This window comes from Burkholderia cepacia ATCC 25416 (genome assembly GCF_001411495.1).
In the GTDB taxonomy this organism is placed as follows: Bacteria; Pseudomonadota; Gammaproteobacteria; order Burkholderiales; family Burkholderiaceae; genus Burkholderia; species Burkholderia cepacia.
Genome location: NZ_CP012982.1, coordinates 56,953 through 114,623, shown reverse-complemented (window position 1 = coordinate 114,623; position 57,671 = coordinate 56,953). Strand labels below are relative to the sequence as shown.

The 57,671-nt window shown below is 67.2% G+C and carries 49 protein-coding genes (2 of these 49 only partly in view); 26 read left to right on the top strand and 23 right to left on the bottom strand.

Annotated features, from left to right (window positions below; all coding sequences use genetic code 11):
* Positions 1-412, top strand: partial view of a cellulase family glycosylhydrolase gene (locus APZ15_RS17990; protein ID WP_027791404.1) — the 3' end only. The gene continues 941 nt to the left of window position 1, outside the view; the window shows 412 of its 1,353 coding nt (coding positions 942-1,353); its start codon lies beyond the left edge, outside the window; the stop codon is at positions 410-412.
* A gap of 102 nt (positions 413-514) precedes the next feature.
* Positions 515-2,707, top strand: coding sequence for a GNVR domain-containing protein (locus APZ15_RS17985; protein ID WP_226128874.1), 2,193 nt, complete (start codon positions 515-517; stop codon positions 2,705-2,707).
* Positions 2,708-2,969: 262 nt separating this feature from the next.
* On the opposite strand, the gene APZ15_RS17980 is transcribed toward APZ15_RS17985, so the two are convergent.
* The 4 genes from APZ15_RS17980 to APZ15_RS17965 form a co-directional block, all read right to left on the bottom strand.
* A complete protein-coding gene (locus tag APZ15_RS17980) occupies positions 2,970-4,049 on the bottom strand; it encodes a glycosyltransferase family 4 protein (RefSeq protein WP_027791406.1) in 1,080 nt (359 codons plus the stop codon).
* 174 nt (positions 4,050-4,223) lie between these two features.
* Positions 4,224-5,372 carry a glycosyltransferase gene (locus APZ15_RS17975; RefSeq protein ID WP_027791407.1) on the bottom strand — a complete coding sequence of 383 codons (1,149 nt, stop codon included), beginning with the start codon at positions 5,370-5,372 and terminating at the stop codon, positions 4,224-4,226.
* 453 nt (positions 5,373-5,825) lie between these two features.
* The gene (locus APZ15_RS17970; protein WP_027791408.1) at positions 5,826-7,397 is read right to left on the bottom strand and encodes a mannose-1-phosphate guanylyltransferase/mannose-6-phosphate isomerase; all 1,572 of its coding nucleotides are present in this window, start codon (positions 7,395-7,397) and stop codon (positions 5,826-5,828) included.
* Positions 7,394-7,978 (bottom strand): GNAT family N-acetyltransferase, encoded by a 585-nt coding sequence (locus tag APZ15_RS17965; RefSeq protein ID WP_027791409.1) that lies wholly within the window; start codon positions 7,976-7,978, stop codon positions 7,394-7,396. Before APZ15_RS17965 ends, APZ15_RS17970 begins: the two co-directional genes overlap by 4 nt.
* 1,438 nt (positions 7,979-9,416) lie before the next feature.
* Between APZ15_RS17965 and APZ15_RS17955 the strand changes: the two genes are divergently transcribed.
* Entirely contained in the window at positions 9,417-10,808 is a 1,392-nt protein-coding gene (locus APZ15_RS17955; protein WP_034196042.1) for a sigma-54 dependent transcriptional regulator, read from the top strand.
* A 45-nt stretch (positions 10,809-10,853) separates the two neighbouring features.
* Here APZ15_RS17955 and APZ15_RS17950 read toward each other — a convergent pair whose 3' ends face one another.
* The 6 genes from APZ15_RS17950 to APZ15_RS17925 all read right to left on the bottom strand — a co-directional run bounded on the left by APZ15_RS17950 (position 10,854) and on the right by APZ15_RS17925 (position 17,773).
* Entirely contained in the window at positions 10,854-13,334 is a 2,481-nt protein-coding gene (locus APZ15_RS17950; protein ID WP_027791412.1) for a glycoside hydrolase family 2 protein, read from the bottom strand.
* Entirely contained in the window at positions 13,331-14,389 is a 1,059-nt protein-coding gene (locus tag APZ15_RS17945) for a DUF1839 family protein (RefSeq protein ID WP_027791413.1), read from the bottom strand. Before APZ15_RS17945 ends, APZ15_RS17950 begins: the two co-directional genes overlap by 4 nt.
* On the bottom strand, positions 14,386-15,360 hold the full coding sequence (locus APZ15_RS17940; protein ID WP_027791414.1) for an amino acid--[acyl-carrier-protein] ligase: 975 nt from the start codon (positions 15,358-15,360) through the stop codon (positions 14,386-14,388). Before APZ15_RS17940 ends, APZ15_RS17945 begins: the two co-directional genes overlap by 4 nt.
* The gene (locus APZ15_RS17935; protein WP_027791415.1) at positions 15,357-16,553 is read right to left on the bottom strand and encodes an acyl-CoA dehydrogenase family protein; all 1,197 of its coding nucleotides are present in this window, start codon (positions 16,551-16,553) and stop codon (positions 15,357-15,359) included. Before APZ15_RS17935 ends, APZ15_RS17940 begins: the two co-directional genes overlap by 4 nt.
* Complete coding sequence (locus APZ15_RS17930) at positions 16,550-16,801, bottom strand: acyl carrier protein (protein WP_006490451.1); 252 nt, start codon at positions 16,799-16,801, stop codon at positions 16,550-16,552. The genes APZ15_RS17935 and APZ15_RS17930 overlap by 4 nt, the downstream gene beginning before the upstream one ends.
* A gap of 189 nt (positions 16,802-16,990) precedes the next feature.
* Positions 16,991-17,773, bottom strand: a complete 783-nt coding sequence (locus APZ15_RS17925; RefSeq protein WP_027791416.1) for a Crp/Fnr family transcriptional regulator — start codon at positions 17,771-17,773, stop codon at positions 16,991-16,993.
* Between the two features lie 923 nt (positions 17,774-18,696).
* Here APZ15_RS17925 and APZ15_RS17920 point away from each other — a divergent pair.
* The 4 genes from APZ15_RS17920 (at position 18,697) to polX (ending at position 23,594) form a co-directional block, all read left to right on the top strand.
* Positions 18,697-19,479, top strand: a complete 783-nt coding sequence (locus APZ15_RS17920) for a Crp/Fnr family transcriptional regulator (RefSeq protein WP_027791417.1) — start codon at positions 18,697-18,699, stop codon at positions 19,477-19,479.
* Between the two features lie 2 nt (positions 19,480-19,481).
* A complete protein-coding gene (locus tag APZ15_RS17915; protein ID WP_027791418.1) occupies positions 19,482-20,897 on the top strand; it encodes an undecaprenyl-phosphate glucose phosphotransferase in 1,416 nt (471 codons plus the stop codon).
* Positions 20,898-21,277: 380 nt separating this feature from the next.
* Complete coding sequence (locus tag APZ15_RS17910) at positions 21,278-21,670, top strand: TraR/DksA family transcriptional regulator (RefSeq protein WP_034196043.1); 393 nt, start codon at positions 21,278-21,280, stop codon at positions 21,668-21,670.
* 157 nt (positions 21,671-21,827) lie between these two features.
* Positions 21,828-23,594: a DNA polymerase/3'-5' exonuclease PolX gene (polX, locus tag APZ15_RS17905; RefSeq protein ID WP_027791420.1), complete on the top strand. Its 1,767-nt coding sequence runs from the start codon at positions 21,828-21,830 to the stop codon at positions 23,592-23,594.
* Positions 23,595-23,642: 48 nt separating this feature from the next.
* Here polX and ald read toward each other — a convergent pair whose 3' ends face one another.
* Positions 23,643-24,758: an alanine dehydrogenase gene (gene ald / locus APZ15_RS17900; RefSeq protein WP_027791421.1), complete on the bottom strand. Its 1,116-nt coding sequence runs from the start codon at positions 24,756-24,758 to the stop codon at positions 23,643-23,645.
* Positions 24,759-25,059: 301 nt separating this feature from the next.
* On the opposite strand from ald, the gene APZ15_RS17895 reads away from it, so the two are divergent.
* Positions 25,060-25,476, top strand: a complete 417-nt coding sequence (locus APZ15_RS17895; RefSeq protein ID WP_027791422.1) for a DUF3995 domain-containing protein — start codon at positions 25,060-25,062, stop codon at positions 25,474-25,476.
* Positions 25,477-25,485: 9 nt separating this feature from the next.
* Here the strand turns inward: APZ15_RS17895 and APZ15_RS17890 are convergent, their stop codons facing one another.
* Positions 25,486-26,070, bottom strand: coding sequence for an RNA 2'-phosphotransferase (locus tag APZ15_RS17890; RefSeq protein ID WP_049097443.1), 585 nt, complete (start codon positions 26,068-26,070; stop codon positions 25,486-25,488).
* A 604-nt stretch (positions 26,071-26,674) separates the two neighbouring features.
* Here APZ15_RS17890 and APZ15_RS17885 point away from each other — a divergent pair.
* From APZ15_RS17885 to APZ15_RS17870, 4 genes are all read left to right on the top strand, one after another.
* Positions 26,675-27,412, top strand: a complete 738-nt coding sequence (locus APZ15_RS17885) for a gluconate 2-dehydrogenase subunit 3 family protein (RefSeq protein WP_027791424.1) — start codon at positions 26,675-26,677, stop codon at positions 27,410-27,412.
* A complete protein-coding gene (locus APZ15_RS17880) occupies positions 27,412-29,190 on the top strand; it encodes a GMC family oxidoreductase (RefSeq protein ID WP_021163240.1) in 1,779 nt (592 codons plus the stop codon). Before APZ15_RS17885 ends, APZ15_RS17880 begins: the two co-directional genes overlap by 1 nt.
* Positions 29,187-30,599 (top strand): cytochrome c, encoded by a 1,413-nt coding sequence (locus APZ15_RS17875; RefSeq protein ID WP_027791425.1) that lies wholly within the window; start codon positions 29,187-29,189, stop codon positions 30,597-30,599. The genes APZ15_RS17880 and APZ15_RS17875 overlap by 4 nt, the downstream gene beginning before the upstream one ends.
* 208 nt (positions 30,600-30,807) lie before the next feature.
* On the top strand, positions 30,808-32,523 hold the full coding sequence (locus tag APZ15_RS17870; RefSeq protein WP_021164046.1) for a cation:proton antiporter domain-containing protein: 1,716 nt from the start codon (positions 30,808-30,810) through the stop codon (positions 32,521-32,523).
* Between the two features lie 58 nt (positions 32,524-32,581).
* On the opposite strand, the gene APZ15_RS17865 is transcribed toward APZ15_RS17870, so the two are convergent.
* The 4 genes from APZ15_RS17865 to APZ15_RS17850 form a co-directional block, all read right to left on the bottom strand.
* On the bottom strand, positions 32,582-33,346 hold the full coding sequence (locus tag APZ15_RS17865) for an SDR family oxidoreductase (protein ID WP_027791426.1): 765 nt from the start codon (positions 33,344-33,346) through the stop codon (positions 32,582-32,584).
* Between the two features lie 19 nt (positions 33,347-33,365).
* A complete protein-coding gene (locus APZ15_RS17860) occupies positions 33,366-34,361 on the bottom strand; it encodes an arabinose ABC transporter substrate-binding protein (RefSeq protein WP_027791427.1) in 996 nt (331 codons plus the stop codon).
* A gap of 210 nt (positions 34,362-34,571) precedes the next feature.
* Complete coding sequence (locus APZ15_RS17855; RefSeq protein WP_027791428.1) at positions 34,572-36,467, bottom strand: peptidoglycan D,D-transpeptidase FtsI family protein; 1,896 nt, start codon at positions 36,465-36,467, stop codon at positions 34,572-34,574.
* A gap of 418 nt (positions 36,468-36,885) precedes the next feature.
* A complete protein-coding gene (locus APZ15_RS17850) occupies positions 36,886-37,230 on the bottom strand; it encodes a DUF3564 family protein (protein ID WP_027791429.1) in 345 nt (114 codons plus the stop codon).
* A 645-nt stretch (positions 37,231-37,875) separates the two neighbouring features.
* Here APZ15_RS17850 and APZ15_RS17845 point away from each other — a divergent pair.
* Positions 37,876-39,087, top strand: coding sequence for an SDR family oxidoreductase (locus APZ15_RS17845; protein ID WP_021164053.1), 1,212 nt, complete (start codon positions 37,876-37,878; stop codon positions 39,085-39,087).
* Positions 39,088-39,142: 55 nt separating this feature from the next.
* Here APZ15_RS17845 and hpaR read toward each other — a convergent pair whose 3' ends face one another.
* A complete protein-coding gene (gene hpaR, locus APZ15_RS17840) occupies positions 39,143-39,583 on the bottom strand; it encodes a homoprotocatechuate degradation operon regulator HpaR (RefSeq protein ID WP_021164054.1) in 441 nt (146 codons plus the stop codon).
* A 152-nt stretch (positions 39,584-39,735) separates the two neighbouring features.
* Between hpaR and APZ15_RS17835 the strand changes: the two genes are divergently transcribed.
* The 9 genes from APZ15_RS17835 (at position 39,736) to APZ15_RS17795 (ending at position 46,788) form a co-directional block, all read left to right on the top strand.
* Positions 39,736-40,425 (top strand): fumarylacetoacetate hydrolase family protein, encoded by a 690-nt coding sequence (locus APZ15_RS17835; protein WP_027791430.1) that lies wholly within the window; start codon positions 39,736-39,738, stop codon positions 40,423-40,425.
* Positions 40,422-41,186 (top strand): fumarylacetoacetate hydrolase family protein, encoded by a 765-nt coding sequence (locus APZ15_RS17830; protein WP_027791431.1) that lies wholly within the window; start codon positions 40,422-40,424, stop codon positions 41,184-41,186. The genes APZ15_RS17835 and APZ15_RS17830 overlap by 4 nt, the downstream gene beginning before the upstream one ends.
* A gap of 22 nt (positions 41,187-41,208) precedes the next feature.
* Positions 41,209-42,672, top strand: coding sequence for a 5-carboxymethyl-2-hydroxymuconate semialdehyde dehydrogenase (gene hpaE, locus APZ15_RS17825; protein ID WP_027791432.1), 1,464 nt, complete (start codon positions 41,209-41,211; stop codon positions 42,670-42,672).
* Between the two features lie 49 nt (positions 42,673-42,721).
* Positions 42,722-43,570, top strand: coding sequence for a 3,4-dihydroxyphenylacetate 2,3-dioxygenase (gene hpaD / locus APZ15_RS17820; protein WP_027791433.1), 849 nt, complete (start codon positions 42,722-42,724; stop codon positions 43,568-43,570).
* A 33-nt stretch (positions 43,571-43,603) separates the two neighbouring features.
* The gene (locus APZ15_RS17815) at positions 43,604-43,996 is read left to right on the top strand and encodes a 5-carboxymethyl-2-hydroxymuconate Delta-isomerase (protein ID WP_027791434.1); all 393 of its coding nucleotides are present in this window, start codon (positions 43,604-43,606) and stop codon (positions 43,994-43,996) included.
* A 20-nt stretch (positions 43,997-44,016) separates the two neighbouring features.
* Entirely contained in the window at positions 44,017-44,820 is an 804-nt protein-coding gene (gene hpaH, locus APZ15_RS17810; protein WP_021164056.1) for a 2-oxo-hept-4-ene-1,7-dioate hydratase, read from the top strand.
* A gap of 12 nt (positions 44,821-44,832) precedes the next feature.
* Positions 44,833-45,639: a 4-hydroxy-2-oxoheptanedioate aldolase gene (gene hpaI / locus APZ15_RS17805; RefSeq protein ID WP_027791435.1), complete on the top strand. Its 807-nt coding sequence runs from the start codon at positions 44,833-44,835 to the stop codon at positions 45,637-45,639.
* Between the two features lie 109 nt (positions 45,640-45,748).
* Entirely contained in the window at positions 45,749-46,216 is a 468-nt protein-coding gene (locus tag APZ15_RS17800) for a helix-turn-helix domain-containing protein (RefSeq protein ID WP_027791436.1), read from the top strand.
* Positions 46,213-46,788, top strand: a complete 576-nt coding sequence (locus APZ15_RS17795) for a PIN domain-containing protein (RefSeq protein ID WP_027791437.1) — start codon at positions 46,213-46,215, stop codon at positions 46,786-46,788. Before APZ15_RS17800 ends, APZ15_RS17795 begins: the two co-directional genes overlap by 4 nt.
* Positions 46,789-46,843: 55 nt before the next feature.
* Here the strand turns inward: APZ15_RS17795 and APZ15_RS17790 are convergent, their stop codons facing one another.
* Positions 46,844-47,623: an AraC family transcriptional regulator gene (locus APZ15_RS17790; RefSeq protein WP_027791438.1), complete on the bottom strand. Its 780-nt coding sequence runs from the start codon at positions 47,621-47,623 to the stop codon at positions 46,844-46,846.
* A gap of 95 nt (positions 47,624-47,718) precedes the next feature.
* On the opposite strand from APZ15_RS17790, the gene APZ15_RS17785 reads away from it, so the two are divergent.
* Together APZ15_RS17785 and APZ15_RS17780 are read left to right on the top strand one after the other, a co-directional pair.
* Positions 47,719-47,970, top strand: coding sequence for a hypothetical protein (locus APZ15_RS17785; protein ID WP_027791439.1), 252 nt, complete (start codon positions 47,719-47,721; stop codon positions 47,968-47,970).
* A 46-nt stretch (positions 47,971-48,016) separates the two neighbouring features.
* Positions 48,017-48,982 carry a quinone oxidoreductase family protein gene (locus APZ15_RS17780; protein ID WP_027791440.1) on the top strand — a complete coding sequence of 322 codons (966 nt, stop codon included), beginning with the start codon at positions 48,017-48,019 and terminating at the stop codon, positions 48,980-48,982.
* A gap of 170 nt (positions 48,983-49,152) precedes the next feature.
* Here APZ15_RS17780 and APZ15_RS17775 read toward each other — a convergent pair whose 3' ends face one another.
* The 5 genes from APZ15_RS17775 to pdxR all read right to left on the bottom strand — a co-directional run bounded on the left by APZ15_RS17775 (position 49,153) and on the right by pdxR (position 56,156).
* On the bottom strand, positions 49,153-50,244 hold the full coding sequence (locus tag APZ15_RS17775; RefSeq protein ID WP_034196044.1) for a porin: 1,092 nt from the start codon (positions 50,242-50,244) through the stop codon (positions 49,153-49,155).
* A gap of 159 nt (positions 50,245-50,403) precedes the next feature.
* Positions 50,404-51,471, bottom strand: a complete 1,068-nt coding sequence (locus APZ15_RS17770) for an ABC transporter ATP-binding protein (RefSeq protein ID WP_027791442.1) — start codon at positions 51,469-51,471, stop codon at positions 50,404-50,406.
* Positions 51,464-53,236: an ABC transporter permease gene (locus APZ15_RS17765; RefSeq protein WP_021164063.1), complete on the bottom strand. Its 1,773-nt coding sequence runs from the start codon at positions 53,234-53,236 to the stop codon at positions 51,464-51,466. Before APZ15_RS17765 ends, APZ15_RS17770 begins: the two co-directional genes overlap by 8 nt.
* Positions 53,237-53,350: 114 nt before the next feature.
* Complete coding sequence (locus tag APZ15_RS17760) at positions 53,351-54,451, bottom strand: ABC transporter substrate-binding protein (RefSeq protein ID WP_027791443.1); 1,101 nt, start codon at positions 54,449-54,451, stop codon at positions 53,351-53,353.
* Between the two features lie 217 nt (positions 54,452-54,668).
* Positions 54,669-56,156: a MocR-like pyridoxine biosynthesis transcription factor PdxR gene (pdxR, locus tag APZ15_RS17755; RefSeq protein WP_027791444.1), complete on the bottom strand. Its 1,488-nt coding sequence runs from the start codon at positions 56,154-56,156 to the stop codon at positions 54,669-54,671.
* A 102-nt stretch (positions 56,157-56,258) separates the two neighbouring features.
* Here pdxR and APZ15_RS17750 point away from each other — a divergent pair, with 102 nt between their 5' ends.
* Both APZ15_RS17750 and APZ15_RS17745 read left to right on the top strand, forming a co-directional pair.
* Entirely contained in the window at positions 56,259-57,497 is a 1,239-nt protein-coding gene (locus tag APZ15_RS17750) for a multidrug effflux MFS transporter (RefSeq protein ID WP_027791445.1), read from the top strand.
* Positions 57,498-57,642: 145 nt separating this feature from the next.
* On the top strand, positions 57,643-57,671 hold the start of the coding sequence (locus APZ15_RS17745; protein ID WP_027791446.1) for a response regulator. Its footprint extends 652 nt past the window's final position; only the first 29 of its 681 coding nucleotides appear in the window; it begins with the start codon at positions 57,643-57,645; its stop codon lies off the right edge, out of view.

Sequence of the window (57,671 nt, the reverse complement as noted above, 5' to 3'; positions counted from 1 at the left end):
CTGGATCGCGCAGATCGGGCTCACCGCCTACTACGACATGCGCAACGATGGCCGCGACCCGAAGAACATGGAGCACAACTTCGGCTTGCTGGACGCCGACAACACACCGCTGCCGGCGTACGTCGCGGTTCGCCATCTGTTCTCGTTTACCGCGAACGCCCGCGCCGCACGACTGTTTCTCGATCCGGTCCGCCGCTTCGCCGTCCTGCAGTTGCGTGCCGAAGGCGTCGTGAAATACGTGGTCTGGTGCTATGGAAACGACAAAGCGGTCGACGTCGACCTGTCGCAGTTGCCCGTTGCCGGTACGTTCGCATCCGACCTTTATGGAGCGTCGCTCGACATCACTGGGCGTCGGCTGACACTACGCGAAGAGCAGGGCCCGGTGTTCATCGTCTCGGCGACTGGCCGATAGCCGGCAAGCAGGATCGAAAACGGTCGCCTCATTCAGAAAACAAACATGATATCCAACGCACGAAACATCCAGGCCCCGCAGCGGGCACCGGACGAATCCGGGATGACGCAGCTTTGGCAAGCCGTCATGCGGCACCGCCGCCTGTTCTTCGCAACGATCGGCGTCACGTTCGTCGCGGGCGTGCTATACGCGCTACTGGCCACGCCGCAGTATCGCGCCGAAGCACTGCTGCGCGTCCAGACCAAACCCGGTTCGTCGATCAGTTCGCTCTCGGACGTCTCCGGAACGATCGCAGCATCGCCGTCTGCCTCAGACGAAAGCGAGATGCTGATTTCGCGCGCAGTCATCGACAGCGCGATCGATGCGACCGGTGCCGATCTGGATATCCGCAACGCAAGCCGGTTTCCGGTGATCGGCTCATTCGTTGCGTCGCGCTTCGATGCGGACGACGCGCTCGCGCCGGCACCGCTCGGGCTGACCGGTTACGCGTGGGGCGGCGAGCGGCTCGACATCGGTGAATTCTCGATTCCGGCGAATGCGCTTGGCGATCGATTCAGGATCGTCGCGGACGACGCGAACACCTGGACGCTCCAGGACGACGACAGCCGTACGCTCGCGCACGGCAAGGTCGGTGAAACGGTGCCGTTCCGGCTGCCCGGCGAAAGTACGGCCGGCCGGTTGCGCGTCGATGTGCTGCGCGCGCGCCCGGGTATCGCATTCACGGTGCGCAAGCAGCCGGAGCCGCTCGTATACGAAAACGTATCGAAGCATCTGAAGACGGTCGTGCCGAACCGCGACTCGACCCTGGAGTCGCCTTCGATGATTCGGCTCAGCTACCAGGCGGATAGCGCGCGGGAAGCGACGAACATGGTCAACGCGATCGTGCAGCAGTATCTGCAGCGTGATCTCGCGTTTCGAACCGATCGTGCACGACGCAATCTCGACTCGCTGCGCCAGCGGCTGCCGGTCCTGAAGCAGGACTTGCAGAAGGCCGAGGACGATCTGAACCGGTACCGGACGCAAAATGGTGCGATCGACGTCGATCAGCAAGGCGCCGCGCTGATCACCCGCCTCAACACGCTAGCAGAACACCAGACCGCGTTACAGATCTCGCTGGACGACGTCAGACAGCGCTTTCTGCCAAAGAGCTTCCAGTACCAGACCGTGCAATCGCAGCTTGACCAGGTGAAGCGCGAGATCCGTGACACGAGCGCAACGGCGGCCAGATTGCCCACGACGCAGCGCGAATTCGTGCGGTTGTCACGCCAGGTGACGATTGCGACGCAGCTCTACACGAGTGTGCTGACCAACGCGCAGCAGCTCGAGCTCACCATTTCCAGCGCGTCGCCGGGCGTGACGGCCGTCGACTGGGCGGTTGCGCCGTTCCGGCCGGTCTGGCCCAAGCGGGGCATAGTCGTGCTTGGCGCACTGTTGGCTGGGGTGTTCTTTGCACTGACGAGCGTGCATCTGCTGTCGCTGTACCGGCGTGAACTGCATTCACCGGCCGCGCTGGCCAAGTTGACCGATAGCCCCTGTCTCGCGATCGTGGCGTCGTCGCCGGCGTTGGCAGCGCTGCCCGGCGGGTCGCGCCCGACCGCGTTGCCGTTGGCCGCGGCACATCCCGACGATGCGGGTATCGAATCCGTGCGTGCATTGCGAGCGAGCCTGAAGGCCGCGCTCGCGGCGCATGGCGATGACAGCGAGCGTGGCAAGGTCCTGCTGCTCACGGGGGTGACGGCGGGCGTCGGCTGCAGTTTCGTGTCGTCGAATCTGGCGTATCTGTTGGCGGGAACGAACGCCAGCGTGCTGCTGATCAACGCCGACTTGCGTGTTTCGTCGATGGCCGGGGGGCCGGGCCTCGCGCAGGTGCTCGACGGCTCGGTGTCGCCCGATACTGTGACGCTGCCCGTCGCGGGCAGCCACCTGTCGATCATGCCGGCGGGTGCTCCGGTCAAGACGTCACCCGGCGAGTTGCTGGAAGGATCCGGCTTCATGACACTCATCCTGGCGATGCGCGAGCAATACGACTTCGTCGTCATCGACGGGCCGCCGCTGCTGCCGAACAACGATGCGCTCGGCATCGTCGGCGTGAAGTGCGACGCGCACGTCCTTGTGTCGCGCAGCGGCATGACACGCGCAGCCGACGTCGAGACCGCGTTGTCGAGGTTGCGAAGCATCGGTGGCGACATCACGGGGTACGTGTTCAATACATACAAGGGATCGCCTCGGCCGGTCGTCGAACGCGTGCGGACGCGTGGTTTTCCGGTTCGCCCGACCGAGCGCCAGCGTGTGTAATGTCGGGAAGCCCGGTGTCGCGGATTATTGTTGCGGCACCGGTGTAGCGGGGGAAGGCTCGCGTTGCAACGCCGTACGGCTGATGCGGTTTACCACGATCGATAACTGCATCGCAGGGGCGGTGGTAGACGTGGACGAGCGCTTGCGGGCTTGTGGCGGCCACCCATTCGCCATGAACGTCGAAGCGGCACGGATTTGATCGGGCTCGACTCGCGCCGGCGACAGGCCGTTCGCGTGCGCTCGACGATGCGCGTCGACTGCCTTAAAGCCCGTCGAATATTCGGGTCATGATTTCGGCGCTCTTGCTCCAGCTGTATTGCTTGGCGTGAACGGATCCCCGGTGTTTCAGATCCTCCCGGAGTTCGGCGGAGTCGAGCAGATTGCGCAGTTTTTCCGCGATGTCGTTCGACGAGTAGGGGTCGCAATAGAGTGCAGCATCGGCGCAGACTTCCGGCAATGCCGCCGATCGTCCCACCAGGGTCGGGCAACCGTATCGCATCGCCTCGAGAGGCGGTATGCCGAACCCCTCGTAGATCGACGGATAAAGGAAGCAGGCCGCATGCTGATACAGCGCCTTCAGCTTTTCGTCGCTAATATACCCGGCGTACTTGATGTTCGGTTCAGGCGCGGAAATATCGTCCTGCGTGCCGAACACGGCGGCATTGCGCATGCCGACGATGACGAGATCCACCGATGGGTCGTCGATTTGACGAAACGCCTCGATCAGCCGGCGGAAGTTCTTGGTGGGGTTCATGCTGCTGACCGCCAACACGAACCGGCCCGGCGTGAGCGCATGCTCCTTCAATACGCTCGGGTCGGGTTTCAGTGCGTCGAGATGGTCTGCCCCCAGTGGCACGACGCTGATTTTGTCGGTTGAAACGCCACAGTGGTGGGCCAGGCGATCGCGCGAGAAGCTGGAGTTGGTCAACACGCAAACGGAAGTGCGCGCCAAAATCCAGAACATGATCCGATACCACGCCCGGAATGGGCGGGAGAAGTGCGCGGGGGTGTCGAACACCGCGGCATCGTGCATATAGATGATCTGGTTGCCACGGAAAATGGAACCGGAATTGCTCAGGTTGACGATGCGGTCGCGGCGTGCAAAAAGCGGAAGGACCAGTTGTTCCCAGATCACGCCCTTGGCGAAACCGACCTTGACCGTCTTCGTGCCGCTCACCACAGCGTCGGTATGTGGGGGAACCAGGAGCGTGACGGAGTCTTGCGGCCGCGTCCGGGCAAGTGCAGCGATCAACTCGCGCGCGACGCGTTGTACTCCTGTCGTTTTCTGAGTGGCGAAACGGCCATTGTAGACGAGTTTCCTGGGTTCTTTGGGGTTGCTCATGTCAAATCCGGTGAAATCGAGGCGCAGCCGGGGCGCGTGCGCATCATGCTGAACAGCGGCGCCGGTATCGCGTTCATGGGGCGCATCGGTTCGATTGCTGAAGGCCGAGCGGGCAATATGGCGAGTGCATTGCTGTCGGGGCCGACGCGCACGTTTCCCGATGTCTGCAAACCGTCAGGCCTTGACGTGCTCCGGCGCGGCATGCTCGAAATACCGGGCGTCGGCGCGACGCGGGTGCACATTCAATCCGTAGAGGGAATGCCACTGCCTGAAGATGGACTGCATCGAGAACCGATGGAGCGCGAACTTTCGGGCCGATTCCCCCATTTGTTCCCGGAGCTGCCGGTCGTCGCGGAGCAGCGCGACATACCGCACCATCTCGTCGACACTTGACGCGACGTATCCGGTTACGCCGTGAATGACCACGTCGCGGTTGCCGACGACGTCCGTCACCACGGCGGGCAGGCCGGCCACCTGGGCCTCGATCAGCGCCACCGGCATGCCTTCCCATCGGGAGGTCTGGACGTAGATGTCCAGCCCGGACGTCAGCTCGAGTGCGCGCGAACGCGTCACCCAGCCGCTGCAGACGATTGCCCGACTGTCACGGGGATCCGGAATTTCGGCTGCGTCACCGCCAATCCAGAGAAACTCGACGTCGGGGGCGTGCAGTTCGGATGCCAGTTGCACGAAGGCTTGATGATTTTTCTGGAACGACGCGCGACCGCTCATTCCGATCGCAATCTTGCGATCGTCACGCGCACGGCGCGAAGGAATCTCGGCGACGTTGACGCCGTTCTCCACCAGCACCGCCGATTTCGCCCGAATTCTTCCCTTGATCTCTCTGAGTTCGCTGTCCGAGCAGGCGACAATGGTTCCGCCGAGGAGGGCTGCCGCTCGCTCGAAACTCAGGTAGGCGAACTGTTTCGCGCGGGAAACATCGCAGCGCAAAAACGAGAGACCATGCGGGGAATAGAGCACCTTTGCGGCAGGCGCGGCAATTCTTGCCGCGGCCCGCCCCAGTACACCAGCCTTCGACGAATGAAGATGGATCACCGTCGGACGGCATTCGCGCAAGTATTGGACCAGCACGCGCAAACCGATCAGATCGTTCCTGACACTGACTTCGCGAGCCATGCCGACGTGGACGAGTTTGACGTCGGGCCGGAAGAGCGCCTGGAAATCGTCCGGCGTTTCGGGACGAATGGAATGCAAAACGGTCACATCGACGCCCGTTGCCGCTGCGTGATTGGCGAGATGGACGAGCATCGAAAGCACGCCCCCGCCAAACGCTTCGACAATATGAACGATTCTTTGGGTGGTCATCTTCTGGCCTGCCTGTTCGACCGGATACTGCGCGGTCGACCGCAAAATCGAATATCTGACGGGCCGCCACGTCGACGGCATTCAATTCGGTTGATGGAATACATCGAAAAGATATGTATGACTAAGTGACTGGATGTAATCGAACCGGTCTATCCTTATCCGTTCTACCTTGCTCAGGCGCGCGATATGTCGACTTTGCCGCGGGCTCGATCCGGTCGATCAAGCGCCGACATGGCGAGAGCGCGAAACGCGTCTCCACCGTTGAACGCGATCGGACGATACACGTCATGCAACGACGGTCGCGCATTCGAGGACGCGTGACGCCACGTGTCTGAAGCATTGTGCTACGCACGCACGACGTGCTGGGTGCGATGGCTTACATTGGGCGAGTGAAGCGTGGGTGGCCGCGCATCGGTTTTCTACGCACGTGGTGGCGTGGTCGACACATGCTTGTCAAGCGACGTCCGGTGCGGCCGTTGGCACGTGCGTTTTCTGTGACGCAATCGGAACCGATTGCGCCGCCCGTGCCTCGACCGCCCGCCCATACTGATCGTCGAACCGAACGATATCGTCCTCGCCGAGATAGTCGCCCGATTGCACTTCGATGATTTCGAGCGGAATCCGGCCGGGATTCTCGAGGCGATGCACTTCGCCGACCGCGATGTACGTCGACTCGTTCTCGCACAGCAGGAACGTCTCGCTGCCACGCGTCACCTTCGCGGTGCCGCGCACGACGATCCAGTGCTCGGCGCGGTGATAGTGCATCTGAAGCGACAGCCGCTTGCCGGGCTCGACGACGATCCGCTTCACCTGGAAGCGCTGGCCGAGATCGATCGAATCGTAGTGCCCCCACGGCCGCTGCACCTTGCGGTGCTCGCGTGCCTGCGGGCGCCGGTCGGTCTTCAGGCGCTCGACGATGTTCTTCACGCGCTGCACGTCGTGCTTGTTCGCGACCAGCACGGCATCGGGCGTCTCGATCACGACGACGTCCTTCATCCCGACGCACGCGATCAGGCGGCCCTCCGAACGCACGAGGCTGTCCTGCGTGTCCTCGAACACGATCGGGCCGCGCGCGACGTTGCCGTGATCGTCCTTCGGCATGATTTCCCAGATCGCATCCCAGGTGCCGACATCCGACCAGCCGGCCGCGAGCGGCACCACGATGCCTTCGATGCCGAGTTCGCCGCGTTCCGCGAGCCGTTCCATCACCGCGTAGTCGATCGAGTCCGACGGGCACGTGTCGAAGGCCGCCGCATCGATCCGGAAGAACGGATCCTCGGGGATGCCCGCGCGCCACGCGGTTTCGCAGGCCGCATGGATGTCCGGTGCGAGTGCGCCGATCGCCTTCAGCCAGACCGATGCGCGCGTCACGTAAATCCCGCTGTTCCACCAGTAATCGCCGGATTGCAGGTAGCGCTCGGCCAGTGTCGCATCGGGTTTTTCGACGAAGCGTCCGATCGCGTAGCCGCCCTGGCCACCGTGGCGGCCCGTGCGCGGCTCGCCGACCTGGATGTAGCCGTAGCCCGTCTCCGCGCGTCGGGGCAGCACGCCGAGCGTGACGATCGCCCCTTCCTGCGCGTAGCGCGCCGCGCGCGCGATCGCGTCCTGGAACGCGCCGACGTCGGTGATCACGTGATCGGCCGGCATCACCGCGAGCACGGGATCGTCCGCGAGCTGGCTCGCGTCGAGTGCCGCGAGCGTCAGCGCGGGCGCGGTGTTGCGCGCGGCCGGTTCGAGCAGGATGCGGGCGGGCGCCGCGCGACCGACCACCTGTGCGGCACTCATGACGCGATGCTGTTCGCCGCAGACCAGCAGCAACGTGTCGCCGAGCGACGCGTTCGCGATGCCGTTCAGGCGGCGCGCTGTCGCCGACAGCGGCGATTCGTTCGAAATCAGCTCGATCAACTGCTTCGGATACTGCTCGCGCGACAGCGGCCACAGCCGGGTGCCGGAGCCGCCGGCGAGAATCACCGGCAGGATGCGCGGCAGGTCGGGATCGGGAACCGGGCGAAGGGTGCGGGTCATCGATTGGCTCCGGTGTCGGCGGGCAGCCGGTTGTGTGTACGGCTGTCGGCACGTGCGTCGTCGTCGCGCGACCGGTGTGCCGAAACGACCCGGTGCAGCAGGCCGCGCAGTGCGCCTGCTGCGCGGTCGCTGGGCCGCACCAGGCCGACGAACGGCGCACCCTGTTCGAGATACGGGCCGTAGGCCTTGCGAAATCCGAAACGCTTGTAGAACGCCTGGCGCGGTGCCGGGACGTGCGTGCGCACCGCGGCGTCGGGCCATGCCGCCTGCGCGGCGGTGAGGGCGCGCCCGATCAGCTGCTCGAGCGTAGCGTCGTCGCGCCGGCGCTCGCTCGTCAGCACCTTGTCGATCACGGCGTCCGGGTCGATGTCGTCGCCGGGCAGGATGCGTGCATAGGCCGCGACTTCCATCGTGTCGCCGTCGCGTACGGTTGCATAGACATGCAGCGCGCCCGCGTCCTTGCCGTCGATGTCGAGATGCGTGTGCGCGTCCTCGACCACCAGCACGGCGTTGCGCGCGCGCAGGATTGCATAGAGATCGACGGCGCCCAGATGTTCGAATTCACAACAATGCCATTCCATGATGCTGTCCTCGCGTGATGCCTTCGGCACGCCGTGCCGCGCGGACGCGATCGTTCCGTGCGGTGCGGCGATTCTCATCATCCGGGTGCGCCGTGCGCCGGTCTGTTCGAAAGCGTACTCTCGCTCCGGATTCGCGCGGCCGGCACGGCATGCACGGCGCGGCCTGCCGCGCGAGCGCCGCAAAGTGCGGTAGCACACACCGCGGCGGCCGGTGCTTTTCCATAATTGACCCATCGTCGCGGCCCGCCTCGATGCGCGGCCAGCCAACATCGAACGTCAATAAAGAACCGGGGCAGGACTTGAAGATTTCGAGCATTCACGACGGGGCGATCGTGCATGGCGGTGCCGGGTGCACCCTCGCGCACGCGGTCGGCTGCATCGCATGGGCAGACTGTGTGGAGCCTCGTCGAATTCCTTCCGGATCGTGCGCGCCCGCGCGGCACACGCGTCCCTCATCCCCACGCCATTGTTTGCACGCATGCGCCCCCGCGGCGATGCGTCGTCGCCGCGGCTGGCGACCAGGCGGTGCGGCATGGCCGACTGCGACAACGGGCGGCCCGCATCCTTACAGATGGAATGCAGTGCACGGGCGTGACGCAACCGGGCGTCGCCATGCTGCACTGCGGGAGGCGGCGGTCGGCACGACCGGCATCACGCTTGGCCGCGACGATGCGCCGGAACAAGACCGGCGTGCGCGGCGGGCGTTTCGCCGTGCGCCGGCACAGCGGAACGGGATGCACGACGCGGCGTGGTTGATTACGGCATGTAACCGACAAGAGCAGGACGGGCAGGCCGCATGCGGTCGCGATACGATGCGGCCTGCCGCCGGTGGGCCCGATTATGTGGAAAATGAAATGCGGTGCCGCCCATTCCAGGGGATTTCGATGAATATCACAGGCAATCGACCGTCCCCATCTTGCGGAAAAGTAGTATTTGCCACTGATTGACTGGAATGCTCGTAGATAATCAAATCTCAGTGGACAAACACGTGTGGTGCGGTGCGACAGGTCGCGTAACCGGTTGATTCAGGATTATCTTTTGGTAACACGACCATCTCGAAACGGGGTGTAAATTCAGATGCGGATGAAATGCGGCGGTCATTCCGGGAGCGGGTTGGCGGCCATCCGGTTCGGCATCGGGCGCCATTGTCGTGTACGACGTGACGCACATGCCGGCGGCATTCCCGTCTGCCGACGCGCTCCGCCTTGACGGCGGGGCGCTTCAAAGCGGGAACGTCGTGGCTCCCGCAGCCGCGCGTTCCCTTCGAGTTAGATGACAACGAGGCCGGATGACATCCGGCTCGACCTCCGGGGGTTCTCGCCGTGTGCAGTTTCGATCTTCGCCAAAGCTGCGGAAACGCAGCGCGGAAAGGCGGCCATGCGCCGCCGGCCGCAGCGCACGCGAACGGTTCGCGGAGTGGAGAAAGTGATGGTTCGTTATGAATATGCCAATAACGCGCGATAAGAGCGCCGGCGCGGGGAGTGGTAACGGGCAGCGTCCGCTGATTTACTGGACGCAGTCGCCGTCCGTCATGCTGCGAAAGGAATTGTCGCGACGCGACTGGAAAGTGTCGATCGTCGCGCAGGCGAGTGAGCTGCGCGACACATCCGGCGAGATCACCTGCGGCATCCTCGACCTGAGCGGCGGCCACGCCGACGCGATCGGCAGCATTGCGTCGACCTGCGCGTCGATGCGCGACGTCGTCTGGGTCGCACTCGTCGACGTCGGCCAGACGGCTTCGCCGAACGTGCGCGCGCTGTTGCGCGACTATTGCTTCGATTACGTCACGTTGCCGGCGTCGCACCAGCGGATCGCCGATACGGTTGGCCATGCGTACGGCATGGAATGCCTGTTCGCGCGCGACCGCGAACGGCTCGAATCCGAAGAGAAAGGCATCGTCGGCACCTGCAGCGCGATGCTGCGGCTGTTCGATACGGTGCGGCGCTTCGCGCGCACGGACGCACCGGTGTTCGTGTTCGGCGAAACGGGAACCGGCAAGGAATTGACGGCCGTCGCGATCCATCGCCATTCGGAGCGCCGCAACGGCCCGTTCGTCGCGGTCAACTGCGGCGCCATTCCGCCACATCTGCTGCAATCCGAACTGTTCGGCTACGAGCGCGGCGCGTTTACGGGCGCGAACGCGCGCAAGATCGGCTATGTCGAAGCGGCGAACGGCGGCACGCTGCTGCTCGACGAGATCGGCGACCTGCCGCACGAGAGCCAGGCAAGCTTGCTGCGTTTTCTGCAGGAGCGTGCAATCCATCGCCTTGGCGGCAGCGATCCGGTGCCGGTCGATGTCAGGATCGTGTCGGCGACGCACGTCGACCTGCGCGACGCGATGGAGGAAGGGCGCTTCCGGGCCGACCTGTTCCACCGGCTGTGCGTGATGCGCATCGACCAGCCGCCGCTGCGCGCGCGCGGCAAGGACATCGAGCTGCTCGCGCATCACATGCTCGAGCGCTTCCGCGGCGACGCGCGCCATCGCGTACGCGGCTTCTCGACGGATGCGATCACGGCGCTGTACAAGCACGACTGGCCCGGCAACGTTCGCGAACTGATCAACCGCGTGCGCCGCGCGGTCGTGATGACGGAAGGACGCCTGATCACCGCCCAGGATCTCGAGCTCGAATACTGTCTCGATGCGGCGTCGCCGTCGGTGGCCGACATCCGCAAGTCGATCGAGCGCGAGGCAATCGAAACGGCGCTGCTGCGTACGCGCGGGCGCGTCGCGGCTTCGGCGCGGGAGCTCGGGGTGTCGCGCGCGACGCTGTACCGCTGGATGGAGGCATACGGGATCGAGCGGCCGCGCGGGACGGGCTCGTCCGACTGAGATTCGACTGCGGCGCTCGCGGCTTGCGCAGCCGCGCGCGCCGCGTCAACCGGCCTGCGTGGCGCGCACCGCGCGCGCGGCGTTCACGGCGCGGATTTCCACGGCCGGCGGCCCATCCGCGGCCCCATTCTTCCCGGCCGTTCCAAGCGGAACGAGCACCACCCGCGCCGGCGTGCCGGGCGCGAGATGGAACCAGTCGTCGCGCGGCACGAATCCCGGCGCATCGATCTGCACATGGCGTGCGACGTGCCGTGTATCGATGTCGACGTGCCACGTGTCGCCGGTGCGCGATACACACGCCTCCAGCCCGAGTTCGCGGCGCGCCAGCACCGCCGGATGCGTACGGGACGGGAAATGGAATGCCTGCGACAGCAGGGTGCCGTCGTCGCCGCGCAGGGTCGCGACGACGGTGTCGTGTTCGCAGGGCCCGAAGCGGTACGCGTAGGTCCAGTCGAAGAAGCGGCCGAGCAGCTCGGCCGAACCGATCCGCACCGTGTCGTGCGCGGCGATCCGAACCGGGCAGCCGGCCCGTGCAACCGCCGTGCGGCCGTCGCGCAGCGCGACCAGTTCGAGCGCCGCCGACAGCGGCGCGGGGCGCTCGTTGACGACATGCACGTCGAGCCCGTTCAGGCCTTCGTCGACGAGCAGCACCTGTACGGGTTGCAGCACCTGGCGCAGCGCATGCCACGCCGATTTCGGCCGGTGCGCGGCGTCGATTACGCCCCAGCCCGCACCCGGCATCACGTCCTGGAACTGCCAGACCAGCGCGCCGGCGCAGCGCGAGCCGGTGCGCCGCCATTCGGAAAACGTCTCGCGCATCACGTCGGCGACCACTGCGCGCGACAGTTCGAAGTAGCGCGCCGGATCCTCGCGCCGCAACCGGTCGGGCACGACGTCGTACAGCGTCTGCAGATAGTGGTCGCGAATGTCCTCGAAATCCCACGACGTGCCGGGGTCGCGCGGCACGGCGGCTTTCCAGCGCGGCTCGTGCACGCCGGGCCAGCCGAGCTCGGCGAGCGTCGCGTCGCATGGCACGTTCGAGAACGCGAGGCATTCGCTCGCGAAGCGCACGTCCGCGCGGCGCGCGTCATCGAGCGGGCGCAGGTAGGCACCGACACCGTAATAGTGCGACACGCGTTCACGCGGCATGAACGGCAGCACGCCGCCGTCGGGCGAATCGGGCACGTACGGGACGTCGGGCCGGCATGCGGCCGCATGGCCGGCCAGCCGGTCGGCGGTGAGCTCGAGGAAGCGCTGCTTCGGCCCGAGCCCGGACATCGCGGCCTGCTGCGCGATCTCGCTGCCGCCGCACAGGACGGCAAGCGACGGCGATGCGCCGTGACGCGAGAGGAACTGTCGGGCTTCGCGATCGACGTTGTCCGCGAACGCGGGGTCGTCGAGCGCGTAGTCGAAGTTCGCGAACATGAAATCCTGCCAGACCAGCAGGCCGAGCCGGTCGCACCACGCATGAAAGGCATCGGCCTCGTAGGTCATCGTGCCGCCGACGCGGATCATGTTGAAGCCGGCGTCGCGCGCGAGCCCGAGCAGGCGGGCGTAGGTGGCGTCGTCCGCGTGCAGCGCGAGCGGCGCGGCACTGCTCCAGCACGCGCCGCGCGCGAACACGGGCACGCCGTTGACGCGCAGCCCGAAGCCCTTGCCGTCGGCGCCGGGGTCGACCTCGATCGTGCGAAAGCCCGTCGCGCCGAGCGGCCGACGCTCGGCGCCGATATGCAGCGCGATGTCGTACAGCACCGGCTCGCCGTGCGTATGCGGCCACCAGCGGCACACGTTGGGCACCGCGACGCTTGCGCGCAGGCGATCGGGGCCCGCACGTTCGAGCGTGGCGTGGTGCTGGCCGCACGACAGCCGTGCCGCGAGCGCGTCGGGCAGCGGCGCGGCGAACGTCAGGTCCGCGTCGAGCCAGCCGGTGTCGCCTTCGATGCGCGCGTGCAGGTTGCAATCGGCGAGAACGGGCCCGTCGGCCGGATCGAGCACGTCCACGGGCCGCCACGGGCCGGTCGGCACATGCGGCGGAAACCAGCCCGGCATGTGCCCGAACAGCGAAGTGCGGATCGTGCGCAGGGCTGCCGGCTCCGCGAGGCGCGTGCGCCAGCGCGCGCGGCGCGGCGCGCGCGCGTCGCGCAGGTGCGGGGCGAGCGCGCGGAAACAGAGGGTCAGCCGGTGCGACCCGTCGAGCGACACGGGCACGTCGTGCGCGACGAACATGCTGTCGGAGCGGAGGATCGGCGTGTCGTCGAGCCACGCCTGCGCGAGCGTCGCGAGGCCGTGGAAGCGCAGCACGCGCGGCCCGTGTCCGCGCAGTTCGATCCGGTACCAGTGGTCGCGTTCGTCGAGCGATACGGCTTCGTCGAGCCGGCCGGCGAGCGCGAGCGACTGTGCCACGGTACCGGGCACGGCCGCCGGAATCCAGCCGTTGCCGGCGGCCGGGAGATCGCGCGGTTCCCGCGCGGCCCCCGCGGCCGTCGCCAGCATCGACCACGCGGGCAGGGCGCGCGTGCGCGTCACCGCATGACCGGCACGGGTGCCGCCGTGTCGCTGTGCACGGGCGTCATGTGCCGCAGCGGCAAGCCGATCTGCCGCGCGCACGCGACCACGTCCGCGTAGGCGGCCTCGATCGCTTCGAGCGTCGAATCGCCGCGTTCTTCCTTGCCGCGCGCGCAGGCGCGTGCGAGCCGGAATTCCAGCACCATCGCTTCGGACGCGATACGGTCGCACGCGGCGCGGATCTCGGCGAACGGCCCGACGCAGCCGCTGGCCTGCAGCCAGCGCGCGTAATGGCCGAACAGCTCGAAGTTCGCGCCGAGCTGCCGCACCGAGTTGAACGAGTACGCATGAAAGCGCTCGAGCGGCGAATCGGCGAGCGTCCGCGCGTCGGTCTGCAACTGCCGCCGGAACGCGGCGATCGGGTCGACCACCGGCAGGCGCCGCAGGTGGCGCTGCAGCGCGGCGAGCGACGTCTCGCACAGCGTGCGTTCGTCGAGCGGCGCAAACCGCCGTTTCGCGCATTCGACATAGGGTGGCAGCGTCATCGGCGAGCTGCCGCCGACGAGCCCGTCGTAGTCGAAATCCTCGGCCACGTAATAACCGCTGTTGTGGAAGTAGCCGATCTGGCGATTCGCGCGGTCGATCGCATCGATGCCGATCGTCGTCTTCGTGTGCTGCGTGCGGTAGCTGCTGCCGCGCGTATCGGGCAGGAACCACGCGTCGACTTCGACGATCATCAGGTGACCGCGCGCGACCTGCGTCTCGATGTGCCGGTCGAGCGGTTCGTAGATCGAGTGCTCCTGCACGACGATGCCGTACAGCCGCTCCAGTTCGTCGTGCGGAAACTTGAAGAACGTGAACTGGTCGCCCTCGAAATCGAGCGCGATCGTGAACGGCAACGCCGCGTACGGATTGAAGCCCCACCACCGGAGCACTTCGAGCCACATGTCGACGTAGCAGTTGGTCTGCTTCCAGACCATCTCCTGGCTGTGCAGCGGATGTGGCCGGTAGTGGCGCGCACGGTGACGCACATCCTCGAACGACGCGTCTTCGCCGTCGCGGGACACGAATCTCATCGCGTGCCCCACAGAACGTCGCGGACTTCACGCGGCCATGCATCGATGTCGAAGCCGTGGTGGCGGAACAGCGCGAGCGTGAGCCGTTCGAGGCCGAAGCCGACGCAGCCCGTGTGCGCGACCTCGTCCGTCGCGGTGCGGATGTTCCACAGCAGCCCGAAATGGTCCATGTGGTAATTGAAGCTCAGGCAGGCGGTCTGGCGATCGTCGTGCTCGATCGGGATCAGCAGCTCGAACTTCAGGTTCTGCTCGCGCTGGCTGTTCGCGACGATCTTGCCGCCGCGCCCGAAGAACGGGTCGTTCGCGAGGTCGATCGCGTTGGGCAGGCGCAGCGCCTCGATCATCCGCGTGCCGCGTTCGATCCAGGTCTCGCGGAACGAGACGATCTGCTCGGGCGTGCCGATCCGCACGTATTCGCGCATCCGGAACAACTGCATGCGGGTCGGATCGAGCGACGGCTCGTGGCGGAAGCAGTACGAGAATACGTCGACGATCCGGCCGTCGGCCGGCAGCGCGCCCGCGCGCGCCACGACAGGGTAGACGGGGTAGCACGCGGCCGGCGTCATCACGACATAGGTCGGCTTCTGGCTTTCCGTCCAGTCGTCGCCGCGATCGAGGCACTGCAGTACGCGCTGGTGCTGGCGTTCGTCGCCGCAGAACGCATGCACGCTGCCCGCGAGCTGCGGGAAGCTCTTCATGTATTCGCTGCGCTCGAACTCGATGCGGCTCATGGCCGGCGGAAAGCGCAGCACTTCGGCCTGCTGGTCGGCGCCGATGCGCGTGACGAACGCGTCGAGCGCTTCCACGACGCGCTCGAACCGTTCGCTGCGGCCGAACAGGCCTTGAATGCCGGTCGAGACCAGCAGGCCCGCGTCGATCAGTTCGTCGCGCAGCGGGTTGACGCCCGCGCGGTCGAGCGGTGCGTCGGCGGGAGCGGAGGCGGCGGAGGGCACGGCAAGGCGATCGTTCACGTATGTTTCTCCAGCGTCGCAGGACGCAGCGCGAGCAGCAGGTTCGAGGTGTTGGTGGCAATGCGGTCGTTGCTGATCATCAGCGGCGCCGCATGCAGGTCGCGAATGTGGCGGCCGATGCTGAACGGCGTGCCTTGCTTGTAGCCGGCCATCCCGCAGATCATCATGGCCTGGTGCGCGACTTCCAGCGCGGTCGTCGACACGTAGGTCTTCAGCGTGTTGATCTCGGCGGCCCAGGCCATCCCGGCCGACCACGAGCGCGCGGTCGCATTCGCATGGAGGCGCAGCACGTTGTCGACGCGGGCCTGCATCGCCTGCATCAGCGCGAGCGATTCGGCGATGCGTCGCGACGCGGGCGACGGTGCCCCGTCGGTCTGGCGTGCCTGCGCGCGGAAGAACTGGTGCGCGCGATGGAACGCGTCGCCGGCCACGCCGATCCAGACCGCGGCCCACAGGATGTGCGACACCGGCACCATCGTTTCCTCGGCGATCTTCGCGAACGGCACCGGCAGGCACTGGACGGCGGCGCCTTGCGCGTCGAGCTCGAAACCGTTGCTGCAGGTGCCGCGCATCCCGAGCGTGTCCCATTCGCCGCGGCGCGTGAGCGTGTAGCCGTCGCGCAGCAGCGTGACGAGCACCTGCTCGGAAGCCGGAGCGTCCGCATCGCGTCGTGCGGTCGCGAGGATGCCGTCCGCATAGTCGCCGTACGAGATCGTCGGCGCGGATTTGCGCAGCCGGAACTCGCCGTTGTCGGTTTCGAGCGCGCACTGGCTCGCGCGCAGGTTGCCGCCGACGCCGTTTTCCGACGTAGCCGATGCGAGCAGCCACTGGTGGCGCACGAGTTGCTGCAGGAACAGCTTGTGCCAGCCCTGGTCGACCGCGTGGTCGACGATGCAGGCGACCTGGATCTGGTGCATCGCGAACACCATGGCCGACGACGCGCAGGCCTGGCCGAGAATCGAACAGGCCGACGCGATGTCCTCCAGCGACGCGCCAGCGCCGCCGAGATGGGTCGGCACCATTGCGCCGAGCAGGCGGCGCGCGCGCATCGCCTCGATCGCCTCGACGGGGCAGCGCGCGTCGCGGTCGACCGCGTCCGCGTGTTGCGCGGCGATCTGCGCGACGGCATGCGCGGCCTCGTCGAGCCGACGCGCATCGCTGTCGGTCGCGAGTTCGGGAAGCAGCGCGCTCATGCGGAATGCTCGGTGCGTTGCAGCGTGGCGATCGTGTCCGCGAGCGCGTCGATGCTGCGGAACAGGTTGCGGTTCAGCATCTCGTCGGGAATCTCGATGTTGAATTGCTTCTCGATCGCGAGCATCAGCTGGATCGTATCGAGCGACGAGAGGCCCGCTTCGTAGAGGTCGTCCCCGTCGCCGATCGAATCGATCGCGGCTTCGAGGTGGGCGACGTGCTTGAGGATGGTTCTGATTTCGTTTTTCACGTGCTGCTCCGGCGTGCGTGGTGTCGTCCGCTCGGGCAGACGCGGCATACGCGCTGACGTCCCCCCGGCAGTCCGGCATCAGTAGACCATTGGCAGGCACGGCGTTCTGTTCGCCACCCTACAAACCGCTAACCCTGCGTACAGAGGAAGCGCAGCGCCGAAGCGCCGCGCGGGCAGGCGGGAGGCGGGTCAGGCGCGCGAAGCGGCCGGCACACCCGAGTCGGCCGACAGGATGCGCTTCATCTCGTCACGCACGATCGCGCGGCAGCCGCACGACATCTTCTCGAGACCGTCGAGGTCGGCGAGCTCGATCGAACTCCGGTATTGCCGGATCAGGCCCAGCTTCTGGATCTCGCCGGCGGCATCGGTGACCGTTTCGCGCCGCACGCCGAGCATCTGCGCCAGCATGCTGTGCGTCACCTGGATCTCGATGCTGCGGGTCCGGTCGTACGCGAGCAGGAACCATCTGCATAACTGATGTTTGAGCACGTGATGACGGCTGCAGAACGTGATCTGCGAGACCTGCGCCATCAGCAGCCGCACGCAGACGAACACGAGATGGCGAATGACCGGCGACGCGTCGAACGCGGCGGCGAACACGCGCCGGTCGAGCCGGTAGGCGAAACCGTCGCGGCAGGCCACTGCCCGGCAGGGCATCCGGCCGCTGCCGCCGATCACGTCGTCGCACGCCACGCTCTCGCTGCCGATCTCCGCGACTTCCAGCGTCATGCCGCCGGACGACACGTACTGCAGCGAAATCGCGGTCGTGACGGGCAGGTAGACCGCGGCGAGCATTTCGCCGGGCTCGCAGAGCACTTGCCCCGATTTCAGGTGGACAAGTTGAAGGTGGGGGGCGAATGTCGCGAGCTCGTCGCGGTCGACGGCCGCGAGAAACCGGTTCGCATCGAAGCTGTGAGAAAGCTCGATCATGCCGTTCGCGTACGCGACGGTGTCAGGGGCCTGGTGAGTCACGGCGCATCCTCGTAGGGTGGCGGTCGCGCGTCGTCTCGGCAATACCCCGAAAATGGGGAATTCGCACGATCGTGCGGACTTGTGTTCGTCAGAAATGGAGTGACGATACTCGCGAAAAGGCTAACACGCCATTGAATTCGATCAATTGCACATTGCGTCATTTCACAAAGTTTGACGATTTTTGGCGGGTGGGAATGTTATCCGGATTTAATGATTCGTTTTAGTGAAATTAATCATCCGGAAATCGAATGGGACGTTTGGCATTCATTCGATGTCGAACGGGAATCAATCGAACGATGCCGTGCTTCGTGCGGAGAAAGTGCCGGGCGGACATTGAACATTATTTGACAATCGGATGTAGCTCGCAAAAATATCCATAAAAATCAATTGTGTACGAGCGAAATGTGCGTCAGGTAACAGAGCCTGAATTTAGTGTGTCGATTCAAATTTGAGACAGTTTCAAACGGCCGTGCGAGGCATGATGCCGCAGCGAAGTGCTGCAGGGCACATCACGGAAACAATTGAAAATCGACTGTAAGTATATGAGCGACAAGCCTGGCAGCCCCGCCGTATCTGTCTTGGTTCGATGCAGGGGAAATGATCAGTCAAATAGCTCGCGGTGTCCGGCGCCCGGAAGAGTGTCCGGAAATGAGACGCTTTTTCTGGTTTTGAGCCGGTAATTCGGGCGATCTAAATCGGGCGTGATTCACATATTAAGGATGGACAAGGTTTGGCACGTAAATCGCTTATTCGGGCTGGCGTGTCGAAACGGGACGGCCGATTCGATCCGGCGGCAATGAGCCGAGGGTCGGTCGGAATCAGGGTTGTGGGCCGCAACCACCGCCGACGTCCGGGCGCGCATCGCGATAACGAGTTCCGTGCCCGCGGCTGCAAGCGGCGCGAACGATAAAAGGGATACAGACATGCTTCATCTTCACTCGAGCTACTCGGCGAATGCCATCCTCGATGCCCTCCCGGAGGACAGCATCCGCACCATCGCACCGCATCTCGAACTGGTCAGGATCAAGGCCGGGATGCTCGAGCGGGTCGGCGAACCGATGCGCCACGTGCATTTCCCGACGACGTCGATGATGTCGGTGCAGCACCTGATGGAGGACGGTGCGATGGTCGAAGTGGCGCAGGTCGGCCGCGAGGGAGTGGTCGGTCTGGCGACGCTGGTCGGTGGCGCCGCGGCGTCGCACCGGATCGAGGTTCGCATCGGCGGGATGGCCTATCGTGTGCCGAGCTGCGTGATGCGCGCCGAATTCGAGCGGTCGCCGGCGACCTACCGGCTGCTGCTCAGCTACTGCCAGGCCGCGATGGCGCAGATCTCGCGCAGCGCGCTGTGCAACCGGCATCACTCGGTCAGCGAGCAGCTCAGCCGCTGGCTGCTGCTCGCGCACGACCGCATCGACGGCGACGAACTGGCGGTCACGCAGCAGACGATCGCGAACATGCTCGGCGTGCGGCGCGAAGGCGTGACGGAAGCGGCCGGCAACCTGCAGGAAGCCGGACTGATCCGGCAGCGCCGCGGCCGCATCACGGTGCTCGACCGCGACGGCCTCGAACATCACGCGTGCGAATGCTACGACCTGATTCGCGCCGACTATCGCAGGCTGCTCGGCACCCGCGAGACGGCGAGGCCGACACCCGTTCGGCCCCGCATGCCGGACGGGCATCGCGGGTTCCCCGCACATGGTGCGTGACGATGCAGCCGAGGTTCGGTGGAACGAATGCGATGCGGCGTGCCGCGATCGCAGCGACCGACGCCGTACTCGTGCTGGCCGGCGCGCTCGCGGCGCAGGCGGCCTCGGGCCTCGCGTGGCGCGCGCTGTCCGACGCGCAGCGCGGCGCGATCGCGCTGCTGTGCGTGCTGACCGTGGCGTTGCTGCCGCGCTACCTGCGCACCGTGCGCGGCAGCGTGGCACCGCAAGGCGGCACGCATGCGCTGACGCAGACGATCGTGGCGCTCGTCTGCGCGAGCGTGCTGACGGTGGGCGCCGCGATGTGGATCATGAACCGCGGCGGCACGATCACGACACGCTGGATCGCACGCACGGTGCTGGCCGGCGACGCGGCGCTGCTGCTCGGCCGTGCCGCGCTGCTGGCGCTGGCACTGACGCGCGACGACCCGCGCGCGCGGCAGCGCCGCGTCGCGGTGGTCGGTGCGACGGCGTACGGGCGTGTCGCGGTCGAGCGGATGCAGCTCGCGCCGCAGGGCCCTTTCGTGGCGGCGTGCGTATTCGATGACGACGCGCCGGCTGCCGCCGGCGGCATCGGCGGCGTGCCGGTGATCGACGACTGGAACGCACTGCGCGACCTGATTCGCGGTGGCGAGATCGACGAGGTATGGCTCACGCTGCCGATGTCGCAAGAGTGGCGGATCCAGCGCATCGTCCGTGAGTTGCGCGACGAGTTCGTGGAATTGCGGCTGCTGCCCGACGTGCGGCAGATGGCGATGGTCGATCGCTCGGCCACCGACGTGCTCGGCATGCCGGCGATCAATCTCGCGACCACGCCGCGCTCGGCCCCGGAGCTGTGGGCGAAGTTCGCGTTCGACCGGCTGTTCGCATTCGGTGTGCTGATTCCGCTGCTGCCGCTGCTGTCGATGCTGGCGATCGCGGTCAAGCTGTCGTCGCCGGGGCCCGTGCTGTTCAGGCAGCGCCGCAAGGGCGTCGACGGCCGGGAGTTCGACATCCTGAAGTTCCGGACGATGCGCGTGCATCGCGCACAACCGGGCGTCGTGCGGCAGGCATCGCGCAACGATGCGCGCATCACGCGCGTCGGCGCGTTCCTGCGGCGCACGTCGCTCGACGAGCTGCCGCAGTTCTTCAACGTGCTGTTCGGGCAGATGTCGGTCGTCGGCCCGCGTCCGCATGCGATCGAACACGACGACCTTTACCGGCAACTGATCGACTGCTACATGTACCGCTACCGCGTGCGGCCCGGCATCACCGGATGGGCACAGGTGAACGGCTATCGCGGCGAGACGCGCAAGGTCGAGGCGATGGAGGCGCGCGTCAAGTTCGACCTGTTCTACATGCAGAACTGGAGCTTCTGGTTCGACATGAAGATCATCCTGTTGACGGTCGTGCGAGGGTTCATCGGCCGGAATGCCTTTTGAGGATTGCGAATCGTCCGGTGCGGTAAATCACGCCGGCGAATCCGTCGGTGGATCGATGCCGAACCGAAGGACAGACGCGATCATGCGGCGAATTGCTGCGCTGCGGCTGCGCTGACGGGCGTTGCTGCGTGAATCCTGCATCGTGTTTTCGCGTCCGTCCCCAGTTTCCGCAAGCCTTCACGTGCATCGCGGGGCACGCTGATTCCGGTCAACACACGCGTGTGCAATGGGTTTATCCTGCATCGAATGCGTCCGGCGCCTGATGCGTCCGGGCGCGTATCCGTGGCGCGGCGGCGCCGGTCGAACCTTGCCCGCCGCACACCGGCGCGACACTGCGCGCGACCATTTTCCGCGCGGAACCCGGAACAGGAGAGACGGCCATGGCGCTCGACGCACAACAACGGCAGACGCTGAAACAGCGGCTGAACGAGAGCGAGCAGACGTTACGTGCGGAGATACGCACGAGCGAAGACCAGCGCGCGTCGGAATCCTATGCAGATCTCGCCGGCGCGGCGCCGGACGAGGGCGACGAGGCGAATGCGGACCTGTTCGTCGACGTCGATCACGCATTGATCGGCATGAAACTGACCGAACTGCGCGCGGTCGGCCGCGCGCAGCAGCGGATGCGCGACGGCAGCTACGGCGAATGCATCGACTGCGACGGTTCGGTCGGCTACGAGCGCCTGCTGGCGCGCCCGGCCGCCGAACGCTGCACGCATTGCCAGTCGATCTACGAGCGGCACTACGCCACGACGCCGCGCGCCACCCTCTGACGTCGCGCCGCAACGTCGCTGCACGCGACGCACGGCCGGCGTACGATGACGAACGTGCGCCCGGCGGCGTCGGCATGCGGCACCGCGCGGGCAGACGGCGTCGCGCACACGCGCGGCACCATCCACGTGGAAGGGAGGGAAGGGAGCCACGCCGATCATGCCGATCCACAATGCCGGGTGTGCGGCCGTGTTCGCCGAGATCGCCGACATGCTCGAGATCCAGGGCGCCAATCCGTTCCGGGTGCGTGCGTATCGCAACGCCGCGCGCACGATCGCCGACTACGGGCGCGATATCGCGACGATGATCGCGAACGGCGACGATCTCGGGAAGATTCCGTCGATCGGGCCCGATCTCGCGTCGAAGCTGCGCGAGATCGCCGCGACCGGCACCTGCGAACTCCAGCAAACGCTGCGTCACGCGCTGCCGGGCGCGATCGTCGAGCTGCTCGACGTGCCGGGGCTCGGCGCGAAACGCGTGAAGGCGCTGCATGACGCGCTGCACGTCGATTCGCTCGAACAGCTTCGCGCCGAGGCGAAGAGCGGGCACGTGCGTGAATTGCCCGGCTTCGGCGCGAAAACCGAAGCCCATCTGCTCGAAGCGATCAACGACCGGCTGCAACGCGAACCCCGACGCTTCCTGCTGCCGGATGCGGCGCACGCGCTGCTGCCGCTGCTCGAACGCCTGCGCGCGATTGCGGGTGTCGGCAAGGCCGTGCCGGCCGGCAGCTTCCGCCGCCGCCGCGAGACGGTCGGCGATCTCGACATCCTCGTCACCGCACGCGATCCGCAGGCCGTCGCCGACGCGTTCGTCGGTTACGGCGAGGTGGCGCTCGTGCTGGCGCACGGCAAGACGAAGTCAAGCGTCGTGCTCGCGAGCGGGTTGCAGGTCGACCTGCGCGTCGTCGATGCCGATGCGTTCGGCGCGGCACTCGTCTACTTCACCGGATCGAAGGCGCACAACATCGCGTTGCGCAGGATCGCGCAGGCCGGCGGGCTGAAGATCAACGAATATGGTGTGTTTCGCGGTGACGAACGGATTGCCGGCGCGACCGAGGCGTCGGTGTACGCGGCGATCGGGCTGCACGAAGTTCCGCCCGAATTGCGCGAGGATCGTGGCGAGATCGACGCGGCGCGCGCGGGCGCGCTACCGGCGCTGGTCGAGCGCAAGCATGTGCATGGCGACCTGCATGCGCATACCGACGTATCGGCCGGCCGCGACAGCTTGCGCGCGATGGCCGATGCGGCACGCGCGCGCGGATTCGCGTACCTGGCCATCACCGACCGGGCACCGGATGCCGGCGGCGGCCGCAACGGCTTCGACTGGCTTGCCCGGCAACTCGACGAGATCGACCGCCTGAACGCGTCGTTCGACGATTTCGTGCTGCTCAAGGGCGTGGAGGCCGGCATTCTCGAGGACGGCAGCCTCGACGTGCCCGACGCGTTGCTCGGCCGGCTCGATCTCGTGGTCGGTGCGGTACGCGACGGCTTCGAGTTGTCGCTCGACGCGCAGACCGCGCGCGTGCTGCACGCGATGGACCAGCCGCATTTCACGATTCTCGCGCACCCGACGGGCCGCATGCTCGGCGAGCGCGCCGCATGCGAACTCGACGTGGCACGCGTGATCGCGCATGCCGCGGCGCGCGGCTGTTTCGTCGAACTCGATGCGCAGCCGCGGCGGCTCGACCTGCCGGACATCTGGTGCCGCGAGGCCGCGAAGGCCGGCGTGCCGGTGGCGATCGGCTCGGATGCGTGCAGCACGGACGAACTCGACAATCTCGCATACGGCGTCGATCAGGCGCGACGCGGCTGGCTGACGCGGCCCGACGTGCTGAACACGCGCACGCTCGCGCAATTGAGGCCGCTGCTTGCACGCACGATGGGAGTAGACGGCGCGTCCAGGCGCCACGGCTCGAAGGGCGCATGAACGCGGCAGGCGGGCGCGAGCCGCCCGCCGTGCGAGAAGGCGGTCACGTCATGCCAGCACGCCGGCCGCCGGCACGTAGGGCAGGCCGAGCGCCAGTGCGACCGCTTCGTACGTGATGTGTCCGTCGCACACGTTCAGGCCAGCGCGCAGATGCGGATCGTCGGTCATCGCCTGCTTCCAGCCCTTGTCGGCGAGTGCGAGCGCGTGCCCGAGCGTCGCGTTGTTCAGCGCGAAGGTCGACGTGCGCGCGACCGCGCCGGGCATGTTCGCGACGCAGTAGTGCACGACGCCGTCGACGACGAAGGTCGGGTCCGCGTGCGTCGTCGCATGCGAAGTCTCGAAGCATCCGCCCTGGTCGATCGCGACGTCGACGACGACCGCCCCCGTGCGCATCGTCGCGATCATGTCGCGCGTGACGAGCCGCGGCGCCGATGCGCCCGGCACGAGTACGGCGCCGATCACGACGTCGGCATCGCGCACGGCTTCGTCGATCGTGTGCGCGTTCGAGCAGACGGTCGCGATCCGGTTGGCGAACACGAGGTCGAGCTGGCGCAGCCGGTTCACGTTGGTGTCGAGCACGGTGACGCGCGCGCCGAGGCCGACCGCCATCTGCAGTGCGCCGGTGCCCACCACGCCCGCGCCGAGCACGACGACGTGCGCGGCCGGCACGCCGGGCACACCGGCCATCAGCAGGCCGCGCCCGCCGCGCGGGCTTTCGAGGTGGGTCGCCGCGACCTGGATCGACATGCGCCCGGCCACCTCGCTCATCGGCGCGAGCAGCGGCAGGCCGCCGCCCGGGCCCGTCACGGTTTCGTACGCGATGCAGACGGCGCCGGATTTCACGAGTGCCGCGGCCTGTCCGGGATCGGGCGCGAGATGCAGGTACGTGTAGAGGATCTGCCCGCGCCGCAGCATCGCGCATTCCGCCGGCTGCGGCTCCTTGACCTTGATGATCATGTCGGCGCGCGCGAAGACTTCGTCGGCGCCGTCGCAGAGCGATGCGCCCGCGGCCGTGTAGTCGTTGTCGAGCAGGCCGATCGCGGTGCCCGCGCCGCGCTGCACCAGCACGCGGTGGCCGTGCCGAGTGAGTTCGCGCGCGCCGGCCGGCGTGAGGCCGACACGGTATTCGTGGTTCTTGATCTCCTTCGGCACGCCGATCAGCATGAGTCGCCTCCATGGCCTTCGTTATCGTTGTCGTGCAGGTGCGCCGTGCGGCCGATCGCGCGGATGCGTATCGACCGCGGTACTGGAATAACAGGGTAGTAGTGCGCGGGGGGAAGTCAAGCGGCCGGCCCGTGCGCACCGCGTTGCAACATCCGTCTTGGCGGGTTGCGACCGGAGGTCGCAATGCGCGCGCTGCCGGGTTTCGGTATCGTCATGTGTGTCGCGGCCCGGGGCCGCGCGCCGGCGTTTTGCCGGCAGCACGTCGAGATAACGACACAACGAGACGAGGGCATTGACCGACATGACCGGGGCGTATTTCAGCGTGCCGACGCTTTGCGCGATCGCGCTCATTCACGTGTACTGGGCGTTGGGCGGGCGGCGCGGCAAGCGTGCGGCCATTCCGGAGCAGGACGGCGAGCCGCTGCTGCGGCCGACCGCCATCGGCACGCTCGCCGTCGCGGCGGCATTGCTGGGCGGTGCGTGCGTGGTTGCCGCGCGGGCCGGCTGGCTGGGGCCGAACCCGTATCCCGGCACGATCTCGTTCGCGGTCGTTGCGCTCGCATTGATCTTCGCGGTGCGGGCCGTCGGCGATTTCCGTTACGTCGGCTTCTTCAAGCGGATTCGCGGGTCGCGTTTCGCACGGATGGACACGCTGTATTACTCGCCGCTGTGCGCGGCGCTGGCGCTGTCCATCGCGTCGATGTTCTGGCCGCGGTGAACGCGCGTCTCAGCGCGCAGGCGCGTCCCGCTCCGTAAGGTATTCCGCCGGCACGGCATCCGTCAGCCATACGCCGTTTTCGGCGACGAAGAACGTGTGGCCCTGCCGATGCATGCGCTGCGCATCGACCTCGAGAATCACGGGCACGCCGTAGCGCGTGCCGACGGCCAGCGCGGTCCGGACGTCAGGCGACAGATGCACGTGATGACGGGCGCCGGGTATCAGCCCTTGCGCCCGAATCGAATCCAGGAAGCGCGTCGCGGTGCCGTGATAGAGGCGCTCGGGCGGTTGCGCGGCCGGATAGCGGCGCTGCACGACGGGCGTCGAATGGCCTTGTACCGCGCGGATGCGTCGGCCGTCGTCGGACAGGGCGAAGCGCTGCTTGTCGTTGGTCGCGCAGACGGTTTCGAGCGTCGCGCGATCGACGGGATGCCCCAGGCGGGCGATGCCGGCGATCAGTTCGTCGATGTCGGCCCAGCCTTCCGGGTCGAGCCGCAGCCCGATCGTTTGCGGCGCGTGGCGCAGCAGGTAGCTGAGGGTTCGGCTGATGCGGGTCGCGTCGACCGCCGGCAGTTCATTCTTCCGTGGTCTCATGAGACGCGGAGGCTACCAGAGCGCGATGCAGACCGGCACCCACGGGTGCGCCGCGTGGCTGGAAAGCCACAGCCTTCCGCGAAACCCGACACACGACAATCCTTTGCCTGACGCCCGTGTCGGCGGGTAATCGCGCGAATCCTTTCGCGTTCCGGCTTCCGGATTTTTCAATTGTTGCGATTTTCGATGCATTGAATTGCATTGGCGTACCTTTGAATGGAACCGGTTCCATATATAATTCGCGGCACTTGTCGCCGGGCCCGAAAGAGGGTCGTGCACGTTGCGCTTGCTGTCGGCAAACGCGGCGTCTAAGTTGAATGAGGGTCATGAGCGATGAGGGGCAGATGCAGGCAGATGTCGGTATTTGTCAGACGATAGGGCTCACAAAGAAGCCGATCCGTGCAGCGCAGCCTGAACCGGCGCGATGCGCGGCCGCATGAAGGCGCTGCCGCGCATTGCACGGGCGGCGCCTGCATCGAGGTTGTTCGCAACAGACGAAAGAACAGGACGGCCAGCCGGTTGCGGCAAGGCTGCCATGCCGGACATGCCGCATGCGGAGTGCGCGCGTCCGGGCCCCGAGATCCCCAACGATCAACATCCGACCATGTCCACGCCACCTGACAAACCCAACTCGCGCCGCCGTTTCCTGCGCACGTCGGTCGCGCTCGTGCCGATCGCGTCGGTCGCCGGCTGCGACCTGCGCTCGTCGTCGCCTTCCGCGACGACCGGCAACGCGCCCGGTGCATCAGCCAGCGCCGAACGCGCCCCGTACAAGCCGACCTTCTTCGATGCGAAGGAATGGGCGTTCGTCCAGGCCGCCGTCGACCGGCTGATTCCGGCCGACGCCGAAGGCCCCGGCGCGCTCGAATCGGGCGTGCCCGAATTCATCGACCGCCAGATGGAGACGCCGTATGCGCACGGCGCGACCTGGTACATGCTGGGGCCGTTCCAGCAAGGTGTGCCCGAGCTTGGCTACCAGCTGAAGCTGGTGCCGCGCGACATCTACCGGCTTGGTATCGCGGCGGTCAACCGCTATTGCGAGAAGACCCACGGCAAGGCGTTCGCGGATCTCGACGCGCCGACGCGCGACACCGTGCTCGGCGCGCTGGAGAAGGGCGGCGCGCAGATCGACGACGTGCCGCCCGGCGTGTTCTTCGGCCAGTTGCTGCAGAACACGCGCGAAGGCTATTTCTGCGATCCGGTGCATGGCGGCAATCACGACATGGCCGCGTGGAAGATGATCGGTTTTCCCGGCGCACGCGCGGACTTCATGGATTTCGTCAACCAGAGCGGCAAGCCCTATCCGTACGGCCCCGTCTCGATCAACGGGGAGCGCAGCTGATGGCCGCAGAGAAAAAACCGCATGTCGATGCGGTGATCGTCGGCTTCGGCTGGACCGGCGCGATTCTCGCGAAGGAACTGACCGAAGCGGGCTTGAACGTGGTCGCGCTCGAGCGCGGCGAGTATCGCGACACCTATCCGGACGGCGCGTATCCGAACACGATCGACGAACTGACCTACAACATCCGCAAGAAGCTGTTCCTCGACCTGTCGAAGACGACGGTGTCGATCCGCCACGGGCTGCAGGACACCGCGCTGCCGTACCGGCAGCTCGCCGCGTTCCTGCCGGGTGAAGGCGTGGGCGGTGCGGGGCTGCACTGGTCGGGCGTGCATTTCCGGATCACGCCGGAAGAGCTGCGCCTGCGCAGCCACTATGAAGAGCGCTACGGCAAGAAGTTCATCCCCGAAGGGATGACGATCCAGGACACCGGCGTGACCTACGACGAACTCGAGCCGCATTTCGATTTCGCGGAGAAGGTGTTCGGCACGTCGGGGCAGGCGTACAAGGTCGGCGGCAAGGTGGTCGGCGACGGCAACGTGTTCGAAGCGAACCGCAGCGACAACTTCCCGCTGCCCGCGCAGCTCAACACGTATTCGGCGCAGCGCTTCTCCGATGCAGCGAAGTCGCTCGGCCTGCATCCGTACCGGCTGCCGTCGGCGAACACGTCGGGCCCGTACACGAACCCGTACGGCGTACAGATGGGTCCGTGCAACTTCTGCGGCTACTGCAGCGGTTACGCGTGCTACATGTACTCGAAGGCGTCGCCGAACCTGAACATCCTGCCCGCGCTGAAGCAGGCGCCGAACTTCGAGCTGCGCTCGAAGTGCCACGTGCTGCGCGTCGACCTCGACGACACGAAGAAGCGCGCGACGGGCGTGACCTATGTCGACCCGGCCGGGCGTGAAGTGCACCAGCCGGCCGATCTCGTGATCGTGGCCGCGTTCCAGTACCACAACGTGCACCTGCTGCTGCTGTCGGGCATCGGCAAGCCGTACGACCCGATCTCGGGCGAAGGCGTGGTGGGTCGCAATTTCGCGTACCAGAACCTGTCGACGATCAAGGCGTTCTTCGACAAGGACACCTATACGAATCCGTTCATCGGCGCGGGCGGCAACGGCGTCGCGGTGGACGATTTCAACGCGGACAACTTCGACCACGGCCCGCTCGGCTTCGTCGGCGGCTCGCCGCTGTGGGTGAACCAGGCCGGCGTGAAGCCGATCAGCGGCATCGCGACGCCGCCCGGTACGCCGCAGTGGGGCTCGGCGTGGAAGAAGGCGGTCAAGGACAACTACGCGCACACGATCTCGATGGACGCGCACGGCACCAACATGTCGTATCGCGACGTGTACCTCGACCTCGATCCGACCTATCGCGATTCGTACGGCCAGCCGCTGCTGCGGATGACCTTCGACTGGAAGGACAACGACATCAAGATGGCGCAGTACGTGACCGGGCAGATGAAGAAGATCGCGGAGGCGATGGGGCCGAAGGCGATCGGCGTGTCGACGCGCGAGTTCGGCAAGCACTTCGATTCGCGCGCGTACCAGACGACCCACCTCGTCGGCGGCGCGATCATGGGTACCGACCCGAAGACGAGCGTGCTGAACCGTTACCTGCAGTGCTGGGACGTGCACAACGTGTTCGTGATGGGCGCATCGGCGCTGCCGCAGGGCATCGGCTACAACCCGACCGGGATCATCGCGGCGCTGGCCTACTGGTCGGCACGTGCGATCCGCGAGCAATACCTGAAAAATCCCGCTCCGCTGGTGACCGTATGAAGAGGACGATGAACCACAACGTCGCGCGCCGGATGTCGCGCGCGCTGGCGGCCGGCGCGGCCTGGGCCGCGCTCGGCTTCGCAGGCTCGACGGCATTCGCACAGCCGGCTGCGCCTGCGGCGGCTTCCGGCCCGGTGACTGCACCCGCGGCCCGATCCGCCGACGCGAACCTGATCAAGCGCGGCGAATACCTCGCGCGCGCGGGCGACTGTATCGCGTGCCATACCGCGAGCGGCGGCAAGCCGTTCGCGGGCGGGCTGAAATTCGACACGCCGATCGGCGGCATCTATTCGACGAACATCACGCCGGACCCGAAGACGGGCCTCGGCGGCTGGACTTACGAGGACTTCACGCGCGCGGTGCGCGAAGGCGTGCGCAAGAACGGCGACACGATGTATCCGGCCATGCCGTTCCCGTCGTACGCGCGCCTGACCGACGACGACATGAAGGCGCTGTACGCGTACTTCATGCACGGCGTCGCGCCCGTCGAGCACGAGAACCGTGCGGTCGACATCGTGTGGCCGCTGTCGATGCGCTGGCCGCTTACGATCTGGCGCAAGATGTTCGCCCCGACGCCGAAGCCGTTCGACGCGGCGCCGTACGCCGATCCGGTGGTCGCGCGCGGCGCGTATCTCGTGCAGGGTCTCGGCCACTGCGGTGCGTGCCACACGCCGCGTGCGCCGACGATGCAGGAGCGCGGGCTGACCGACGCGGACGGCCCGGACTTCCTGGCCGGCGGTGCGGCGATCGACGGCTGGGTGCCGACGAGCCTGCGCGGCGAGCCGCGCACGGGCCTCGGCACGTGGAACGAAACCGAGATCGTGCAGTTCCTGAAGACGGGCCGCACGCTGCGCGCGGCTGCATTCGGCGGGATGACGGACGTGGTCGGCCACAGCATGCAGCACATGACCGACGACGACCTGAACGCAATCGCGCGCTACCTGAAGACGCTGCCGCCGCGCGTGCAGGGCGAGCAGCCGCACGTGTACGACGCGGCGGCTGCCAAGGCCCTGCAGGCCGGCGATGCGAGCAAGCCGGGCGCGGCCGTCTATCGCGACAACTGCACGGCCTGCCACCGCAGCGACGGCCATGGCTACACGCGCGTGTTCCCGGCGCTCGCCGGCAACCCGGTCGTGCAGGGCGACGATCCGACCTCGCTGATCCACGTCGTGCTGGAAGGCAGCGCGCTGCAGGGCACGCGCACCGCGCCGTCGACGTTCACGATGCCGCCGTTCGGCTGGCGCCTGTCGGACCAGGAAGTCGCGGACGTGTCCAACTTCGTGCGCGCGAGCTGGGGCAACACGGGGGCGCCGGTGACCGCCGCGCAGGTCGCGAAGGTGCGCAAGAGCGTGCCGTCGACCCGGCCCGAACCGCCGCCGGGCGCGCGGTTCCCGCAAGCGTCGCGCTGACGGGGGCGGCGGGGCGCCCGTCCCGCCTGTCCGATGTGCTTCAAGGCGGCGCGTGATCCGCGCGGTGCCTTTCGTTTCGCCGGGGTTGTACCCCGCCAAGGCGCGCCGCCGCGTGAATTTTTCGCGGCGGCGCGCCATTCTTCCGCCTCATCCCTTATCCTTTCGTTCTTGAACCTTACTAAATCGTTACAAGAACTCGGGAGGGGGGATGCCTCATGACATCAGCCTGATTGCGTTGCTCGCGGCCGGTTTCGGTCTCGCGATGGTCTTCGGTTACTTCGCGTCGCTGCTGAAAATGCCGCCGCTCGTCGGCTATCTGCTCGCCGGGATCGTGATCGGCCCCGGCACGCCCGGTTTCGTCGGCGACCTGTCGCTCGCGCAGCAGCTCGCCGAAGTCGGCGTGATGCTGCTGATGTTCGGCGTCGGCCTGCATTTCTCGCTCGGCGATCTGCTCGCGGTGCGCAAGATCGCGCTGCCGGGGGCCATCGTCCAGATCACGGTGGCCACGCTGCTCGGCGGCGGCCTCGCGCTCACCTGGGGCTGGAGCGTCGGTGCGGCGCTCGTGTTCGGGCTCGCGCTGTCGGTGGCGAGTACCGTCGTGCTGCTGCGTGCGCTCGAAGGGCGCGGGCTCGTCGAGACGGTCAACGGGCGCATCGCGGTCGGCTGGCTCGTCGTCGAGGATCTCGTGATGGTGCTCGTGCTCGTGCTGCTGCCGCCCGTCGCGGGGCTGCTCGGCGGCACGCCGCCCGGCGACGCGCACGCGGCCGGCGGCAGCGTGTGGGGCACGCTCGGTGTCACGATGCTGAAGGTCGCGGCGTTCATCGCATTGATGCTGGTGGTCGGCAAGCGCGTGTTCCCGCGCATTCTGTGGCTCGTCGCGCGCACGGGCTCGCGCGAGCTGTTCACGCTGTGCATGATCGCGGCCGCGGTCGGCATCGCGTTCGGCGCGGCGAAGCTGTTCGACGTGTCGTTCGCGCTCGGCGCGTTCTTCGCCGGGATGATGATGCGCGAGTCGGAGTTCAGCCGGCGCGCGGCCGACGAGACGCTGCCGCTGCGCGATGCGTTCTCGGTGCTGTTCTTCATTTCGGTCGGGATGCTGTTCGACCCGAAGATCCTGCTCGCGGAGCCGCTGCACGTGATCGAGGTCGCGGCGATCGTGGTGATCGGCAAGACGCTCGCGGCGGTCGCGCTCGTGATTGCGTTCCGCTATCCGCTGAATACCGCGCTGACGGTCGGCGCGGGCCTCGCGCAGATCGGCGAGTTCTCGTTCATCCTCGCGGGGCTCGGCCGTGCGCTCGGGCTGCTGTCGGCCGAGGGGCAGAGCCTGATCCTCGCGGTCGCGCTGATCTCGATCGCGATGAACACGCTGCTGTTCGCGATGATCGATCCGGCGCTTGCGTGGATCCGCAAGCATTCGGCGTTCGCGCGCAAGCTCGAGGCGCGCGACGATCCGCTCGCCGCGCTGCCGATGTCGACGCCGCAGACGCATCTCACCGGGCAGGTCGTGATCGTCGGCTACGGCAAGGTCGGCACGCGGATCGCCCATGCGCTCGACGAGCGCGGCATCGCGTACGTCGTCGTCGAGCAGAATCGCGAGCTCGTCGAGAAACTGCGTGCGGAAGGCGTTGCCGCCGTGTCGGGCGATGCGATCGAGCCGATCGTGCTCGTGCAGGCGCATATCGCGCGCGCCGGGATGCTGGTCGTCACGCTGCCCGATGTGTTCGACGTACGGCAGATCGTTGAGATTTCGCGCACGCTCAACCCGGCGCTCGAGGTCGTGCTGTGCACGAACAGCGGCGACGAGGCCGCGCTGCTGTCGAACGAGGGCATCGGCACCGTGTTCATGGGCGAGACCGAACTCGCGCGCGGGATGACCGAGCACGTGCTCGGCAGGATGGCGAAGCCGGTCGCGGCCGCGCATTGACGGTGCGCGGCAGCGCGCCGGGCGGCCCGTGCGGCCGCCGGCGCCGCGTGCTTCGGTTTCAGTAGAACGTCTCGAGCGTCAGCTCCTGCGCCATCACGCGATTGCCGGCCAGCAGGCCGCCGTCGACGGGCAGCGCGACGCCCGTGATGATCCGCGCCGTAGGCGAGCACAGGAACAGCGCGGCCTGCGCGACGTCGTCCGGCGTCGCGAAATCGTCGAGCGGATACCACTTCCTCAATTGCTCGAACACCTGCGGGTTGCGCTGCACGCGCGCTTCCCACGCGGGCGTCTTCACGGTGCCCGGCAGCACGATGTTCGCGCGCACGCCGTCGCGGCCGAATTCGATCGCGAGCGATTTCGTGTAGCTGATCAACCCGGCCTTCGCCGCGCTGTACGCCGGATGCCCGAGCGCATGCACGCCGTTGACCGAACCGATGATCGCGATTGCGCCGCGCCCGCGTGCGCGCATGCCGGGCAGCACGGCTTCGACGCTCATGTAGGTGGCCGTCAGGTTCGCGTCGAGATCCGTGCGCCAGGTGGCGGGCGTCGTGTCGCGCAGCGTGGTCGACGCGGCCGTGCCCGCGTTGGCGACGAGCACGTCGGCTTGCGGATGCGATTCGAGCGTCGATTGCAGCCGCTCGGCGTCGGTCAGGTCGTCGACGACCGGCGTCACGCGCGCGTCGCCGAGCGTATCGATGAAGCGGTCGAGCGCCGCGCGGTCGCGATCGAGCGCGAGCACGCGGTCGCCGGCCGCGAGGAAGGTGCGGCACAGCGCCTGGCCGATGCCGCCGGCGGCGCCCGTCACGAGGGTGGTGCGTGTCATGTCGGCTCCTTGTGCCGGCTCACAGGCCGAGCGCGGCGCGCGCCTGCTTTTCGTTGTCGCGCGTGATCAGCGTGCCGGACGTCAGCACGAGCGGCGGCGGCGCCTGGTTCTTCGTGATCCAGTCGTACATGTCGATGCTCGTCTGGTAGCCGTGCTGGCGCGGATTCAGCAGGATCGAGCCGTAGAAGCCCGTCGGCTTCGGCTTCGCGAATTCGTTGAGCGCGATCTGGCTGCCGTTGATGCCGACCGCGACCATCGCGTCCGCGCCGATGCCGCGCCCCTCGGCGGCGCGCACCGCGCCGACCGTCGTGTCGTCGTTCGAGCCGAACGCGACCCAGCGCTTGAAATTCGCATGCTTGGTGAGCGCGATGTTCGCCGCGTTGAACGCGCCTTCGGTGTCGGCCGTCATTTCTGGCGCATCGATCACGTTCGCGGCCGGGAAGCCGGCGGCCTTGAGCGCATCGACCGCGCCGGTCGTGCGTTCGCGTGCGGTCGGCAACTGGTCGTATGCGATCCGGATGATGCCGACCTCGGCCGGGTTCCAGCCGCGCCGCTTCGTCTCGTCCGCGATCGCCTGGCCGACCTGCTGGCCGATCTTGTACGCGGAGATGCCCATGTGCGGCACGCCCTGGAGCGGTGCGCCGCGGCCGTCGACGAGCTGGTCGTCGACCGACATCAGCTTGATCCCCGCGCGCTTCGCCTTCGCCGCGATGCCGGGGCCGAGCTTCACGTCGGGTGCGCAGATGATCACGCCCTGTGCCTTTTGCGCGGCGAGGCTGTCGAGCGCGGTCGATACCTTTTCGCCGCTCGGCGTTGCGATCTTGATCAGCGTGAAATGCTTTTCCTTCGCCGCCTGGTCGGCGAAGCGCCATTCGTCCTGGAACCACGGATCGTCCGGCTGTTTGACGAGGAAGCCGATTTTGACGTCGGCGGGGTCGGCGGCATGGGCGGGTACCCCGCCGACCAGCGCCGCGCTCGCGATGGCCAGTGCGAGCGTCTTCCAGTGGAATCGCATGCGTCTCTCTCCTTTTTTGTAGTCGCGCGCACGGGCAGGGCTGCCCGACACGCGGAAAAATTGTAGGAGGAGGGAGCGGGAACGCTCAAATGATGCGCGGCGTTCCTAGAAAGTGGGACAGTGCCCGATGGCGGGGAAATGCGTGGCGGCCAGGCGCCGCCGGTGTGCCGCGCGCGCCGGCGGGCGCCGTGTCGCGGGGACGTGCCGCGCTCATCCGGCCGCGGTGGCCGGCTGTGCCGGTACTTTCGACGGCGCGGCAGTCTTCAGCGGCGCGGCGGTTTTCGGTGCCGCAGCCGTCCTGGTTTGCGCAGCCGCTTGCGGCGCGGCCACCGTCTTCTGCGGCGCGGCGGGCTTGGCCGGCGGCGTCTTCTCGGGCTCGACCGGCGCGTCGGGCGGCACGCCGAGCAGTTGCAGCGACCCGCTCGTGACCGACGCGAACACCGGGCCGGCCACCGTGCCGCCGTAGTAGCCCTTGCCGCGCGGCTCGTCGATCATCACCGCGACGATCAGGCGCGGGTTGCTCATCGGCGCCATCCCCGCGAACAGCGCGCGGTACTTGCCCTTCGCATAGGTCGCGCCGACCTGCTTGCGCGCGGTACCGGTCTTGCCGCCGATCCGGTAGCCGTCGACGCGCGCGCGGCGCCCCGTGCCGCCTTCGCCGACCGCCATCTCGAGCATCGAGCGGATCGACGCGGCCGTTTGCGGCGACGTCACGCGGTGGCCGCGATGCGCGTCAATCGTTTGCTGGTCGGTGCCGTTCTTCAGCAGCGACACCGGGTGCAGCGTGCCGTCGCCGGCATAGGCCGTATAGGTTTGCGCGATCTGCAGCAGCGACATCGACAGGCCGTAGCCGTATGCCATCGTCGCCTGCTCGATCGGCCGCCAGCGCTTGTAGCCGCGCAGCCGGCCCGACGCGACGCCCGGGAACGTCAGTTCCGGCGCGCGGCCGATCCCGTATTCCTGGTACTTGTTCCAGATCGTTTCGGCGGGCAGGTTCAGCGCGAGCTTCGCGAGCGCGACGTTGCTCGACTTCTGCAGTGCCTGCGAGACCGTCAGCGAGCCGTGGTTCGACGTGTCGTGGATCACGGCCGGGCCGATCTTGTAGGTGCCCGGCGACGTGTTGATGATCGTGTTCGGCGTGACCTTGCGTTCGTCGATCGACAGCGCGACGACGAGCGGCTTGATCGTCGAGCCCGGTTCGAACGTGTCGATCACCGCGCGGTTGCGCAACTGCTGGCCGGTGAGGCGCGCGCGGTCGTTCGGATCGAAGGTCGGGTAGTTCGCCAGCGCGAGGATCTCGCCGTTCTGCGCGTCGAGCACCACGACGCTGCCGGCCACCGCGTTGTTCTCGATCACGGCCGCCTTGAGCTGGCTGAACGCGAGTTGCTGAATGCGGCGGTCGATCGTCAGCTCGATCGTCGCGCCATGCTGCGCCGGGACGAGCGGGCGCGTGTCCGACACGATGCGGCCGAGCCGGTCGCGGATCACCTCGCGCTGCCCGGACGTGCCCGACAGGCGCGCATTCGCCGCGAGCTCCACGCCTTCCTGGCCCTTGTCCTCGACGTTCGTGAAGCCGACCACGTGCGCGGCCGATTCGCCTTCCGGGTAGAAGCGCTTCGAATCGGCGATCTGCGTGATGCCGTCGATCGCGAGCTTGTCGAGCCTGCCTGCGGTGTCGGCGTCGACCTGCCGCTTGAGCAGCACGAATGTCTTGTCGTTGCCGAGGCGCCGCTTGACCTCGACGAGCGGCATGTCGAGCAGCTTCGAGATCTGCGGGTAGTCGGTGTCGGCGACCTGCTTCGGGTTCGCCCAGATTTCATAGGTCGACAGGCTGACGGCGAGCATCGCGCCGTTGCGGTCGACGATGCGCCCGCGCGTCGCGTCGAGCTCGATCGTGCGCTGGTAGCGTTTCTGGCCCTGGCCGACGTAGAACTCCTTGTTCGCGACCTGCACCCAGAACGCGCGGCCGATCAGCGCGGCGAACGCGAGGAACACGATGATCACGATCAGCTTCGAGCGCCACATCGGCAGGCGCGACGCGAGCATCGGGTTCTTGGTCGCGGCCGCGTACGGATCGGCGGGGTGGGTCTTCTTTTTCACGCTCATGCAATGGCCGGGTCGGGCCGCCGAAGGGCGGCGAGTCAGTCTGAATAATGCGATTGTAATAAATGAGTAAACGCCGTGTGGGGAAAGTATGTTCCGGCCCCGTGAAAAGCCGCAAATCGGCGATCCGGCAAAGGGCGGAACAGGGCGTACGAAAAGAGGGCGGAAGCGGAGTTTCACCGACGCAGCAGGCGAATGAAGGCGGCCGATTCTGCGCGTGTCGATCCGCTCACACGATCTCCTGGACAATCGATGCCGACTGCCCCCCGGCGCGCGGTCAATTGCCCGGCTCGCGATTATTTATTTGCACCAGAAAATGAAAACGCCCCGAAAAGGGGCGCCGCTAATACTGAATATCGAAATGAATATCACTGAAACCGGAATAAACCCGAAAACCGCAGACGAATTACGTCGATCATTTCTACCGGGTGACGGAAATGAATTCCCGGTATTCCGGCTCGCTCGTGCAGCGATCGACCGCCTGCAGCCGCCATGCACCGGGGTGATTGCCGGCGAGTACGGCGGAGCCCTGTTCGCGCTGGGTCGCACCGAACGATAGTCCCTTCAACTGGCACACGGCATTCCCGCCATCAGCCGCGCAGAGCGCCATCGCACCCTCGACGTCGCGGACCTTGCCCCAGGCCGGAAGATCGATGCCCTGATGTGCCTCGCGCGACCACAGTCCTTCGTCGGTGTCGACCCACAGTACCGCGAACGAGTTTCGGGTTGCTGATTCGCTGCCATTAATCCGAATGGTGAGGCGCATTGTGATCGTCTCCAAAAAATGAACATTCGACCGTTTTGACTTGATCAGTCTAGATAGACTGGTGTGAAACGCAAGTGATAATCCTCAATAAATCCGAATTGAGTTCATTGCGGTTTCAGATGAAACGACGTCTGACGATTCATGGTTATTCCGGCAGCGCGCGCAGGCACACGCCTAACGGCGATCGCGGCACCGATCAGGGCCCGGTCGATCTTCGAGACATGGGATGACATCGCCGCGAGGCGCGTCGATCTGTCGCGCGCGACCGGCCGCGGAAACCGGGCCGGCCGACGCGGTCCGCCATGCCGGAGGGCGGCGCGACCGGATGTTGAGGCGTTCCGACTGCATTGCTGGACGACAGACTCCGACAATCGCATACAAATCGGCACACTTTCACGAAACTTTCGGGACAGACTTGCCTGCGGTCGGGCCCCACACTGAGATATTCCCGATCCAGTGCCGCGGACGCCCGTCCTCGGCGGCTGCCGCCGCCTCGTGCCAGAGACGCGATCGACGCGATCGCGGGCCGCACGCCCGATCGGGACTGCCGGGGCGCGCGTCAGGCCCCGGCCCGGCCGGTGAGCCGTGCGCAGCCCGCAACCGCGGGCGCCGCGCCGCCCGGCCGATTCTTCGAAGGAGACTATCGTGCTGATCTGGAAAACCGCGTTGTCGCTCAACTGGCGGACGAGCCTCGTGTCGCCGGCCAGCGCACCGGTCGCGGCGGCGAACGTCGGACGGCTGGTGCTGACCGGCGCAACCGGCTTCATCGGCAGTACCGTCCTGACGGCGCTCGTCAATGCGGGGCTGCTCGACCGCATCGTCTGCGTGGTGCGCGCGCAGGATCGCGGCCATGCCGTCGCGCGGCTGCGCGAAGCGGCGCTGCGCGCGGGGCTGGCGCCGTACTGGGCGTCGCGCCTGACCGACGCGAACGTGATCGTCGGTGCGCTCGGCGACGTGTGGCAGGGCGCCGACGCACCGCGCCTCGCCGCCGCGACGCACGTGATTCACTGCGCCGGCCATGCGTCGCCGGCCGACGGCGCGCACCTGCGGGCCGACATCGCCGACGCGGTGCGCTTTGCCGAGCGTTTTGCACGGGCGCCGCGCCTGCTGCGCTTCGTCTACGTCGGCACGGCCTACGCGCATGCGGGCCGTGGCGGGATCGTGCAGGAAGAGGCGGCGGGCGACGCGGCGAACGACGTCGCGCGCGACGAAGAAGGCCTGCCGGGCGCGGTGCTCGCCGCGGACTACCTGCATGCGAAGGCGGAGACCGAGCAGCGCCTGCGTGCGCTCGGGCTGCCGCTCGTCGTGGTGCGGCCGTCGCATGTGGTCGGCCACACGGTACTCGGTACGCGGCCCGCGCCGAATTCGTTCTGGATGTTCCGGCTGGCGCATGCCGCCCGCCGCTTCACCGCGCGACCGATGACGCGCATCGATATCGTGTCGGTCGACGACGTGGCGCGCGCGACGATGCTGCTGGCCGTCAAGCCGACGCTTGCACACGACCTGTATCACGTGTCGGCCGGCGACGAGGCGCCGCAGGTCGCGCAGATCGTGCGCGCGATGGACGAGGCGGCGGGGATGACCGGCGCACCGCGCTACGCGGCGTGTGCGCCGGCCGAATTGCCGCTCGTGGTGCGCGACGTGCTCGGGCGAACCGATCCGGCACTCGAGCGCGTAATCGGCCGGGCGTTGCAGCGCTGCGGGGAATTCGCGACGGTCGATCGCGTGTTCGACAACCGTCGCGTGCGCGACGAAATCGATTTCGAGCCGCTGCCGTTCATCGATTACGTCGAGGAATGCATGCGCACGTCGCGCGGCGTGGCCGTGACCGAGCTGATGCGCGGCGCGGTGCACTGACCGCCCGCGCCGCACCGGCCCCCGTTCCCGCGGCTGGCGGGAACGGGGGCCGTCATCACGTGTTGCCGCCGAGCTCGATGAGCCGGTCGAGCGCGCGATAGATGTCTTCGAGGCCGTCCTCGCCGAACCGCGATTCGAGCTGCCGGTACTGCTCGTCGATCCGCGGGCCGATTTCCGTGACCAGTTTCCTGCTTTGCGGCGTCAGGCTCACCAGCAGCCGGCGCTGATCTTCCTGCGCGCGCGTGCGCGTGATCAGGCCGTCGCGCTCCATCCGTTCCAGCACGCCCGTGAGGCTCGGGCTCAGGATGCAGCAGCGCCGCGCGATCTGTCCTGCTTCGAGCGCTTGCGCCGGTTCGCCGTCGAGCACGCGGATGATCCGCCATTGCTGTTCGGTCAGCGCGAATTCCTTGAGAATGGGGCGGAACAGACCCATCAGCGTTTCGCGGGCCTCGAGCAGCAGCATGGCCAGGTTGCGATGGTCGAGCGTACGGTTCATCGGGGTGGGCAGTGGACGGGGACGCATCAATCTTAACAGCCGAAAGGCGTGAATTTCGCGTATCAGGGTAATCAAGGTTGCCAGCGTTCGATTGTTTACTTAAGATGTTAAGTATTGACGATGCGCCGCGACGCGCGGCAGGGGAATGACGCATGGAGCTGTCTTGCATGACCGCCGCGGCGCCGCCGTTGCCGGTCGCCATCGGTACCGTCTACGGTGCGCTGCTCAACGAGCGTGCGGCGCTCGACGCGCTCGGCGACGCCGTGAACGCACCGCCTTATGGCCGCCCGCCGCAGGCGCCGATCCTGTACATCAAGCCCGCCAACACGCATGCGGCCGACGGCGCGACCGTCGTCGTGCCGGCCGGCGTCGACTCCCTGGAGATCGGCGCGTCGGTGGCCGTCGTGTTCGCCCGGCGCGCGACGCGCGTGCCGGCCGCGCGGGCGCTCGACTACCTTCACGGCTTCACGCTCGCCAGCGACGTGTCGGTCCCCCATCCCGACTACTACCGTCCGGCCGTGCGCTTCAAGTGCCGCGACGGGTTCTGCCCGATGGGCCCGGTCATCGTGCCGGCCGCCGCGCTTGGCGATGTCGACACGATCGGCCTGACCGTGCGGATCGACGGCGAGGTGGCCGTGTCCGCCTCGACGGCCACGCTGATCCGCTCTGTGCGCGAACTGATCGCCGACGTGACGGCCTTCATGTCGTTCGACGCGGGCGATGTCTTGCTGCTCGGCGTCGCGGGCGGCGCACCGCGCGCCCGCGCGGGCAGCACGATCGAGATCGCCGCCGCCGGCATCGGCACGTTGCGGCACACGCTGATCGCGGAGGAAACACGATGAAGACGGCACGCGTGATCTACAACGGCGCATTGCATGCGGCCGAACCGGCCGGCGACGGCGCGATCCGTCTCGATACGGGGCGGATCGTTGCCGAGGACGCGGTTGCGTGGCTGCCGCCCGTCGCGCCGCGCACCACGTTCGCGCTCGGCCTCAACTACGCCGACCATGCGAAGGAGCTCGCGTTCAAGGCGCCGAGCGAACCGCTGATCTTCCTGAAGGGGCCGAACACGTTCATCGGCCACCGGTCGCGCACCGTGCGCCCGGCGGACGCCACCCACATGCATTACGAGTGTGAGCTGGCCGTCGTGATCGGCCGGCCCGCGCGCAACGTGAGCCGCGCGCAGGCGCTCGACTACGTGGCCGGCTACACGGTCGCGAACGACTACGCGATCCGCGACTATCTCGAGAACTACTACCGTCCGAACCTGCGCGTGAAGAACCGCGACACCTGCACGCCGCTCGGGCCGTGGTTCGTCAGCCGCGACGAGATCGGCAATGCGGGCGACCTGACGCTGCGCACGACGATGAACGGCCGGGAGACGCAGCGCGGCAGCACGCGCGACATGATCTTCGACGTGCCGGCGTTGATCGAGCACATCAGCGGCTTCATGACGCTCTCGCCGGGCGACCTGATCCTGACCGGTACGCCCGAGGGGCTGGCGGACACGAAGCCGGGCGACGAGGTCGTGACCGAGATCGAAGGGATCGGCCGGCTCGTGAACACGATCGTCGGCGAAGCAGACTACTATCGCGCGGGCTGAGCCCGTCGCCCAAGGAGAGAGCATGACCATCAAGCACTGGATCGACGGCCGCGAAGTCGAGAGCCGCGAGACGTTCACGACGCTGAATCCCGCGACGGGGGAAGTCATCACCGACGTCGCATCGGGCGGCGAGGCCGAAGTCGATGCGGCCGTGCGCGCCGCGAAGGACGCCTTCCCGAAATGGGCGAACACGCCCGCCAAGGAGCGCGCGAAGCTGATGCGCAAGCTCGGCGAGCTGATCGAGAAGAACGTGCCGATGCTCGCGGCGCTGGAGACGCAGGACACCGGCCTGCCGATCGCACAGACGAGCAAGCAGCTGATTCCGCGCGCGTCCGAGAACTTCAACTTCTTCGCGGAAGTGTGCGTGCAGATGAACGGCCGCACCTATCCGGTCGACGACCAGATGCTGAACTACACGCTGTACCAGCCGGTCGGCGTGTGCGCGCTGGTGTCGCCGTGGAACGTGCCGTTCATGACCGCGACGTGGAAGACGGCGCCGTGCCTCGCACTCGGCAACACGGCCGTGCTGAAGATGTCGGAGCTGTCGCCGCTGACGGCCGACCAGCTCGGTCGCCTCGCGCTCGAAGCCGGCATCCCGCCGGGCGTGCTGAACGTCGTGCAGGGTTACGGCGCGACGGCCGGCGACGCGCTGGTACGCCATCCGGACGTGCGTGCGGTGTCGTTCACCGGCGGTACGGTGACCGGCAAGCGGATCATGGAGCGTGCGGGCCTGAAGAAGTATTCGATGGAACTCGGCGGCAAGTCGCCGGTGCTGATCTTCGACGACGCCGATTTCGACCGCGCACTCGACGCGTCGCTGTTCACGATCTTCTCGATCAACGGCGAACGCTGCACGGCCGGCTCGCGAATCTTCGTGCAACGCACGATCTACGACCGCTTCGTGCAGGAATTCGCGCGCCGCGCGAACAACCTGGTGGTCGGCGATCCGTCCGATCCGGCCACGAACCTCGGCGCGATGATCACGCGCCAGCACTGGGAAAAGGTGACGGGTTATATCCGCATCGGCGAGCAGGAAGGCGCGCGCGTGGTTGCGGGCGGCGCGGACAAGCCGGCGGGCTTGCCCGACCACCTGCGCAACGGCAACTTCGTGCGGCCGACCGTGCTGGCCGACGTCGACAACCGGATGCGCGTCGCACAGGAAGAAATCTTCGGGCCGGTCGCGTGCCTGATTCCGTTCGAGGACGAGGAAGAAGGGCTGCGGCTCGCGAACGACACGTCGTACGGCCTTGCGTCGTACATCTGGACGCAGGATGTCGGCAAGGTGCATCGCCTCGCGCGCGGCATCGAGGCCGGGATGGTGTTCGTGAACAGCCAGAACGTACGCGACCTGCGCCAGCCGTTCGGCGGCGTGAAGGAATCGGGCACCGGGCGCGAGGGCGGCGAATACAGCTTCGAGGTGTTCGCGGAGATCAAGAACGTGTGCATCTCGATGGGTTCGCACCACATTCCGCGCTGGGGCGTGTGACGGGCGCGGGACGTCTGCAGCACGAAAGAACCAAACGGAGACTTGAACGATGGGCAAACTGTCCCTCGCCGCGAAAATCACGCACGTGCCGTCGATGTACCTGTCGGAATTGCCCGGCAGGCATCACGGCTGCCGCGAGGCGGCGATCCGCGGCCATCAACTGATCGGCGAGCGCTGCCGCGCGCTCGGCGTCGACACGATCGTCGTGTCGGACGTGCACTGGCTCGTCAACGCCGGTTATCACGTGAACTGCAATGCGCGATTCGCGGGCACGTACACGAGCAACGAGCTGCCGCATTTCATCCGCGACATGGAGTATGCGTATCCGGGCAACCCGGCGCTCGGCCGGCTGATCGCCGAGACGGCCAGTGCGCGCGGCGTCGCGACGCGCGCACACGAGATCGACAGCCTCGAACTCGAATACGGCACGCTCGTGCCGATGCGCTACATGAACGCCGACCAGCACTTCAAGGTCGTGTCGATCGCCGGCTGGTGCATGTGGCATCAGCTCGACGAAAGCCGGCGCTTCGGCGAGGCGCTGCTCGAGGCGATCGAGAAAAGCGATTCGAACGTCGCATTCCTCGCGAGCGGCTCGCTGTCGCACCGTTTCAACGACAACGGCAGCCCCGAGGAATCGATCCACCAGATCAGCCGCGAATTCTTCCGGCAGGTCGACCTGCGCGTGGTCGAGCTGTGGAAGCAGGGCGATTTCAAGACCTTCTGCGCGATGCTGCCCGAGTACAACACGCATTGCCACGGCGAAGGCGGGATGCACGACACGGCGATGCTGCTCGGCCTGCTCGGCTGGGATCGCTACGATAAACCCGTCGAGATCGTCACCGACTATTTCGCGAGTTCGGGTACCGGGCAGATCAATGCGATCTTCCCGGTGGCCTGAGCACCGCGCCACGCACTCGACTGGAGACCCGCCATGCCACATATCGTCGTCGAATACACCGCGAACATCCGCGACGACGCACGCATTCCCGCGCTGCTGCGCACGATCAACGCCACGCTGATCGCGCAGGGCGGCGTGTTCCCGACGGGCGGCATCCGCTCGCGCGCGATCGAACTGCAGGACTACTGCGTAGCCGACGGCACGGAAGACGATGCGTTCGTGCACGTGACGCTGAAGATCGGCTCGGGCCGCAGCGACGCGCAGAAAAAGGCCGCGTGCGACGCGCTGTTCGACGCGATCAAGGCGCATTTCGCGGAACTGTACGCGAAACGGTACCTCGCGCTGTCGATGGAACTGACCGAGTTCAGCGAAAGCGGCTCGTACAAGCACAACAACATCCATGCCCGCTACAAGCGGGCCGGCTGAACCCCATTCCCGATCCGACCATGCTCGAAACCGCCCTCATCGACCAGCTCGCGCAGCGTCTGCACGACGCCGAGCGCGAGCGCAAGCAGATCCGCCAGATCTCGCTCGACCATCCCGACATCACGATCGACGACGCGTATGCGATCCAGCGCGCGTGGGTTGCCCTCAAGCTCGCGGAAGGCCGCACGCTGAAGGGCCACAAGATCGGCCTCACGTCGAAGGCGATGCAGAACACGTCGCAGATCGACGAGCCCGACTACGGCGCGCTGCTCGACGACATGTTCTTTGCCGACGGCGGCACGATCCCCACCGGGCGCTTCATCGTGCCGCGCGTCGAGGTCGAACTCGCGTTCGTGCTCGGCAAGCGGCTCACCGGCCCGGACTGCACGATCTTCGACGTGTACGACGCAGTCGACTACGTGGTGCCCGCGCTCGAGATCATCGACGCGCGCAGCCAGTCGATCGACCCTGATACGAAACGGCCGCGCAAGGTGTTCGACACGATCGCCGACAACGCGGCGAACGCGGGCGTGGTGATCGGCGGGCGGCCCGTGAAGCCGCAGGACGTCGACCTGCGGTGGGTCGCGGCGATCATGTCGCGTAACGGCGTGGTCGAGGAAACGGGCGTCGCGGCCGGCGTGCTGAACCATCCGGCGAACGGCGTCGCGTGGCTCGCGAACCGGCTGGCCCGCTTCGACGTCGCGCTGGAGCCGGGGCAGATCGTGCTCGGCGGTTCGTTCACGCGGCCGTGCGCGGCGCGGCCGGGCGACACGTTCAGCGTCGACTACGGCCCGCTCGGGACGATCCAGTGCTACTTCGAGTGAGGTGAGCGAACGATGCGGATTCCGACGAATGTCTTCAAGGCCGCGCTCGCGCGCGGCGACGCGCAGGTCGGGCTGTGGCTCGGGCTCGCCAATCCGTACAGCGCGGAAGTGGTCGCGGGCGCCGGTTTCGACTGGCTGCTGATCGACGGCGAGCATGCGCCGAATACGGTGCCGACGATTCTTGCGCAGTTGCAGGCGATCGCGCCGTATCCGTCGCATCCGGTCGTGCGCGTACCGTGGAACGATCCGGTGATCGTCAAGCAGGTGCTCGATCTCGGCGCGCAGACGTTGCTCGTGCCGATGGTGCAGAGCGCGGACGAGGCGCGTGCGGCGGTGGCCGCGACGCGCTATCCGCCGCACGGGATTCGCGGCGTGGGCAGCGCGCTGGCGCGTGCGTCGCGGTGGAATCGCGTCGGCGATTACCTGCATCGCGCGAACGACGAGATGGCCGTGCTCGTGCAGGTCGAGACACGCGCGGGGCTCGACGCGATCGATGCGATAACGCGGGTCGAGGGCGTGGATGGCGTGTTCATCGGGCCGGCGGATCTCGCGGCCGATCTCGGGCATCTCGGCCATCCGGGGCACCCGGACGTTCAGGCCGCGATCGATGGCGCGATCCGGGCGATCAAGGCGGCCGGCAAGGCGCCGGGCATTCTCAGCGCGGATGAGGCGTCCGCGCGGCGTTATCTGGAAGCGGGAGCACTGTTCGTCGCGGTCGGGGTCGATACGACGCTGCTGGCGAGGAGTGCGGAGCGGTTGGTGGGGCAGTTCAAGGGGAAAGGGGGTGAGGCGGTCAAGAAGGGGGACGGGACGTATTGAACGAAGCGGACATACCCCTTTATATAGGGCGATATCAATTTTCGTTTATTGCGATTTTCGTTTGTTTCGAATAAAATTGCGCCGTCCAGAACCCCGTTTGGAGCGCGCGATGCCTCACACCACGATGTCCGAAACGATCTTGCCTGTCGAGCGCGAGATGCGGGCGGCTGTCGAAGGGCAGCGTGCGCTTGCGGCATACCTGGCAACGCGAACGGAAATACAGCGCATCCAGATCTTCGACGACGAAAATCGCGCGCATCAGGTCGAACTTCCGACCTCCGCGCTGCGTCTGCTGGTCGATATCCTCGCCGAGTTGGCCGACGGCAATGCGGTCAAGGTCGTGCCGGTTCATGCGGAACTGACGACACAGGAAGCGGCCGACCTGTTGAACGTTTCTCGTCCGCACCTGATCAAGCTGCTCGAATCGAATGCGCTTCCGCACCACAAGACCGGCAAGCATCGCCGTGTGCGATTTTCCGACCTGATGCGTTACAAGGCGGAACGCGATCAGGCAAGCGCGGACGCGATGGAGGAGTTGAGCCGGCAGGCGCAAGAGCACGGGATGGGGTACGAATGACGAGTTCGCCATTCACGGCGGTCTACGATGCGTGCGTGCTTTATCCCGCACCGCTGCGTGATTTCCTGATGTGGCTGGCGCTGAGCGGATGTTTTCGGGCTCGCTGGAGTGTGGATATTCATGACGAATGGAAACGGAATCTGCTGCGTAACCGGGCCGATCTGACCGCGGCGCAACTCGATCGCACGGCAAGCCTGATGGATAGGGCGATACCCGATGCGCTCGTTACCGGTTACGAGGCGCTGATTGGTGGGCTGACGCTGCCGGACGCGAACGATCGACATGTGCTCGCTGCCGCGATCCGCTGCAACGCCAGCGTGATCGTTACGTTCAATCAGAAGGATTTCCCCGAAGAAGTGTTGTCGATCTACGGTGTCGAAGCACAGCACCCTGACGTGTTCGTCGACAATCTCTTCGATCTCGAACCGGCCGCAGTGGTCGCCGCCGCTCGGCGGCAGCGCGAAACACTCAAGCATCCACCGATGATTGTGGAGCGCTATCTGGAAATCTTGCAGCGTCTGGGGATGGTTCAGACCTGCAAGGCACTCGAAGCCTATCGGACGATTATTTGAACCGCGCTGGATAAGGCGAACCGGATCGCTGTCGTCACTGCTCATTGCGCCGGGCTTATCGCCCCGCCTCCATATACTTCCCCGGCGTCGTCCCCAACGCCCGCCGGAACATGTCGATGAACGCGCTCACGTTGTCGTACCCGAGATCGAGCGCGATCGTCGTCACCGGCACGCCGTCGGCGATTTTCTCCAGCGCGCGCAGCAGCCTGGCCTGCTGACGCCACTGCGCGAACGTCAGCCCCGTCTCGGCCACGAAGCGGCGGCTCATCGTCCGCGCGCTGATTCCCGCCCATTCGGCCCATTCCTCCAGCCGCCGGTTGTCCGCGAGATCCGCGGCAAGCGCATCGGTGATCCTCGTCAGCCGCGGATCCTGCGGCCGCGCCAGCCCCAGCGCCTCGACTTCCGACGACGCGATTTCATCGAGGATCACGTCGGCGATCCGGGTTCGAGCGGCATCCAGCTCCGACCCCTCCCAACTCGCCGCGCGCTGCACGGCTTCGCGCAGCAGCGGCGTCGTGCGGATCGCGCGCGGCGTATCCGGCAGCGCCGCGCAGCGCGCTTCGGCGATGAACGCCGACCAGCCGGAAATCGGCCCGAAAGAATGCAACGAATGGCGGCAATGCGGTGGAATCCAGATCGCATGGATCGCCGGCACGACCCAGTCCTGGTCGTCGAGGCCGATCGTCAGCAACCCGCTCAGCGCGCCGACGAGCTGGCCGCGCGCATGCGAATGAGGTGGCGTCACGCGCGGGTCGCGTTGCGACAGCACGGCAGCGACGACGAACGGGCCGTCGTCGGACGTGACGAAGCGGGCGGGCAGGAGCGGATCGGACATGGCCGGATATCGGTATCGAATGGCCGTTATACCGGAGATCGGCCGAATTTGCACGCCTACACTGCGTCCATCGATAACAACCGGAGTACGACACGATGCGAGCCGAACAGATGCTTCCCGACCATGCCAACCAAGTCGATGCCGGCGGAACGACGATCCGCAAGGGGACCGTCGGCGCGTTCCTGGTCAACGCGCGGGTGCTGACCGACCCGAACGCTACGCCCGCCGACCGGGCGCGCGCCGAAGCCGACACGATCGACGCGTTGCCCGCGCTGCGGGCACTCGGCCTGTTCGACGTGTTGGAAGTACGCGATCCCGCGCTGCGCGCATGGCTCGACGCACGCTGATGCGCACCGGGACCGTCGATCGAGATCCCCGATTCAAGGAGTCGTCATGAAAGCAGCAGTCGTGACGGGCGCCGGCGAGCGCCCCGTTCATATGGAGTTCGATGCGCCGCACGCGATGCCGGGCCACAGCGTGATCGACGTGACGGCGTCCGCGCTGAGCCGGATCGCGCAGGGGCGCGCGGCCGGCACGCATTACTCGTCGGACGGGCGTTATCCGTTCGTCGTTGGCGTCGACGGGGTTGGCCGCCGTCGCGACGACGGGCAGCGCGTCTACTTCTTCGGCGCGCCCGCACCGTTCGGCGCGATGGCCGAACGCACGATCGCGCCCGATACGCGGTGCGTGCCGCTGCCGGATACGCTCGACGACGTCACGGCGGCCGCGATCGCGATTCCCGGGATGTCGTCGTGGGCGGCGCTGACCGAACGCGCGCGGCTCGTCGCGGGCGAGACGGTACTCGTCAACGGTGCGACAGGTACGTCGGGGCGGCTGGCGGTTCGGATCGCGAAGCATCTCGGCGCCGCGAAGGTGATCGCGACGGGCCGCAACGCGGCCGCGCTGCAGGCGTTGCTGAATGCCGGCGCGGATGCCGTCGTGTCGTTGCAGCAGGACGACGCGCATCTGGCGCGTGCGCTCGAACCGCACTTCCGCGCGGGTGTGGACGTCGTGCTCGACTATCTGTGGGGCGCCAGCGCGCAGACGCTGCTGGTGGCCGCCGCGAAGGCGACGCCCGAGGGCCGCCGGCTGCGTTTCGTGCAGATCGGCTCGATCGGCGGCGCGGACGTGCTGTTGCCAGGGGCGGTGCTGCGGGCGACCGCGATCGAACTGATGGGCAGCGGCATCGGCAGCGTGTCGCTGCCGCGCTTGCTGGCGTCGGTGCGCGGTGTGTTCGACGCGGCCGGACCGGCGGGGCTGACGATCGACACGCGCACGGTGCCGCTGTCGGCGGTTGGCGAGCACTGGAGCGATACGAGCAGCCTCGTTCGCCTGGTGTTCACGTTGCGGGGCGAATGACCGGCAAGGGCCACGGATGAGGGCGCGGCCGTCGTGTGCGGGAAGCTGGCCGATCGCACGTTGTCACGCTGATGCGCGCGGCGGATGCGATGCAGGGCGGCACGCGCGCAATGAACCGCACAAGACGGGCGGCGCGATTCGAAGACCGCTCGCCGCCCGTATCGTCAAACTCAGAACCGCTGCTGAATCCCCGCCGTGACGCCGACCTGCGTGGTGCCGTAGCCCACGAAATCGCGCGACACGCCGACCTTCTGGTCGTGCTTCGCGATCGCGAACGCGCCGGCCGCGTACAGCACGGTGCGCTTCGACAGCGCGTAGTTCGCGCGCAACGACACGAGCGTCGGGTCGGCATCGCTGCCGCCCTTGATGTTCTGGTGATAGACGGCCGCGATCAGCGAGAACGCCGGCGTGAACTGGTACGAGCCGCCGAGCCAGTACGTGTCGCTCAGCTGGTTCGCCGCCGTGGTGCGGAACGTGCGCTTGTAGTTGCGATAGCCGGCCATCGTCTTCAGGTTGCCGAAGTCGTAGCTCAGGCCCGCGTGGATGCCCTGGATGTAGTTGACGGTATCGGCCGGCGTGACGCTGTCGGCCGCGCCGTTCTGCCGGTCGAACGTGACCACCCCGGCGAACGGGCCTTTCTCGTAGCCGACCGCGAAATCGTATTTGGAGCTGGTCTTCACGCTGCCCGGCACGTTGCCGAAGCCGTACAGCGCGCCGAACTTGAACCCGCTGAATTCGCCGTCATAGCGCACCGCGTTCGACGAGCGCGTGAACATGCCGTCCTTGCGGCCGCCCGTCGCCGTCGATGCCGAGGCCCACGAGTAGTTCTGCGCGTAACCCATCGGGTCGAACGGCAGCATGTAGTCGTAGGTGACGGTGTAGTTGCGGCCGAGCGTCAGTTCGCCCCATTTGCTTTTCAGGCCGACCGTCGCGCGGCGCGCGAAGATCGAATCGGGGCCGTCGTCGAGCGCGCCGTTCGCGAGGTCGATTCCGCTTTCGAGGCGGAACACGGCCTTCAGCCCGCCGCCGAGATCCTCGACGCCGCGCAGGCCCCAGCGCGACGTGTTCTTGTTGCCCGACTTCAGCTTGACCGCGCTGCCGCCCTCCGGCGCCGCGTGGTTCGTGTATTCGATGCCGGCATCCATGATCCCGTACATCGTGACCGACGACTGCGCGTGCGCGGCGGGTGCGGCGATGCAGGCCGCGGCGGCCGATCCCGTGAGGACTACTGTGCGAATCGAACGTTCTGCGCGTGACTTCATTGACGGTGTCTCCTTGGTTCTTGTGGGTTGGGGTGAAACGGATGCGGCGCGCAGTAGCCCACGACAGACGCCGGAAGACGTCCGCCGGAATGCATGTCATCACATGACGAGATGTGCGCGGTGTGCGTGCGCGACGGCGAGCGTGCCGCCGCGCCCGGGTCAGCCCGCTTTCGCGAACGCCCAGCAGTCGTTGGTCGGGAATTCGATCCAGTGCTTGCCCGCTGCGCGCGGCACGTGGCCGAATGCGCGAAGGCGCATCTCGCCGCAATGGAACAGGTACTCCCAGCGATCGCCGAGATACATCGACGTGACGAGGTCGGCCTGCAGCCGGTTCGCGCCCGGGCCGTCGGCGACCTGCACGCGTTCGAGGCGGATCACGGCCTGCGCGTCCTGGCCCGGTGCGAACGTGTCGCGGGCGAGGGCCTGCAGCTCCCAGCCGTCGCCGGCGAGCGTCACGCGTTCGCCGTCGACGGCCGCGACGCGCGCGTCGATCCGGTTGTTGCTGCCCATGAACTCGGCCGTGTACAGCGAGCGCGGCGCGCCGTACAGCTCGGCCGGCGTGCCTTCCTGCTCGATGCGGCCGTTGCGCAGCAGCAGGATGCGGTCGGACATCGCCATCGCCTCGGTCTGGTCGTGCGTCACGCACAGGGCCGACAGCCCGAGCGACACGATCAGCTCGCGCAGCCACGCGCGCGCTTCCTCGCGCAGCTTCGCGTCGAGGTTCGACAGCGGTTCGTCGAGGAGGATCACCGGCGGGTTGTAGACGAGCGCGCGCGCGATCGCGACGCGCTGCTGCTGGCCGCCCGACAGTTGATGCGGGAAGCGTTCCGCGAGATGGCCGAGGCCGAGCTGGTCGAGCGCGGTCTGCACGCGGCGCTTCTGTTCGGCCGGCGCGACGCGGCGCAGCTTCAGCCCGTAGCCGACGTTGTCGGCGACGGTGCGGTGCGGCCACAGCGCGTACGACTGGAACACGAGGCCGAGCGAGCGCTGTTCGACCGGCAGGTCGACGCGTTGCGCGCCGTCGAAGAACACGCGCTCGTCGAGCTGGATGCGGCCGTCGGACGGCTGTTCGAGGCCCGCCACCGCGCGCAGCAGCGTGGTCTTGCCGCTGCCCGACGCGCCGAGCAGGCACACGACTTCGCCGGCCTTCAGTTCGAACGACACGCCCTTGAGGATCGGATTGGCGCCGTAGCTGAGATGCAGGTCGTCGACGATGAGCTTATCCATGAAGTTTCACTCCGAAGCGCAGGGCCACGCCGAGACCGGCGCCGACCATCGCGATGTTGATGACAGAAAGCGCGGCGACCTGGTCGACGGCGCCGGTCGCCCACAGCGACACGAGCAGCGCGCCGATCACTTCGGTGCCGGGCGACAGCAGGTAGACGGCCGTCGAGTATTCGCGCTCGAAGATCATGAAGATCAGCAGCCACGCAGCGAGCAGGCCGAAGCGCACGAGCGGCAGCGTCACGTCGAGGGACACGCGGCTGCGGGTCGCGCCGACGCTGCGGCCGGCTTCCTCGAGTTCCGGGCCGACCTGCAGCAGCGCGCTCTGGATGAGCCGCATCCCGTACGCGAGCCAGACGACCGTGTACGCGATCCAGATGCTCCACATCGAGTTCTTCAGCTCGCGCAGGCCGGGCACGAACAGGAAGATCCACAGGAACGCGAGACCGGCGAGCAGGCCGGGCACCGCGCGCGGCAGCAGCACGAGGTAGTCGAGCAGCTTGGTCGCCCAGTCGGGGCGGCGGTGGCCGGCGAACGCGACGAGCGAGTAGAAGCCGATCGCGAGCGCGCCGCCGATCACGCCGATGCCGAGCGTGTTGACGATCGCGCGCACGAGGTTGTCCTGCTCGAACAGCTCGATGAAGTTCGACAGCGTCAGCACCTCGGCGAGCGCGACGCCTTCGCCCCAGTTGGTCACGAACGCGCGCAGCACGATGCCCGAGATCGGGACGATCACGGTCAGCATCAGCCACAGCACGACGATCGCGAGCGCAACCCAGCGCCACACGCCGAGCGGCAGCACCGTCGTACGGCCGGCCTTGCCCTTCACGGTGACGAAGCGGTTCGCCGTCTTCAGCAGCCGGCGCTGCAGCAGCACGAGCGGGAACGTGATCGCGACGATGCACACCGCGACCGCGGCCATCAGGTGATACGACGGCACGCCGAGCTTGTTGGTCAGCTTGTACAGGTAGGTCGCGAGCACGAGGTGGCCTTCCGGATCGCCGAGCACGAGCGGCAGCCCGAACACCTCGAAGCCGAGGAAGAACACGAGCACGCCGGCGAACAGCAGCGCGGGCATCGTCATCGGCAGGCTCACGTCGAGCGCGACGCGGAACGGGCGGGCGCCCGTGACGCGCGCGGCTTCCTCGACGTCCGAGCCGAGGTTGCGCAGCGCGGCCGACGAATACAGGTACACGTGCGGCACGTGCGTGAGGCCGACGATCACCGTGATCGCGAAGATCGAGTACACGTTCCAGGGCACGTTCTGCACCCCGAACAGCTCCTTGAACCACACCGAATAGAAGCCGACCGGGCCGGCCGCGACCACGTAGCCGAACGCGAGCACCATCGGCGACACGAACACGGGCGTGAGCAGCAGCGGTTCGAGCCAGCGGCGGCCGGGCAGGTCGGTGCGCACCATCAGGAACGCGAGGATGCCGCCGAGCGGGATCGAGATGAACAGCATCCCGCCGGCGATGATGAACGAGTTCTTCACGGCCGACCAGAAGTCGGGATCGCTGAAGACGAAGCGGAAGCCTTCGATGCCGAGCGTCTTGTTCGCATCGAAGAACGGCGCGGACAGCAGGCTCTGGAACAGGATGAAGCCGAGCGGCAGTGCGACGGCGATGGTGAGTACCGCGACGACGATCCAGCGCAGCATGCCGGCGAGCGGCTGCAGGCTGTTGACCGGCAGCGCGGGAATGGCGTCGCGCGGGCCGGCGGCGGGTGGTGCGGCCGGTGCCGTGCCGCGGGTGCTGGTTGAAAGCATGAGTTCGCCCCTGCGGCCATCCGGATGGCCGCCTCAAGGAAGTCGGTAAGGGGAAGGGGCCGCCCGCGCGACGTGCGGCGGGCGGCCATGGGTCAGCCGGAGCCGATCAGCGGATCAGCTCTTGATCGCCTGCTGCCATTGCTTCAGGAACGCGAGCCGCTTCGACTGGTCCAGGTAGACGAGCAGGCCGGTGCCGATCTGGATCGGCTTCAGCGAATCGCCGAGTTCCTTCGTGAGGCTCGCGGCCGACGTCTCGCCGGTCACGTCCGTGCGGATCGCGTACAGGTTCGCCTGGTTCGCGATCATGGTCTGGCCGCGCTTCGACAGCAGGTAGTCCACCCACAGCCTGGCGGCGTTCGGGTTCTTCGCCTTCTTCGAGATGGTGGCGAGGCGGCTCACGATCTGCGTGTAGTCCTTCGGGAATACGTAGCCGATGGACTTGTCCTTCTTCGCCTTCGCGTACGCATACGAACCGATGATGTTGTAGCCGATCAGGTTCTCGCCCGACGAGATGCGCTCCATCATCGCGCCGGTGCTCGACTGCAGCTTCGGGCCGGTCTTGCCGATGGCCTTCACGAGTTCCCACGTGACCTTCTCGTTCAGGTGCGCGTCCTGCGTCAGCGCATTGAAGCCGACGCCGGATTTCTCGACGTCGTACGTCGTGAGCTTACCCTTGAACTTGTCCGGTTGCGACGCGAGCAGCTTGATCAGGTCGGTGCGCGTTTTCGGTACTTCGTTTTCGGGAATCAGGCGCTTGTTGTAGACGATCGCGAGCGGCTCGAACGTCGTGCCGTACGCCTGCTTCTGGTATTGCGCCCATTGCGGCACGTTCGGGCCTTCCGGCGAATCGTACGACGCCATCAGGCCGTCGTTGACGAGCTTGACCTGCAGGTCCATCGCCGAGCTCCACAGCACGTCGGCGCTCGTGCTGCTCGCCGCGTTCTCGCTGATGTAGCGGTTGTACAGCTCGGTGCTGTTCATGTCGTTGTACTCGACCTTCACGCCGTACAGGCTTTCGAAGTCCTTGATCAGCGGGCGCACGAGGCCCGTGTCGGTCGTCGAGTAGACGATCAGCTTGCCTTCCTTCTTCGCGGCGTCGATCACGCCCTGGTAACTCCCCGGATACCCGGCCGGAACCTGCGCGGCGGCGCTGCCGGCGGCAGTGCCCAGAACGACCGCCAGCGCGGCGGCGAGGTGCTTCGGTGCAAACGGCATGTCTTCCTCCAGTTACGTCTAGGTGTTGTTCGAGTGACGCGGATGTTAATTGCGGCGCACTTTCAGCCCGCTTTCATTTCAGTTCACAATCGCGTCGTTCGTGTCATGGATTTCCCGAGGTCGATGCGGCGGCGGCCCGCCGTTTCGCGGCGCGCGGCACGATCCGGCAACGGAGGGAAGGGGGGGCCGCGGGGCGCGGCAACGACGGAGGGGGCGCCTAGACGGGGGGCGCGAGCAGCTTCGCGAGCAGCCGGCCGCCATGCCGCGCGTGCGCGGCCGTCAGTGCCGAATACCCGACGACGACGCCTGCTTCGCACCGCGCGCTTCGACAGAATCCGCGGACCGGCTGCAACTCGACGCCGGCCGCCCGGGCTTGCGCGACATACGTTGCGTCGTCCATCCCGGGCGGCAGCCACAGCACGAAATGAAAGCCCGCGTGTTCGCCGGACACCGCGTACCGTCTGCCGGCGTGTTTCGCCAACTGGTCGAGCACGATGTCGCGCCGCTGGCGGTAGGCGTGACGCGCCGCGCGCAGGTGTTTCGCAAAATCGCCGTGCGCGATGAAGCGGGCCAGCGCCAGCTGGGGCGCCACGCCGACCGAGCGCGCGGTCGCGTGCCACACGGCCGACAGCGCCGGCCGCAGTGCCGCCGGCACGACCATGAAGCCGATGCGCAGCCCCGAGAACAGCGTCTTGTTGAACGAGCCGCAGTAGATCACGCGATCGCACGCGTCGAGCGATTTCAGCGCGGGCAGCGGGGCGGTCTGGTAGCTGAATTCGCCGTCGTAGTCGTCCTCGACGATCCACGCGCGGTTGCGCTGCGCCCAGTCGAGCAGTTCGAGCCGGCGCGACACCGACATCGTGACGCCGAGCGGCGCCTGGTGGGCGGGCGTCACGTAGGCCGCGCGCGCATCGGGATGCCGGTCCAGCGACGCGGTATCGATGCCTTCCCGATCGACCGGCACGTCGATCACGGTCGCACCCGCGATCGTGAAGATCCGCCAGGCCGACGCGTAGCCGGGGTCCTCCATCAGCACCGTCGAGCCGGGCGCGAGCAGCGTGCGCGCGACGAGATCGATCGAATGCCGGATGCCGGTCGTGATGAAGATGTCGCCGGCGCTGCACGGGATGCCGCGATATTCGCGCAGGTAGGCGGCGATTTCGTCGCGCAGGCTTTCGACGCCTTGTGCCGGCGTCGCCCCGAGGTCGTTCGCCGTCGCGGCAAGCAGGCTGGCCCCGAGTGCCTTCTTCCATTGCTGCATCGGCAGCAGGCCGGGATCGGCAAGCCGCGCGACGAACGGGACGCCCGGACGCACGCCTTGTTCCGGCTCGGCGGCGTCGGTCGTGTGCGCCGGCGCGGGGCGCGCGTCGGCAGGGGGCGCGCCGTTGCCGCGCGACTGCGCGGCCGCGCGCAGGTAGCTGTCCGGTACCACCGCGCATACCCGCGACCCCGATCCTTGCGCGCGGGCGATGTAGCCCTCCGAGCACAGCCGGTCGTATGCCGCCTCGACCGTCCCCCGGGCGACGCCCCAGCGCGCCGCGAGGGTGCGGCTGGACGGCAGCGGGCTGTCGCCGGGGAGCAGGCGTTTCAGGATCGCGTCGCGCAGCGCGTCGGCGATGCACTCCTGCTTCGACTGCGGATTGCCCGTGGACAGCCTCGCAGGGCACGGCAGATCGAGCGGAATCGCGGCTTTGCCTCGCGCCATAGTGGTCCAGTCAGTGTCGAATTTAATGGCCCTTCAGCTTATATCACTTTGACCTTAGATTTCAGTCGACCACATCGATCCGACCGGAGGCGGGCTCACCGCATGAAAACGCGTTCATTACCCCAGTGGGGCTGGCTGTTCCCGTTGATGCTCGTCGTGTGCCTGCCGCGCGTCACGATCGATGCGTACCTGCCGTCGCTGCCGGCGATGGCGGACACGCTGCACGGCACCGACGCCCAGTTGCAGCTCACGCTGACCCTCTACATGGTCGGTTATGCGCTGTCGATGCTGGTGTCGGGGCCGTTGTCCGACCGTTACGGCCGTCGCCCCGTCCTGATCGGCGGCCTGTGTCTCTACGTGGTCGCGAGCGTCGCCTGCGCGTGCTCGACCAGCATCGCGGCGATCGTCGCCGCACGCATCTTCCAGGCATTGGGCGGCTGCTGCGGCACGGTGGTCGGGCGGGTGATCGTGCGCGAGCGCTTCCCGGCCGCGATGCAGGCGACGATGCTGGGCCGGATCTCGGCCGGCATGGCGCTGTCGCCCGTGATTGCGCCGCTGGCCGGCAGCGCGCTGGCCGAGTGGCTCGGATGGCGCGGCGTGTTCGGATCGCTGGCGGCGGGCGGGGTGGTCGCGGCGGCGATGGTGCTGCGCTACCTGCCGGAGACCCGCGAACGCGACGCGCGGCCGGCGCCGGGCGCGGGGCTCCTGCGGACCTACGCGGGCCTGCTGCGCGAGCGCCGTTTCCTGCGCTACTCGCTCGCGATCAGTTTCGCGTACTGCACGTACTACCCGTTCATCGCGGAATCGTCGACGCTGTTCCAGCGGCAGCGAGGCGTATCCGGCCCGGTGTATGCCGCGATCTTCGGCCTGACCGTGCTCGGCTACCTGATCGGCTCGCACGTGTTCGCGCGGACCGGCACGCGCTGGAAGGCCGATTCGGTCATCGCGGCGGCGGCGGGCGTCAATCTGGCCGGCACCGCCGCGTTGTGGATCGGCGGAGCGGTCGCGCCGACGGCGGTGGCGGCGCTCGTCGTCCCGATGTTCGTCGTGATGATCGCCGTCGGGATCGCGATCCCGGCCTGCCAGTTCGCGGTGATGCAGCCGTACACGACGATCGCCGGGACGGCGTCCGGGCTGTTCTTCTTTATCCAGATGGCGATCACGGCCGCATGCGGCGGCGTGCTGGCGTGGCTGTCGGACGGCACCGCGCGCCCGATGATCGTCGTCACGGCCGGGGCGAGCGTCGCGTTCCTGGCGGTGGTGGTCGGCCTGCGCGAGCGGCGGCGCGCAGGTGAAGGTTCGCGCTTCGCGCCGCGTAGCCGTGCCGCCGCCCAGCGCTGAGCGCCGAGCGCCGAGCGTTCGGCGACGGTCGGCGGGCCGGCAGACGCGCGGGCGCGCCGGCGGCGCAACCGGTGTTTCCGCGAGGCGTCGCGACGGAAAGGATCATGTAATGTAGCGGCCTGTCGCTGACCTTCCCGGAATCCCCATGCGTGTGCTGCTCGTCGAAGACAACCC

Excerpts from the sequence above, each read along its gene's own strand:
- APZ15_RS17830 (WP_027791431.1), top strand. The coding sequence starts at position 40,422 with ATGAAGACGGCACGCGTGATCTACAACGGCGCATTGCATGCGGCCGAA.
- APZ15_RS17795 (WP_027791437.1), top strand. The coding sequence starts at position 46,213 with ATGACGAGTTCGCCATTCACGGCGGTCTACGATGCGTGCGTGCTTTAT.
- APZ15_RS17775 (WP_034196044.1), bottom strand. The coding sequence starts at position 50,244 with ATGAAGTCACGCGCAGAACGTTCGATTCGCACAGTAGTCCTCACGGGA.
- APZ15_RS17985 (WP_226128874.1), top strand. The coding sequence starts at position 515 with ATGACGCAGCTTTGGCAAGCCGTCATGCGGCACCGCCGCCTGTTCTTC.
- hpaE (WP_027791432.1), top strand. The coding sequence starts at position 41,209 with ATGACCATCAAGCACTGGATCGACGGCCGCGAAGTCGAGAGCCGCGAG.
- APZ15_RS17855 (WP_027791428.1), bottom strand. The coding sequence starts at position 36,467 with ATGAGCGTGAAAAAGAAGACCCACCCCGCCGATCCGTACGCGGCCGCG.
- APZ15_RS17935 (WP_027791415.1), bottom strand. The coding sequence starts at position 16,553 with ATGAGCGCGCTGCTTCCCGAACTCGCGACCGACAGCGATGCGCGTCGG.
- APZ15_RS17920 (WP_027791417.1), top strand. The coding sequence starts at position 18,697 with ATGCTTCATCTTCACTCGAGCTACTCGGCGAATGCCATCCTCGATGCC.
- APZ15_RS17860 (WP_027791427.1), bottom strand. The coding sequence starts at position 34,361 with ATGCGATTCCACTGGAAGACGCTCGCACTGGCCATCGCGAGCGCGGCG.
- APZ15_RS17910 (WP_034196043.1), top strand. The coding sequence starts at position 21,278 with ATGGCGCTCGACGCACAACAACGGCAGACGCTGAAACAGCGGCTGAAC.
- APZ15_RS17800 (WP_027791436.1), top strand. The coding sequence starts at position 45,749 with ATGCCTCACACCACGATGTCCGAAACGATCTTGCCTGTCGAGCGCGAG.
- APZ15_RS17895 (WP_027791422.1), top strand. The coding sequence starts at position 25,060 with ATGACCGGGGCGTATTTCAGCGTGCCGACGCTTTGCGCGATCGCGCTC.
- ald (WP_027791421.1), bottom strand. The coding sequence starts at position 24,758 with ATGCTGATCGGCGTGCCGAAGGAGATCAAGAACCACGAATACCGTGTC.
- APZ15_RS17765 (WP_021164063.1), bottom strand. The coding sequence starts at position 53,236 with ATGCTTTCAACCAGCACCCGCGGCACGGCACCGGCCGCACCACCCGCC.
- hpaI (WP_027791435.1), top strand. The coding sequence starts at position 44,833 with ATGCGGATTCCGACGAATGTCTTCAAGGCCGCGCTCGCGCGCGGCGAC.
- APZ15_RS17790 (WP_027791438.1), bottom strand. The coding sequence starts at position 47,623 with ATGTCCGATCCGCTCCTGCCCGCCCGCTTCGTCACGTCCGACGACGGC.
- APZ15_RS17835 (WP_027791430.1), top strand. The coding sequence starts at position 39,736 with ATGGAGCTGTCTTGCATGACCGCCGCGGCGCCGCCGTTGCCGGTCGCC.
- APZ15_RS17975 (WP_027791407.1), bottom strand. The coding sequence starts at position 5,372 with ATGACCACCCAAAGAATCGTTCATATTGTCGAAGCGTTTGGCGGGGGC.
- APZ15_RS17870 (WP_021164046.1), top strand. The coding sequence starts at position 30,808 with ATGCCTCATGACATCAGCCTGATTGCGTTGCTCGCGGCCGGTTTCGGT.
- pdxR (WP_027791444.1), bottom strand. The coding sequence starts at position 56,156 with ATGGCGCGAGGCAAAGCCGCGATTCCGCTCGATCTGCCGTGCCCTGCG.
- APZ15_RS17880 (WP_021163240.1), top strand. The coding sequence starts at position 27,412 with ATGGCCGCAGAGAAAAAACCGCATGTCGATGCGGTGATCGTCGGCTTC.
- APZ15_RS17785 (WP_027791439.1), top strand. The coding sequence starts at position 47,719 with ATGCGAGCCGAACAGATGCTTCCCGACCATGCCAACCAAGTCGATGCC.
- APZ15_RS17970 (WP_027791408.1), bottom strand. The coding sequence starts at position 7,397 with ATGACCCGCACCCTTCGCCCGGTTCCCGATCCCGACCTGCCGCGCATC.
- APZ15_RS17955 (WP_034196042.1), top strand. The coding sequence starts at position 9,417 with ATGAATATGCCAATAACGCGCGATAAGAGCGCCGGCGCGGGGAGTGGT.
- APZ15_RS17965 (WP_027791409.1), bottom strand. The coding sequence starts at position 7,978 with ATGGAATGGCATTGTTGTGAATTCGAACATCTGGGCGCCGTCGATCTC.
- APZ15_RS17850 (WP_027791429.1), bottom strand. The coding sequence starts at position 37,230 with ATGCGCCTCACCATTCGGATTAATGGCAGCGAATCAGCAACCCGAAAC.
- polX (WP_027791420.1), top strand. The coding sequence starts at position 21,828 with ATGCCGATCCACAATGCCGGGTGTGCGGCCGTGTTCGCCGAGATCGCC.
- APZ15_RS17875 (WP_027791425.1), top strand. The coding sequence starts at position 29,187 with ATGAAGAGGACGATGAACCACAACGTCGCGCGCCGGATGTCGCGCGCG.
- hpaH (WP_021164056.1), top strand. The coding sequence starts at position 44,017 with ATGCTCGAAACCGCCCTCATCGACCAGCTCGCGCAGCGTCTGCACGAC.
- APZ15_RS17980 (WP_027791406.1), bottom strand. The coding sequence starts at position 4,049 with ATGAGCAACCCCAAAGAACCCAGGAAACTCGTCTACAATGGCCGTTTC.
- APZ15_RS17885 (WP_027791424.1), top strand. The coding sequence starts at position 26,675 with ATGTCCACGCCACCTGACAAACCCAACTCGCGCCGCCGTTTCCTGCGC.
- APZ15_RS17750 (WP_027791445.1), top strand. The coding sequence starts at position 56,259 with ATGAAAACGCGTTCATTACCCCAGTGGGGCTGGCTGTTCCCGTTGATG.
- hpaD (WP_027791433.1), top strand. The coding sequence starts at position 42,722 with ATGGGCAAACTGTCCCTCGCCGCGAAAATCACGCACGTGCCGTCGATG.
- APZ15_RS17945 (WP_027791413.1), bottom strand. The coding sequence starts at position 14,389 with ATGAGATTCGTGTCCCGCGACGGCGAAGACGCGTCGTTCGAGGATGTG.
- APZ15_RS17760 (WP_027791443.1), bottom strand. The coding sequence starts at position 54,451 with ATGCCGTTTGCACCGAAGCACCTCGCCGCCGCGCTGGCGGTCGTTCTG.
- APZ15_RS17915 (WP_027791418.1), top strand. The coding sequence starts at position 19,482 with ATGCAGCCGAGGTTCGGTGGAACGAATGCGATGCGGCGTGCCGCGATC.
- APZ15_RS17815 (WP_027791434.1), top strand. The coding sequence starts at position 43,604 with ATGCCACATATCGTCGTCGAATACACCGCGAACATCCGCGACGACGCA.
- hpaR (WP_021164054.1), bottom strand. The coding sequence starts at position 39,583 with ATGAACCGTACGCTCGACCATCGCAACCTGGCCATGCTGCTGCTCGAG.
- APZ15_RS17890 (WP_049097443.1), bottom strand. The coding sequence starts at position 26,070 with ATGAGACCACGGAAGAATGAACTGCCGGCGGTCGACGCGACCCGCATC.
- APZ15_RS17865 (WP_027791426.1), bottom strand. The coding sequence starts at position 33,346 with ATGACACGCACCACCCTCGTGACGGGCGCCGCCGGCGGCATCGGCCAG.
- APZ15_RS17770 (WP_027791442.1), bottom strand. The coding sequence starts at position 51,471 with ATGGATAAGCTCATCGTCGACGACCTGCATCTCAGCTACGGCGCCAAT.
- APZ15_RS17780 (WP_027791440.1), top strand. The coding sequence starts at position 48,017 with ATGAAAGCAGCAGTCGTGACGGGCGCCGGCGAGCGCCCCGTTCATATG.